The 46191-nt window shown below is 41.7% G+C and carries 36 protein-coding genes, 4 tRNA genes, 1 rRNA gene and 1 pseudogene; 14 read left to right on the forward strand and 28 right to left on the reverse strand.

Annotated features, from left to right (window positions below; translation table 11 throughout):
• From RHS_RS25240 to RHS_RS25285, 10 genes are all read right to left on the reverse strand, one after another.
• A partial coding sequence (locus RHS_RS25240; RefSeq protein ID WP_047834742.1) for a response regulator occupies window positions 1–1575 on the reverse strand: 1575 nt, incomplete at its 3' end.
• A gap of 188 nt (window positions 1576–1763) precedes the next feature.
• Complete coding sequence (locus RHS_RS31965) at window positions 1764–8210, reverse strand: beta-L-arabinofuranosidase domain-containing protein (RefSeq protein ID WP_395023534.1); 6447 nt, start codon at window positions 8208–8210, stop codon at window positions 1764–1766.
• A gap of 356 nt (window positions 8211–8566) precedes the next feature.
• Window positions 8567–9013 (reverse strand): hypothetical protein, encoded by a 447-nt coding sequence (locus RHS_RS25250; RefSeq protein WP_395023535.1) that lies wholly within the window; start codon window positions 9011–9013, stop codon window positions 8567–8569.
• On the reverse strand, window positions 9014–9856 hold the full coding sequence (locus tag RHS_RS25255) for a HipA domain-containing protein (RefSeq protein WP_047834743.1): 843 nt from the start codon (window positions 9854–9856) through the stop codon (window positions 9014–9016). It abuts the gene before it with no gap.
• A 124-nt stretch (window positions 9857–9980) separates the two neighbouring features.
• The gene (locus RHS_RS25260) at window positions 9981–10265 is read right to left on the reverse strand and encodes a helix-turn-helix domain-containing protein (RefSeq protein WP_047834744.1); all 285 of its coding nucleotides are present in this window, start codon (window positions 10263–10265) and stop codon (window positions 9981–9983) included.
• Window positions 10266–10338: 73 nt separating this feature from the next.
• Window positions 10339–11796 carry a metallophosphoesterase gene (locus RHS_RS25265; protein ID WP_047834745.1) on the reverse strand — a complete coding sequence of 486 codons (1458 nt, stop codon included), beginning with the start codon at window positions 11794–11796 and terminating at the stop codon, window positions 10339–10341.
• Window positions 11778–13094 carry a replication-associated recombination protein A gene (locus RHS_RS25270; RefSeq protein WP_047834746.1) on the reverse strand — a complete coding sequence of 439 codons (1317 nt, stop codon included), beginning with the start codon at window positions 13092–13094 and terminating at the stop codon, window positions 11778–11780. The genes RHS_RS25265 and RHS_RS25270 overlap by 19 nt, the downstream gene beginning before the upstream one ends.
• A gap of 274 nt (window positions 13095–13368) precedes the next feature.
• A complete protein-coding gene (locus RHS_RS25275) occupies window positions 13369–14007 on the reverse strand; it encodes a B12-binding domain-containing protein (RefSeq protein ID WP_044293583.1) in 639 nt (212 codons plus the stop codon).
• Window positions 14008–14124: 117 nt separating this feature from the next.
• Window positions 14125–15489: a uroporphyrinogen decarboxylase gene (locus tag RHS_RS25280; protein WP_044293582.1), complete on the reverse strand. Its 1365-nt coding sequence runs from the start codon at window positions 15487–15489 to the stop codon at window positions 14125–14127.
• A gap of 110 nt (window positions 15490–15599) precedes the next feature.
• Complete coding sequence (locus RHS_RS25285; protein ID WP_044293580.1) at window positions 15600–16982, reverse strand: MFS transporter; 1383 nt, start codon at window positions 16980–16982, stop codon at window positions 15600–15602.
• 204 nt (window positions 16983–17186) lie between these two features.
• On the opposite strand from RHS_RS25285, the gene RHS_RS25290 reads away from it, so the two are divergent.
• Entirely contained in the window at window positions 17187–17834 is a 648-nt protein-coding gene (locus RHS_RS25290; protein ID WP_044293579.1) for a TetR/AcrR family transcriptional regulator, read from the forward strand.
• A 57-nt stretch (window positions 17835–17891) separates the two neighbouring features.
• On the opposite strand, the gene RHS_RS31970 is transcribed toward RHS_RS25290, so the two are convergent.
• On the reverse strand, window positions 17892–18020 hold the full coding sequence (locus RHS_RS31970) for a hypothetical protein (protein ID WP_255348116.1): 129 nt from the start codon (window positions 18018–18020) through the stop codon (window positions 17892–17894).
• Window positions 18021–18101: 81 nt separating this feature from the next.
• Window positions 18102–18797, reverse strand: coding sequence for a Crp/Fnr family transcriptional regulator (locus RHS_RS25295; RefSeq protein ID WP_047834747.1), 696 nt, complete (start codon window positions 18795–18797; stop codon window positions 18102–18104).
• 167 nt (window positions 18798–18964) lie between these two features.
• Between RHS_RS25295 and RHS_RS25300 the strand changes: the two genes are divergently transcribed.
• From RHS_RS25300 to RHS_RS25325, 6 genes are all read left to right on the forward strand, one after another.
• On the forward strand, window positions 18965–20146 hold the full coding sequence (locus RHS_RS25300) for a sugar MFS transporter (protein WP_047834748.1): 1182 nt from the start codon (window positions 18965–18967) through the stop codon (window positions 20144–20146).
• Between the two features lie 50 nt (window positions 20147–20196).
• Window positions 20197–21144, forward strand: a complete 948-nt coding sequence (locus tag RHS_RS25305; RefSeq protein WP_047834749.1) for a nucleoside hydrolase — start codon at window positions 20197–20199, stop codon at window positions 21142–21144.
• 113 nt (window positions 21145–21257) lie between these two features.
• Window positions 21258–21860: an ECF transporter S component gene (locus RHS_RS25310; RefSeq protein WP_027295860.1), complete on the forward strand. Its 603-nt coding sequence runs from the start codon at window positions 21258–21260 to the stop codon at window positions 21858–21860.
• A 148-nt stretch (window positions 21861–22008) separates the two neighbouring features.
• The gene (locus tag RHS_RS25315) at window positions 22009–22815 is read left to right on the forward strand and encodes an energy-coupling factor transporter transmembrane component T (RefSeq protein ID WP_377138578.1); all 807 of its coding nucleotides are present in this window, start codon (window positions 22009–22011) and stop codon (window positions 22813–22815) included.
• A complete protein-coding gene (locus RHS_RS25320) occupies window positions 22803–23663 on the forward strand; it encodes an energy-coupling factor ABC transporter ATP-binding protein (RefSeq protein WP_027295859.1) in 861 nt (286 codons plus the stop codon). Before RHS_RS25315 ends, RHS_RS25320 begins: the two co-directional genes overlap by 13 nt.
• On the forward strand, window positions 23660–24502 hold the full coding sequence (locus tag RHS_RS25325) for an energy-coupling factor ABC transporter ATP-binding protein (protein WP_047834750.1): 843 nt from the start codon (window positions 23660–23662) through the stop codon (window positions 24500–24502). The genes RHS_RS25320 and RHS_RS25325 overlap by 4 nt, the downstream gene beginning before the upstream one ends.
• Window positions 24503–24591: 89 nt before the next feature.
• Here the strand turns inward: RHS_RS25325 and RHS_RS25330 are convergent, their stop codons facing one another.
• From RHS_RS25330 to RHS_RS25340, 3 genes are all read right to left on the reverse strand, one after another.
• Window positions 24592–26145: a family 78 glycoside hydrolase catalytic domain gene (locus tag RHS_RS25330; protein WP_047834751.1), complete on the reverse strand. Its 1554-nt coding sequence runs from the start codon at window positions 26143–26145 to the stop codon at window positions 24592–24594.
• A gap of 160 nt (window positions 26146–26305) precedes the next feature.
• Window positions 26306–27358, reverse strand: a complete 1053-nt coding sequence (locus RHS_RS31975) for an AraC family transcriptional regulator (RefSeq protein ID WP_395023536.1) — start codon at window positions 27356–27358, stop codon at window positions 26306–26308.
• Window positions 27359–27526: 168 nt separating this feature from the next.
• The gene (locus RHS_RS25340; RefSeq protein WP_044293572.1) at window positions 27527–28240 is read right to left on the reverse strand and encodes an IMP cyclohydrolase; all 714 of its coding nucleotides are present in this window, start codon (window positions 28238–28240) and stop codon (window positions 27527–27529) included.
• Window positions 28241–28720: 480 nt separating this feature from the next.
• Between RHS_RS25340 and RHS_RS25345 the strand changes: the two genes are divergently transcribed.
• The 3 genes from RHS_RS25345 to zwf all read left to right on the forward strand — a co-directional run bounded on the left by RHS_RS25345 (window position 28721) and on the right by zwf (window position 32766).
• Complete coding sequence (locus RHS_RS25345) at window positions 28721–29770, forward strand: beta-propeller fold lactonase family protein (RefSeq protein ID WP_047834752.1); 1050 nt, start codon at window positions 28721–28723, stop codon at window positions 29768–29770.
• Window positions 29771–29956: 186 nt separating this feature from the next.
• Window positions 29957–31372 (forward strand): NADP-dependent phosphogluconate dehydrogenase, encoded by a 1416-nt coding sequence (gene gndA, locus RHS_RS25350; RefSeq protein ID WP_047834761.1) that lies wholly within the window; start codon window positions 29957–29959, stop codon window positions 31370–31372.
• Window positions 31369–32766, forward strand: coding sequence for a glucose-6-phosphate dehydrogenase (gene zwf / locus RHS_RS25355; protein ID WP_044293570.1), 1398 nt, complete (start codon window positions 31369–31371; stop codon window positions 32764–32766). The genes gndA and zwf overlap by 4 nt, the downstream gene beginning before the upstream one ends.
• A 20-nt stretch (window positions 32767–32786) precedes the next feature.
• Here the strand turns inward: zwf and RHS_RS25360 are convergent, their stop codons facing one another.
• Window positions 32787–33659, reverse strand: a complete 873-nt coding sequence (locus tag RHS_RS25360) for a LysR family transcriptional regulator (RefSeq protein WP_044293569.1) — start codon at window positions 33657–33659, stop codon at window positions 32787–32789.
• 201 nt (window positions 33660–33860) lie between these two features.
• Here RHS_RS25360 and lysA point away from each other — a divergent pair, with 201 nt between their 5' ends.
• The gene (lysA, locus tag RHS_RS25365) at window positions 33861–35120 is read left to right on the forward strand and encodes a diaminopimelate decarboxylase (RefSeq protein ID WP_044293568.1); all 1260 of its coding nucleotides are present in this window, start codon (window positions 33861–33863) and stop codon (window positions 35118–35120) included.
• Window positions 35121–35190: 70 nt separating this feature from the next.
• On the opposite strand, the gene RHS_RS31980 is transcribed toward lysA, so the two are convergent.
• On the reverse strand, window positions 35191–35385 hold the full coding sequence (locus tag RHS_RS31980; protein ID WP_083267287.1) for a helicase associated domain-containing protein: 195 nt from the start codon (window positions 35383–35385) through the stop codon (window positions 35191–35193).
• 430 nt (window positions 35386–35815) lie between these two features.
• Window positions 35816–36652, reverse strand: coding sequence for a NisI/SpaI family lantibiotic immunity lipoprotein (locus RHS_RS25370; protein ID WP_047834753.1), 837 nt, complete (start codon window positions 36650–36652; stop codon window positions 35816–35818).
• A 365-nt stretch (window positions 36653–37017) separates the two neighbouring features.
• Between RHS_RS25370 and RHS_RS25375 the strand changes: the two genes are divergently transcribed.
• On the forward strand, window positions 37018–38256 hold the full coding sequence (locus tag RHS_RS25375) for an ammonium transporter (protein WP_047834754.1): 1239 nt from the start codon (window positions 37018–37020) through the stop codon (window positions 38254–38256).
• 19 nt (window positions 38257–38275) lie between these two features.
• Window positions 38276–38632, forward strand: a complete 357-nt coding sequence (locus RHS_RS25380; protein ID WP_395023537.1) for a P-II family nitrogen regulator — start codon at window positions 38276–38278, stop codon at window positions 38630–38632.
• Between the two features lie 54 nt (window positions 38633–38686).
• Here RHS_RS25380 and RHS_RS31985 read toward each other — a convergent pair.
• The 5 genes and pseudogenes from RHS_RS31985 to RHS_RS25400 all read right to left on the reverse strand — a co-directional run.
• Window positions 38687–38773, reverse strand: a pseudogene (locus RHS_RS31985) (hypothetical protein); the annotation flags it as partial.
• 44 nt (window positions 38774–38817) lie between these two features.
• Window positions 38818–39360, reverse strand: a complete 543-nt coding sequence (locus tag RHS_RS25385; RefSeq protein ID WP_027295844.1) for a GNAT family N-acetyltransferase — start codon at window positions 39358–39360, stop codon at window positions 38818–38820.
• Between the two features lie 265 nt (window positions 39361–39625).
• Window positions 39626–40798 carry a M24 family metallopeptidase gene (locus tag RHS_RS25390; protein WP_047834755.1) on the reverse strand — a complete coding sequence of 391 codons (1173 nt, stop codon included), beginning with the start codon at window positions 40796–40798 and terminating at the stop codon, window positions 39626–39628.
• Between the two features lie 251 nt (window positions 40799–41049).
• Window positions 41050–41715 carry a YjjG family noncanonical pyrimidine nucleotidase gene (locus tag RHS_RS25395; RefSeq protein ID WP_047834756.1) on the reverse strand — a complete coding sequence of 222 codons (666 nt, stop codon included), beginning with the start codon at window positions 41713–41715 and terminating at the stop codon, window positions 41050–41052.
• 13 nt (window positions 41716–41728) lie between these two features.
• A complete protein-coding gene (locus RHS_RS25400) occupies window positions 41729–43243 on the reverse strand; it encodes an alpha/beta fold hydrolase (protein ID WP_047834757.1) in 1515 nt (504 codons plus the stop codon).
• A gap of 331 nt (window positions 43244–43574) precedes the next feature.
• On the opposite strand from RHS_RS25400, the gene RHS_RS25405 reads away from it, so the two are divergent.
• Window positions 43575–43645 (forward strand) — tRNA-Cys (locus RHS_RS25405).
• A 158-nt stretch (window positions 43646–43803) separates the two neighbouring features.
• On the opposite strand, the gene RHS_RS25410 is transcribed toward RHS_RS25405, so the two are convergent.
• The 5 genes from RHS_RS25410 to RHS_RS25430 form a co-directional block, all read right to left on the reverse strand.
• The gene (locus RHS_RS25410; protein WP_395023538.1) at window positions 43804–45216 is read right to left on the reverse strand and encodes a GntR family transcriptional regulator; all 1413 of its coding nucleotides are present in this window, start codon (window positions 45214–45216) and stop codon (window positions 43804–43806) included.
• A 163-nt stretch (window positions 45217–45379) separates the two neighbouring features.
• Window positions 45380–45450: transfer RNA gene (locus RHS_RS25415), tRNA-Cys, on the reverse strand.
• A gap of 67 nt (window positions 45451–45517) precedes the next feature.
• A tRNA-Glu gene (locus tag RHS_RS25420) sits at window positions 45518–45589 on the reverse strand.
• A gap of 56 nt (window positions 45590–45645) precedes the next feature.
• A tRNA-Asn gene (locus RHS_RS25425) sits at window positions 45646–45717 on the reverse strand.
• A gap of 127 nt (window positions 45718–45844) precedes the next feature.
• Window positions 45845–46191 (reverse strand): 23S ribosomal RNA (locus RHS_RS25430); the annotation flags it as partial.

Genomic DNA, 46191 nt, shown 5'->3' on the forward strand with positions numbered 1-46191 from the left:
TTTTTGGGTCTTTTTAAATATGTAATTAAAGTAATGGGAATCCTTATAACCAACCTGATATCCGATTTCGGAAGTCTTCTGGTTAGAGCACATCAGCAGCTCCTTTGCCTTATCCATGCGCACTTCTGTCAGGTATTCTACAAATGTCATTCCTGACTCCTGGCTGAATACCGAGCTGAAATAGCTGGGGCTCATATTCACATGAGATGCCAGTCTGTTCAGTGACATATCCTCCTGCATGTAATTTTCTGTAATATAAGACTTTGCCTTTAACAGGATATCCGAATATTTACGCCCGGATGCGTTATCCCTCAGCAGAAGTACATTTTCCAAAAGTTCCCGTACATACTGCTTTGTAGTATCTAATCCCACTATATGTTCGCTCAATCCTTTGATCTCTCCGCAATTTTCTACCAGTTCTTCTTTGCTCAGCTGAATTTCTTCCCCAAATGCGATTGCACTGAAATAGATATCCATGCAGATATACTGACGCATCATTAAGGATTTCAGGTTGTCCTGACTGGTATTTCCAAAATATCCCTTTATAAAGCTCTGCACCTCATCCAGTGTTCCATTTCGCAAAAACTGTCGGATCATTTTTCTGGAGTCCTCCACAGAATATATATTAAACAGATCAATATCTGCAACCGCCCCGGGTATATAACTGTCCTCATATACTACCCTGTTCCAGTTTTCCACAAAGCGGCTTGAAAATATCTTGTCCGCTTCATTATAAGAAATTCTCAGTTCCCGAAGCCTTGATACCATCTTCCCCACCCCTGCATAGTATTCCAGATTTTCATATCCACTGATCAGTTCCACCAGATAATGGCAGAACTCAGAAATCTTTTCATTTAATTCCTCACTGCTGTCACCCTTTATCAGGAAGGCCAGCCCCTCCGCACCTCTCTCATATACAAATACATGGCTTTGGGTTTCTACATATCTCTGGATTTTTTCCGAAACCTCCACTACTCCCTCGGAATATTCTGCCTCATGCTCCTTTTTCCGGATTTTGAACAGAATCATATTATATTTTTCCGCACTCAGCTCCATGCCCAGCTGACGCCCCTGTTCCAGCGCTGCAGACATTGGCACCTGTTCTGTTACAAGCATGGTGAAGAAACACTGTATATTTCTTCTTACATTTTCCTCCATCTCTTTTGAATACTTTTCCAGCAGCATACGTTCCTCCCGCTCTTTTTCAATAATTTCAGCTACCTCTTTTATTGCTACAAGCAGCCGCTTTGAGGATATTGGCTTCAGCAGATATTCCTGTACCCCCATTTTAATCGCTTCCTGGGCGTAGCCAAATTCACCGTATCCGCTTAATATGATGACTTTTGTATCCGGCAGATCACGAAGAACTGCCTTACTCAATTCAAATCCGTCCATAAAGGGCATCTTAATATCTGTGATCAGAATATCCGGTTTGTTTTTTATGATCATCGGATAAGCCAATTCACCATCCGATGCTTCCCCTACAAAAGAAAGCCCTTCCTGTTCCCATTGGATACCTTTTTTGATACCGTTTCGAATTACAATTTCATCTTCTACTAAAAATACCTTGATCATATTTGCCACTCCCTATTCATACTTTTTTTAATTATTCTTCTATATAATAGTAATGCCAAAAATAAATGGAAAAAGAAACGGGATTTCTTATTAATAAGGTGGGATTTTTTATCGTTATAAAAACCGCTGTTCAGCAAAAGGATTTTAACCCCGAATCTAATACGGGATTAAAATCCTTTTTTCATTTCCTATTTAATGGTTATACTTTTGATTTTGGAATATGCTCCATAGACTTTCTTTCCATTAATGGTCCGGTAAGCCCTGATTTTTACATAGTATTTCTTACCGCTCTTTAATCCTTTTACAGAAGCAGATACCACTTTTTGTTTCTTAACTGCCGCTTTTTTCTTGAATCCTTTGGATTTATACTGAGACATATAAACCTCGTATCCGGATGCCCCGCTTATTTTCTTCCAGCTGATATTTGCTCTGCCCTTTTTTGCGGACTTCACTTTTATGGATGGTACTTTTAGAAGAGATGCTTTCACGGCTGCACTGTTAGCACTGCTGTAAGCACCCTCGGATGCCACCGCCTGTACTTTATAATAATAAGTCTTTCCGGCAGTTACTTTGCGGTCCGTATATGCGGAGGAAGTAACCGTCTTGATTTTACGGTAACCGCTTTTTGCTTTTGTGGAGCGGTATAAATTGTATTTTACTGCTTTGGACGATTTACTCCAGCTTACTTTTACTTTTTCCGCACCTGACTGAACTGCTTTTACTTTTCCCGGTGCTGCAAGCTTAACGGTAACCGTCATGGATGCTTTCACTCCTGATCCATCCTGTGCCATCACAGTGATTACAGATTTTCCGGGCTCTTTTGCCAGGATACTATTTCCATTGACTGCCACTGATTTTGTATTGGAAGAACTGTATGTTACTTTTTTATTGCTTGCATTTTCCGGTGAAATCAGTGCCTGAAGTGCAAAGATTTCTCCCACTGTTACTGTTTTCGATGTTGGATTCAACGCAATACCCTTAACCGGAACCGGCTTAGGTGCCGGAGCTTTTACGGTCACGGATAAGGATACTTTCACACCAGAACCATCTTCTGCCGAAACAGTTATGATGGCATTTCCTGGTGCAGCCGCTGTTATTTTATTTCCGCTTACTGCTGCAACTTTTTCATTATCCGACTGATACTTCAGACTCTTATTGGCTGCATTTTCCGGAAGCACTTTCACATCGATCAGGGTACTTTCACCTGTGATCATGGTTTTCTGGCTCCATCCGGGCAGAATCTGACTCACCAGCACTGCCTCTTCCACATTTTTTCTTTCAATTATAACTGTATACTCTTTTAAGGTCACATGATCCTCTGCATATACCCGCAGCGCAGCTTCTGTTTTGTCTCCCTCCAGTGTGATTTTCTGAAGTGCAGAATCATTGACAAGGATGTCATTTATATAGAGCAGTCCATAGGTATCAGCCAGTTTAGCAGTAAATCCAACCTCCTGTGTCTCTTCTGGTACAGTAATCACACAGCTGTCTTCCTTCATTTCCACAGTTCCCACATTGGGAGTCAGGGAAACCAGATATGCATTCTGGCTGTAACTGGTTGCAATATACATCTCTTCTACTAACCGGGCTGAAGCCTCATTTGCCGATCCTTCAAACTTCAGCGGCACTACATCATAAGTCTTCCGGGTGCCCGTTGCAGCATCATCTACCGTAATAGACTGTGCTTTTTTTACTGCATCTTCCGGGATTTCTATCTTCATTTCATAGACAGCATCTTTTCCGGAATAATTTAGTTTTTCATTGTAAATGACCTGATCCCCGGCTGTAATCTTTAATGTTTTTCCATTATCAATCTTTGCTAACTGGCATAAAATGTAGTTAGTCTTTTCTTTGTTGACAATCATCCGGTATGTGAAGAATCCACCCGGTACTGCATAACGTGTTGTCATACCATTTAACGCATTATCACTTCCCCCAACAGAACCTGCTCCATTGTTATCATCCAATTGGTGTATATTGTCGTTTTCGTACTGTCCGTAACCAGCCTTAATAACATCTATTTTTGCCTGGTTTGCACGGCCTTCTTCTTTTTGTTTTAATATAGCTGCCTGCTGATCCTCCGCACTGCTGTCTGCACCTGTAAAATACCAGTAGATTCCATACCGCTGTGTGTGCTGGAGATAATGGGTAGAGAAGGTCAGATCGTGATCCGTTCCTTCTAGTTTAAACGACAGCTTTCCGTCTTCTCCCACTGTCTTAACCAGATATTGATTTATATTTTCCATAAAATCATCTACCGTATATTTTTCAATATCTATGGTCTCTGTTCCCAGAACTGCTCTTTTTCCGTCTTTGGGGCTGGCTGATTCTGAACCGACTACTTTTGTCTTTGGAATAGAAACTGCTACTCCGCAGGTGGTCAGATCCATTTTATCATCTGTGCCAAGCTCTGCACTTAATACCACCGGACCATATTTAAATGCGAATGCTCTTTCATCATCCGGCAGTGTAAATGCCCTGACCTCCATTGGAAGCTGTACACTTACTGTGTCGCCGTCTTTCCATGTACGGTCAATGCAGAGATAACCTCCGGCAGTTTCTGCTTTCTGATCTACTCCATTCACTTTTACAACAGGCGTTCCCGCAACCCATGAGGGAACAGAAAGGCGTAAGTTCAAATCAGCCTTATCAGCTCCGTTTAATAAGGATATGGTAAATTCTGAGGTATCTGTCTCAGGGATAGCCGTTTTCTGAGTCAGTTTTACATTCTTCTCATCCCAGGTTAATTCAGAACTCAGATACTGATTAACAAAAAGGGTATGATCTTTATAAAAATAAATACTGTCCCCAAGCTTTGTAAAATTCTCCATTCCGCTGCCTGTACAGCACCAGAACTGGTTATTATTGATATTGGTATCTGCATATACCTTGAAATATCCGGCTGCCATTGGCTGGAAATAGGTAGTCATCCCCGTTTCCGGATTTATGGAGGACATAATGGCATTCAGGAAAGTGTTCTCGTAATAATCGGAGTATTTTTTATTTCCGGTTATCTTGAATAATTCCCTGGTCATTTTAAGCATGTTGTAAGTATTGCAGGTCTCACAGTTACACTGGGTCCGCTCCGCATCCAGGATATTGTCTGCGCCGAAGTGTTCCCACTCACTGTTGCCTCCTGTAATATAGGTATGTCGCTCAATTACCATATCCCAGAATGCTTCTGCGTATTGCAGGTAACTGGAAGCATCCTGTTTTTCTCCATTGATTGTTTTCCCATCCAGCGCGCGGTAGCGGTTTAATGCTCCCAGGAATTTGGGTATGGTGGTATTGGCATGTTTTCCATTTAATATATTTGGTGTTCCGGCAAGTACATTTTCAAATAAGGTGTCTTCATCAAACATATGAGCAGCTTTGGCATGCTCTTCCTTACCGGTACATTTGTAAAGTTCATAGAGACAGTCATTCATGCCTCCGTATTCAATGTTCAGTACCCGGCGCTGCGTGGCTGCATCCCACTTGCTGGTTCTGTTGTAAATCCAGTCTCCAAGGGATGATGCCGTCTTCAGGGCCTTTTCATCTCCGGTGAATTTATAAACGTCTACCAGTCCTGCAAGTATTTTATGCATGGTATACCATGGTACCCAGTTTGCACCGCCTGTTTTTCCTTCCATAATATCAAACTGTTTTTCAATATTGTTGCGGTCTTCAATCTGCGCACCAAATATGAAACCTGTTCCTATATCATTCTGGCATTTCTCCAGTTCCTGAATTAAGTAAGCAAGACGGTCTTTCATCCAGGTTCTGTCTTCTTCGCTGTCCGCTGTCAGATATGCCTGTGCACATGCTGTCAGGTAATGTCCCAGGGTATGCCCGCCGATATAGCTGTCTTCCCATCCGATGTAAGTCTGTTTATTCTGCGTACTTAATCCTGCCGTCTCCCGGAATCTGGACAGCAGCCTGTCCGCATCAAATTCCTTTAAAAAAGCAATATCTTTGTCGGTAACCTGGTCATAGTAATCATTTGTTACATCTACAGCTTCCAATGGAAATTCTTCAATTCCGGTGATGTCCGTTTCTGCCAGAACAAGAAAACGGAACGATTTATCTTTCGTAAGATTTCCAAGTGTCAGGGTTGCCTTTAAGATTACCTCTGCGTCCTTTTCTCCTGCCTGAGGCCTGTTCACCGTACCATCTGTGGAAATCACATTGGTATTACTGCTTTCCCACTGTATACTGCTTCCGTTCAGTCCCATCTTCGGCAATTCCAGGTATTCTTTTGTAAGTTCTCCTTCTTTTAACTTTAATGCCTTCTGGTCTTCGGCAATCCGGTCCTCATCTGTCATATCCAGATTTTTATCCGCATAATTCTGCCAAACCTCCTGATCGCTCATGGCATAATTATAGACATCAAAATAAGAAATTGTTCCGATGTATCCCGGATCGTTTCCATAGAGTGACAATCCCATATATCCAATAGCATCCTCAGGATTTTTTACACCATTTTTTAAAATATCTGTCAGGTTATATCCGTGTTTTGTAGTTCCCGCAAGCTTACCGTTGAGATAAAGTTTCGCAGTCTGGTCTTCACTGAATACCATGGCAGCCGTTGTATCTTCGCCTGGTTTTATTGCACCGCCGATATTCACGGACTGCTCACTTTTGCCATTTGCTTTTAAGGTAAAAGCAACCTCTCCGCCGGCTCTGATCGGATTCAAAAAGACGTAATTATTTACATCTTTTGTTCCCAGATTAAAAACCCAGGCAAAGTCCATCTGTGACGTATTGAATTTCATTTCGATGGTAATACTTTCATCTCCATCTTCGATAATGCCGGAAGGAATCTTAACATACTGGTTTTTATTTCCCGTAAACTTAAGCTTCTTTTCCCCATCTTCATCTGTTGTTACATTGCTTTCATTCATTCCGGCCAGGGGTGCATTGCATCTGCCCTGTTTGTCTACCAGCATACCGTCCTGTACCGTCATATCATAGCTTACATACAACTGGTTTTCTGTCAGTGCCGGAACATTCAGCGTAAATTCCTTTGTTTTCGTCACATCCCCATATGTGACAGAAGCTGTCAGGATTACCTGGGCATCTTCTTCTCCGGGATTTGGGCGAACCACCTGTCCCTGGTTGGAAATGACTTCTTCCCTGCTGCTGTTCCAGGTTATGGCACTTCCATTTCTTCCGGCATCCGGAAGCGTTACATCATGAACCAGCGTATCCGTATTTACAAACGGATTTAACAATGCCAGATCTTTATCCACGATTTCTTCATCGGTATAAATCCCCCCGTAGCGGTGGTACAATGCAGAAACTTCTTCTGAATCGGCACAGTGGCTGTAGATTTCAAAATCATCAAATGCCAGTTTTGCAAATCCACCGTTGTATTTTGGAGAATTAAATCCCAGATATTTATAATCTGAATCATTTCCGTTAATTTTATTTCCTTTGTTATTATATGTCAGTTCCTGTGGAATCCCATTGCGGTAAATACAGGCTGCTCCTGTCTCACTGTCATAAGTCACTGTGACATATACCCACTCATCCACCGGGAAAAATTGATCCCTGTCATCCTCTACCGATATCTCCATAGGCTGTCCACCACCTACCGAAGTTCCAACAGACAACTTCAGCGGTACTGTATCGCTCAGGCTGGACAGATACCATCCTTCTCCTGCGTAATTACCGTTGGGCTTTGCCCACATAATAATATGCTCGCCCTTGCCCAGTGCTTCAGGAGCTTTTACCCAGAATGCCGCAGTCAGCATAGACGGCTGCAGGGACGCGCTGTTCCCCAGATTCAGATAAGTTTTCCCATCTAACTGCAGTGCATTTCCATTCATTCCTTCTATGTAATTTTCAGATCCGGTCAATGCTATCGGAAGATCTTTTCCGGAAGTATCCGAAACGTTCCCGTCAAACTTTAACTGAAGTTCCAGATCCGCATCCTGAATTGGCTCACTGGTGTAGATCCGAATCCAGTTAACATTAATTGTCTTCCCTTTTACTTCATCTGATTTACGCACATCCACACTCAGATAGCCATTTTCATCTGCCGTTGCTTCACCTTTCACTACGGCATTGCCACTCTTGGGAATGTTACCGCTGCTTCCGATATGCTGCTCTGATTCTTCCCCTCTGTTTGCGTAGACTTCTACCGGGCTGGAATTCCCCCAGTTATTGCCTACTCCAACTTCCACATCATAGGTCTTGCCTGCCTGAAGTTCAAATTTATAATCTACGTAAAGCTCTTTGATTCCATTTTCATTTTGGTTTCTTCCGTAACGGAAACTGAGTTCCTTAGAAACACCATCTTGTGCCAGCTGCTCATTTGCCCATGTAAGTTTCGTATAGACACCCGTGACCGGATATGTCTCTTCTGAAACTTCTCCTGCGGGATCATCTATCCCCCACATTCTGCCTGTGCCGGGATCTTCTCCAAAGACATGGTCCGTAACTGTATTCCATGCTCCGAACTCATCCCCCTCTGATACCGTAGTCACATCATGATCACCTGCATCAACAAAATAAAGTAATGTCTTCTTCGCCTCTTCCTGTGTTCCAGACTCTTCTGCATTTGCCTGCATTGGCGCCACGCTGCCGAGAACCATCGTAACAGCCAAAAAACCGCTTAGTAACTTTTTCCATAAAACCTGCTTTTTCCTCATTGTAATCTCCTCTCCAGTTTTGTTAATGGCTGATTCCGCTGAATCAGTTTGCCATTTCTTTGCCCGGGTATGTTTGAAACTGCTCTCTGTCCGCAAACTGGTACATGCAGATCACGGAAATGAATTTTACACACGCTCCGGATTCCCTCGCTTTCTTAGTAATGGTTTAAGTATATTTTATGGATGGAAATATTCAATGTTCATTTTTATCAAATGGGTTGGATTATTTATCTTATTTTGTTATGGCGGCATTTTATAAATGCGCACAAAAAAAGCCGGAACGCAATTTTTTCGATTATTAATTGCTTTCCGGCTCCTATGAATCAAATTGTTACTATGCTATTTCATCTGCGTTATTACTCTTCCACCACCAGATTATCCTGTGATGCCTTATATGGTGTCCGAATCAGCCACTCAAATGGATCATAATAATTTAATCCAACTGCTTCCATCATCTCCATTACATCCTGCCTGTTCTTCGGTGGCGTCCTCTGTAATATAAATGCCGGGACATGGTTTACCCTGTAATATTTACGATATCTGCAATCCATATCAATCCCCGGAATTCCCAGAAATGCTCCCGGTTCCTCATCTGCCAGTTTATCAATTGTTTCCCAGTATGGCTCTATAATATACTGAAACTCCTCATTCCAGAAATGCTCATAAGTTATTCTGGCAACAGGTATTTTATTTTCTTTCCATACCGCCTTTATATCTGCGATTCTGCTATAATCCGGCTCTTCCAAAATGGGTGTAGTTACTTCGTTTAATGGAACTGCATCAATAACATCCTTCTGCAACATCTATTCTACCTCTTTATGAAATATATGTTTATAACGATATCTTAAAATTAATTTGTAAAAATCTTTTCTATTCTCACTGATAAATGCAGTTTCATCAATACATTTATCTATTTTCTTAAAATCGATTTTATCTGTAATTTTCTTTTCTGCTTTCTTACAGCCTACAAAATCTCCATTATTTATTACGTCATAATAAGATGACTTTTTCCCATCCAGAAGAATCTGTGATGTAGGAAAATGGTAAGTTCTTTTATCCATTTCCTCCTGACTATTCAAAATCCTGTCAAGCTCTTCATCCTGAAGCCGTGGAAAAAGAGAGGACCCGTTGTCATAAATTGGTGCCAGTCTGTAACTTGTAACTCCTTTTAAGAACCCCCAATTATAGCCATGTCTGTCAAGATTTGCAATCAATGCATCTACGATAAACATCTCCCAGAATCTTCGTATTAACTCTTGTCTCGCAATAACTTTTGTACGCTGTTCCAAAAGATATTCAATTTCTCTATAACTATATACCGTATGTTTTTCTCTCTCCGTATCAAAAGAAGAATCTCCTGTAGATGAAAATTCCACTAATGTTTCCCCTGTTCCAGCAGTAAAGTCCTTTACAGCCACAACCTCCTGTCCTTTATAGATACCTAATAGTGTATCATGCACATCCAAGCCTGTTGTTTTAATAATATGGCTGGCGAGATACTCAGAAATATGGCTATAAGAAGGTTGACCGTTTACTACTTTCCTAAACTTCAACATATACGCCTCATCATGATACAGAATTCCGGTCTTTTTTTCACTCCCGGAATATAATATCCCGCTTAAAGTGCAATCACTAAAATCAATCATTTATTCGTTCCCCATATCTCTTCTTTTCATTTATGACAAACAGGAAACATGTAAACACGCTCCCCTCCGGACGATCCCCGCCATAGTTCCAACTTTTCTACAGTGATAAAAAACTTTCAGCTTTTTAATTTCCTTCATTTATAATCTCCACAATGGATAAAAACGGAACTTCTTCAAATAAATTTTCAAGTTCTCCGTGAATTTCAAGTGCGATCGCTATCTTCGTTAAAGAAATCAATGATATTTCCCCTTCTTGCTCAAACCGCTTCACAGAACCTAAGCTTACTCCTGATTTTTCACTCAATTTTTTCTGTGATATTTTTCTCCGCTTTCGGATTCTGCGTATTCTTTCCGCAATAAGTTTATTAATTTCTCCGGGTGATTTTTGATTGAAATGATATATATTCATAGCTAATATTTTATCCCATTTCTGATATTTTATCAAGTATTAGATAATATATTAGCCATCTATTGCTTTCTCTCTATTTCGGTTCCACAAATACATGAAATCCATCCGTCCCCAGATAATTTTTCTGCATAAGCTGCAGTACTTCCTCTGCCGGCATAACCATATTATTAACCGCTGGCAAATAAATATCAACATTCTGAAACGCGATATAATTGCTCCTGTCTTTTCTTACCGAATGAATATCTGTCATGCCAATATTATATTTTTTAATGGTTAGAAACATCAGCCAGAATCGAATTACATCATAGTCATCAAGCGGACGCATGTCTTCTATCATATGTGGCACATTATTATAGACGTAACCGGTTATAACAGCCGCGGTAACGAACGCCCTGATATCGCTAAAATCATTTTCCTCCAAAACCGCAATGGACGCAAATACAGATTCAACAATGTACTTAGATAACCGTTCCGTCACAACATAGTCACAAAAATTTCCCTCCAGGCAGCCATTCAGAATTTCCATGACTTGTTTCAGATAACTGCTTCGGTCATTCGCTAATGCTGCAAAATTCTTTTTATTTGCCGCACATCTTTTAAAACCCCGGGTCTTTATCTGGGTAACCATCTCAATATCCCTTATGGTATCCGTAACGGTAATCGGCGAAAAGAAAGCGGATATCATACTCTCTTTCGCTAATGCAATACCGCTGCTGCCGGAGATTCTCTCCAACCTGCCAAACAGTTCGGATGAATAACGGCTTTCACCCGCTACTTGTTCTGCTGATTTATTTTCATAGCCAATCTGATAGGACACGTTATTATAACAATGTATCTGTTTATGATGGGTATGTCCGAAAATATTCCAGCTGTTTTCTGCCTTAAGACCGGTCAAAGAACTCCACCAGCAGTCTGTATCTTCCCTTGTGAAATCAAACATTGGAAAATGTGTAAGAATCAAAACCTTTTCTTCCGCAGATACGACCTCATTTGCAAACGCAACCCAGTTACCATGAAATTCCTTTATCTGTTCCGGGTGAAAACCTTTTACCATACACGCATCCGGCAATTCCGTAAATTGCTCCAGTGGGATGTCACCTCCCACCCTTCGTCTGAAACTTGTCCATCCGGTATCGCCAATAACACAGAGATCATCATAATAATATTTTCTGCCCGTTATCAGCAGCCTGAAATACTGATTTTCCTTTGTTGCAGTATCAAATAAAGCAATCAGCTCCTGATAGCTTTTTGGGGACTGACTCCAGTAGTCATGATTTCCCAGGACGCAAAATCCCCTGATTTTATTCTTCTCCAGCTCCTTTATAAATCCCAGAGTCTTTCTATAGTCGTTAAAGTAATCCCCTGCCAGACATAACAGACAATTTCCGTAGTTTTCTTTTATAAATGATAGAAACTCTTCCTTTAATCTATCTGCTGCTTCCGGATTAAATTCCTGATTGGTAAAATCAAAGTGCAGATCAGATATAAATACTATGGGACGATACGACAACCCTATTTTTTCATTTTCCACTCCTTAATCTCCTCCAGCCGTGCTTTGATCTCTTTTTCCGTTCCCTGCCCGGTGGGCTCATAATAAGTACGATCCTTCAGGCTGTCCGGCAGGCACTGCATCCTTGTCAGTTTCTCCTCTGTATCATGAGCATACTCATAATCTTTCCCATAATTCAGATCTTTCATCAGTTCTGTAACGCCATTTCTGATCTGAAGCGGTACCGGTTCGGCAGGAAGCTCACGGATATCTCTTTTGACAGCATTGCACGCAGCATATATTTTGTTCGATTTCGGAGCCATTGCAAGGTAAACGACAGCATGGGACAGGTTGACATCGCACTCCGGCATTCCGTTAAAATGGCAGGCCTGATATGCCGCCACTGCCACCTGCAGGGCATTACTGTCAGCCATGCCGATATCCTCACTGGCAAAACGGACCAGACGTCTCGCCACATACAGAGGGCTCTCGCCCCCTTCCAGCATTCTCATAAGCCAATAAACAGCTGCATCCGGATCACTGTTGCGCATGGATTTATGGAGCGCCGAAATAATATTATAGTGTTCCTCCCCCGTCTTATCATACAGGAGTGATTTCTTCGTGATACACTGCTCCATAACCTGATCGGTCACAGTGACCTGCTCCGCACTCATCTCACCGTTTAAAATCGCCATCTCCAAAGTATTGAGGGCAGTTCTGGCATCTCCGTCGGCAAATCCTGCGATTGCCCGCAAATGATGTTCTTCAATAGCGACCTTCTGATTCCCAAACCCCATGGGATTGCTCAGCGCATTATGCAGCAGCTGCACCAGATCTGATTCTACCAGCCCCTTTAAGACAAATACCTTGCATCGGGACAGAAGCGCCGCGTTAACTTCAAAGGACGGATTTTCCGTCGTTGCACCGATCAGCGTGATACTGCCCTGTTCAACGTATGGAAGAAAAGCATCCTGCTGAGCCTTGTTAAAGCGGTGTATCTCATCCACGAACAAAACCGTACGAATTCCCATCTTCCGGCTGGCCTCAGCCTTAATCATTACCTCTTTAATTTCCTTGATACCACTGGTCACAGCACTGAAATTAATAAAATCTGCTTTTGTCCGTCCTGCAATAATACGTGCCAATGTGGTTTTCCCAACCCCCGGAGGCCCCCAGAATATCATCGAAGATACCTGGTCCTGTTCGATCAGCCTCCGCAGGACTTTTCCTTCCCCCAGCAGATGCCGCTGGCCCTGGAACTCTTCTAGTTTTTCCGGCCGCAGACGGCTTGCCAGAGGATTATATTTTTCTCTGTCATCAAAAAGTGTCATTTGCTCCATGATCTTTTACTCCTTTGGATGAATTTTACGTTCCTGCCTGTGATGTCTGTTATCATTCATTATAATTCACCGAACATACATTCGTCAATCTTAACTTCAGCAGAATTCCAGTTTACCCACAGAATTTATGACAATAAGAACCTCGACTTGGGGGGAGCAAAATTTGGAGGGTGCAAAATTAATCTCCCCGGTAATATTTCATACCAGGGAGATGCTTATCTGATGCTTATCTGATTTTTATTTGATCTTATCTGATTCTTATTAAACTTTAAAATTATGCACTCTTAGCCCACTCCGTACATGTCTTCACTGTATCTGCCGGATTTATCGCCCAGGCATCCGCCCCTACAATGTCACATACTTTTCCTGTTACCGGAGCCCCGCCGATAATTACTTTTGCCTGATCCCTCAGACCTTCTTTTTCCAATGCATCAACAACTGCTTTCATAGAATCAATTGCCAGTGTCAGTACTCCGCTCAATCCAATAATCTGGATATTATCCTCTTTCATTCTGCGGATAATTTCATCTGCCCCTACATCAATTCCCAGATCCACTACCTCAAAACCGCCGGCTTCCAGCATGGCCTTAACAATATTTTTCCCAATATCATGCAGGTCCCCTTCCACAGTACATAAAATCATTTTGCCGGCTTTTTCAGTAGAAGCTGCTGCTAATGCTGGTTTGATAATATCCATTGCTTCTGTCATCAGTTCACCGGAAAAGATAAGGTCGGATACAAAATACTCATTGGATTCGAACCGCTCTCCAACCACATTCATTCCTTCCTGGCAAGCCTTCATTGCTTCCGGGGCTTCTTCACCGCCATCTGCCATGACCTGTTCTAATATTTCCAGTACAAGATCCTCCTCTAAATCAGCCATTGCATTTTTTAAACTATCATAATCAAACATAACATACCTCCTGTTCCCGCTTTGTTTTTCCGCAGTTTTACTATATCTTCTCAATACGATTCATTTTGTTATATGGTATATTCTACTTTCTCAATCCATTTACTGTTGTCTTCTGATTTACTCGCATAACAGATAGACATAACGCAGTATCTCATCCTCCAGATCCATCACAATATCCTTAGCACTCTCTGGCGTATATGGATTCATCTCCAGATACTTCTCCCAGCTGCGGTAATATTTACTCTCAAACGGAGCAAGCTCAGAATGTACATAGTCTTCCTTATTAAACTGGAGACCAGCCTGACCGCCTGGATTCTGATATACTCCGTATTCCCTTACCGTTTCACAAACTGCAATCAGATTTTCCAGATTGATATCATTAAAGGTAAGTGCTCCCTTATCAAATCCAAAAATGAATTTGCCGCCCGGCATCATGATATCCAGGAATTCTTTTACATAGTCAATACATTCCTGTTTGGTACCCGTCCGAAGCAGCGATAACGGGAACAGACCGGAAATGATATGTTTATTGCCAATCTTTTCTTTCACAAGCTTTGCATCTCCCATTTCAAAGGAAAGATAAGTATCCGTAGGCAGTTCATACAGATAATCCAGATAACGCATCCAGTCATGCTCACAAAATGCATTGATATGGAGTCCCAGAGATGCATAATCATTTGCCTGGCGTAAGAATGGCTCCCACCATAATTTCACAAAATCTTTTTCCTTCATATAAGTAGCCAGATGAAGCGGGAAGAATACATGCCCGTAATTGGAAATCTGTTTCGGAAGACCTGCCTTGTAGTTCAGCGTATATACTGCATTCACTGCATCCAGAACTTTATCCGGCCTTCTTCGGATATCCATACACATCGCACTCAAGCTTCTCATATTGTCAGTCAATATATCCAGAGGCGCATAACACATGGAAGTAAATACCGGACTCATACCATATAATCCGTATTTTTGAATCAGTTTCCCCATCATAGCACCATTCTGCATCATAAACCGGTCCTTTGATGCCAGACCCTGATAGAGCGCCATCATTGACCGCCCCGGGTCCTTTATGAAATCAAGCCCGTTGTAATTTCTGGGCAATACCTTTTCAATGATACAGTCATATGGGTTTTTGATAAATTCATCATACTCTTCCGGCAAAAGCCCAACCGTATTGGGGTGCTGCATAAGACCAGCCTTATTCATCTTAAAATTATTGGAATCCAATGCCTGATAAGCGATCGGCATACGGATTGTTCCGCCATACATGCAGACATCCGATGGAACCAGACGGCATAATTCGTCTGCTGCCTTCTCTAATAATTCCGGATGCCAGATTGCCTCTTTTCCGTCTATGCCTGCGTAACCCGCTATTACTTCCAGGCCCAGATTTACTTTAATTGGTACTCTTTTTGGAATTTTATTATCAAATACATCATGAAATATCTGATTCCGTTCCGCTCTTAATTCCTCCGTATTATTCATATAGAACCTCCTGTCATTACCTGTTAATAGTTTATTTTAAAAACGGCTGTTCAAACTGCCTCCTTTCCTCCGCTATTTACAAATGATCTCCCAGCCATCCATCTCTACCTCTATTTTGCAGCTTTTGCTCTTTTTGCATTTAACTCTTCCCTTACCTTATCCATCTTCGCCGGGGTAAGTCCATAGAAGAACATCAGCACCGTACTGATAATCAAAAATGCTGCCGGCATTCCCATTGCCATAAACCGAATACCCGTTACTACCTGAGTGCTTGGTTCTGTTCCGCCTACATACCCAACGATGGACAGACCGAAGCCTGCGATTGCCGTACTGAAAACTGCTGCAATCTTAATAGACAGCTGGAACAGGGAAAAATATACACCACGGGCATTTCTCCCGGTTTTCCACTCACAATAATCAACGGTATCCGCATACATATTGATATTTACAACATTCGGCCAGGAATATCCCAGATAACCGACTGAAATCATAATAATAATGAATGTAATATTGCTGCTAAAAACGATTGAAATCAGCATACAGACGGATAAAATCATATTGCCCACCATATAAGCCTTTTTCTTGGATAAAAACTTGGTTATAAGCGGAACGCTGGTAGCCCCTACTAATGCCAATATGTTTACAATACCAAAAAATGTAGAAGTTGCATCCTTATTTTTTGCTACGTATTGGAAGAAATAAGGGAACATCGCGTAGGTCATCAGCAGACTTAGAATTCTCGTAATATCTGCAAAGAACAACAACAGCAGATTCCGGTCATGGAATACAAGGCTTACCATCTGCCCTACTTTCAGTTTCTCCTGGGCTCCCGCATTCACTTTTACCGGCTCATTCTGAATATCTTTTCCCTTTGAGGCATAGATCAGATTCATATAACATAAGAAGCAGATCAGTCCAACCAGAAATGCTGTCCAGGTGAATCCAGCTACATTTTCTTCTCCATGACCGAAAAATACAATAAGTGGCAGAATGAAAAATCCCGCAAAGATTTTACCAATGGCACCACCCTGTCCACGGAAAGTGGACAAATGTACACGTTCCTTCGGGTCATCCGTAAGAGAAGAGCTTAATGAGGTATAGCCTGTATAAGCAATATTCGTAGCGATACAAAATGCCGCATATATAATGCACGCTGTAATTGCTTTAGGAATCATATCCATAGAATTGTTTGTGAACATAATCCCATTGAGCAGCAAAATCAATGGAGCGCCTATCAGAACCCATGATCTGTACTTGCCCCAGCGCAGATTACTCTTTTCGATTGCCGCACCGATAATCGGCGGACTGATACTGTCTATAATCCTGCCAACCATCATCAGGGTACCTGCTGCTGCCGCAGTGATACCTGCATAATCCGTATAGAACATTAGTAAAAAAGTATTTGACATTGTAACCATAAACATAAAACCATAATCAGCCAGACCATAGGAGACTTTTAAATACGTTCCAAGCTTTTTTCCCTGCTCATTCATTGCAATACCTCCATCCCTTTTTTTGTTTCCGCTAAACACCCGCATTTAATTTTTGTATTTTTCCGCTTCTATACAATTTTTATTATAACATCTATTCCATTTTTTGTCTATATCTTACAATGTATTTAAAAATTTTTGTAAATTTTTATCTATTCTTACAAGTGTTTTTTATGATAAACTGATAAAAAAGCGGCAGGTGATTCTATGCAATATACAAAAGGAATACAAACACAGGAGCATATTTTCCAGATTGGAAAGGAACTGATGTATAAAAACGGATATAAAAATACCACCATCAGTATGATCGTGGATGCAGCAGATGTTCCTCATGGACTTGTAAATTACTATTATAAAAAACCGGACTTTGCAGCCAGGCTGTATCTGGAATATTTTTCATCCATTGACCGGTTACTAAACGCTCTGATACCGACCCACATTGAAAATGAGCTGCAATTTCATATTCTCCAAATGAAGATTGCACTCACTCAGATTTTTAAAGATGCAAAAGCAAAAGCTTTCTACTATGAAGTCAGCAGGCTGAATCTGGCTCCCAAAGAATTGCATGACAGTATACGAAGCCTGCAGGTTTCTGCCTTACATCATTTAAATACCGTCATGAATCCGGAAGATTATTATCTCTGTGCTATTGCAGAATACGGCGCGCACAAAGTACTGCTGGACCAACTGGCAGAATTTAAGGAAACCGATGACCGGTTTGAGCGCATTGTTGAGCTGATCTCTACCATATCCGTACGGATAGCCGGGCTGGATCCGCTGATTATAGAAAAGAATATTTTGACCACCAGAACTTTGTTTGATCAACTGGATTATTCGAATATACATATGTTCTGAGCGTATCTTAAAACTGGCTCCCATATCGGAGACTCCCATCATGCTGGAAAACCAGCTTTATATCACAGCATTGCATCCTAAAAAGAGCAGCGGGCAATCTTCTGTTATTGCCGCCTCCTGCTCTTTCCAAATATGCTCCTGACCTTCAAAGCTTCTGGTAACAGCCAGACCCAGCTTATTTTCCAACCCCCTCCCCCAATTTTATATGATAGTATCTCCATACCCTCACTGGCTGTGCCGGCAGTAGATGGAATACAACCCCCAATTTTATATAATAATATCCCCATACCGCTCCGACAGCAGCTGAAAATGTTCTTTTTCAATCCTGATTTTACCTTTTCTAATACATAGATAGTTATTTTCCTCTAAGGAAGCCACCATCCGATACAACGTTCTCAGGTTCATATGAAGCCTTTCAGCCAGCACCGCTCTTGTAAGGGTACATGTATATGGAATCTGGTGGCACGCCTGTAAATAGAGGTAATGTCCCAGAATATCCTTTGAGTTAAATAAATTTCCTTTTTCAGCACATGCCATATTGGCAGCCGTAATATTTCCCATCACAGTCAGTGTCTGAAAGCACAGCCTGCTGTTATTCTGGATAATACGGATAAACCGCTCCACCGGAATACGGTAAACAATACATTTGCACTCAGCCAGCACATAAGCAGTATAATAGTTGATATTATTCAGATACTCTACAAGTCCCAGAATATCAAGGGGCCTCAGATATTCTATGACATTATTTTCATTCCATGAGATCTGATTCCAGACAGACGCCCTGCCGCTGATCAGGAAATAAAAGTAATCCAGGGGATCTTTCTGGCTCAGTATAGCTTCGTTTTTTTCAAAAATCAGGAGATCTTCTTTGGATGCCATTCCAGACAGCGAGATAAGCGGGTTCTGTTGGTTATATTTTTGTTCCAGAATAATTTCCAGTATCCGTTCTGAATTATAAATCATGTTTTTATTACTCCTTTCGTCAAAATCTCAAAAAAACTGACACTTGTCATTTTTATTATTGTAAAGCTGTGGTAAATTAATGTCAAGTTAGAAAAAGTTTTGTGGTAATTCCACAAAATATATCCGGATATCTTTAACTAAAATAAAAAAAGAATAGGAGCAGCGAGATGAAAACGAGATATAAGGTGATTGGTTTTTTGGCATTTGCCATGTATTTTCTCACAGGCGCAACTTGTGTACTGGTGGGCAGCAGTCTTCCCCAGCTGGTTGAAATGTATGGGATGACATTAGAAAAGGTCGTTTTGCTGGGGTCGGCTTATGCACTGGGAAGAGTTTTAACTGTATATATTACAGGTAGAATGACAGAGAAGCTGGGACCGGTAAAGGTACTGGCCGCAGGCATTATCCTGACAGCGAGCTTCCTGCTGGGAATCCCGTTAATCGTTAATTTTTATGCAGGTATGGTATTTGCATTCCTGGGGGGAGTCGGCATGGGAACCCAGGACGCAGTATGCCCCGTATTATTAAGTGTTGTATTTAAGAAAAATTATGCAAGCTCCCTGAGCGGAGGACAAGGGCTGTTTGGCCTTGGAACCTTTGTGACACCATTTTTAATCGGAGTACTTTTGACAGGGAAACTGCCCTTCTACTGGTGCTATTTTGTACTGACAGGAGTTGCTGTCATTATGCTGGCATGCATTCCCTTTGCCAAAATTGAAGAAACTGTGCAGGGGGAAGGTGCAGAAGAACACATCGAACCTCTCTATGTAAAAAAGACCTGGACTGCATATGCCGGTATCTTTACCGTAGTTGCTGCATTTAGTGCAGTTTCCAGTACTCTGGGGCTGTATATATCCAGCTTTGCACAGAGTATGGGAAGCTCAGAGGCTTCCGGGGCATTTATGCTCACTGTGTATAATGTGGGATGTGTCATCGGAGGGTTTGTATTTATATGGGTACTAAAATACATCAAAAGCCAGACCGTCCTGTTAATAAACTGTATCGGAGCATTTGCCGCAATTGCAGTCTCCATGATCGTAAATACTACACAGTTTTATTTTATCGGATTATTTATAACAGGCTTGTTCCTGGGCGTCCTTTTCAGTGTCATCGTAGCCATCGCAACGCGCATTAATTCCAAACGTGTAAGCGTGGCAAGCTCTTTAGTAGCAACTGCAAGCGGCATCGCTGATTTCCTGACACCGGTGATTACAGGAATGGTTATATCCAGGCTGGGTATCGGGTTCTCATTTAAATTTACGTTAATTATGCTGGCAGTGTGCATCGCATCTGCAGCAGTCTTAAAGCTGATTACATCAGAGGATAAAGAAAAAGTAACCGTTCTGTAGATTTATGTAGCACTATTTAAAATATCAGAAAATATAAGGAGATTATAATTATGAACCAGAAGAAAAAAATAATCATTGACACAGATTGCGGATCAGACGATGCAATGGCGATTGCCATGGCACTCAACGATCCTGCATACGAAATTGTAATGATTTCAACCGTTTCCGGAAATGTAAATGCTGTTCAGGCTACGATAAATACACTGACTACTATTGAATATGCAGAAACCTATGAGCCGCCGGTATATCAGGGTGCAGATAAAATGCTCCTAAAAGAGCTGGTATACGCACACGAAACACATGGAAACGACGGTATGGGGGACATTGGACTTGTACCCGAGAGATTAAAAGTTCAGGATGGAAACGGAATATTAGAGATGCTTGCGTGTTTAAGAGACAGCGAACCTGGGGAAATTGATATTATAGCACTTGGACCACTGACCAATCTTGCAATTGCGATCCGTCTGGATTATGAGGCAATGCAGAAGGCAGGACGCATCGTCATTATGGGAACGGCAGGACTCGGCGCAGGTAATGTTACGCCAACAGCAGAATTTAATATCTGGCAGGATGCAGAAGCCGCAAAAATTGTTACGGAATCCGGGCTTAAAGAAATCATATATGTTGGCTGGGATGCATGCCTTGGTGATTGTATGCTGAACCCCCGGGAGATCGAAAAAATCAGAAATGGAAGCAAACTGGGTAAATTTGCAATTGACTGCAACAAAAATCTGATGGAGATGAATATTGAACGATTTGGAGATGCCTATCTGGATATGGCTGATCCTTCCGCAATGGCAGCTGCGCTCTACCCGGAGTGTATTGAGAAATGCAATAAATACTTCTGTGAGGTAGATACATCCAACGGACCAAGCTACGGTACTGTTCTGGTTGATGTAAATTATTTCTCAGGAAAAGAACCAAATGTATACATCTGCAGCAAGCTGTATGCGGATAAGTATAAAAACTACATTTACAAGACATTAAAAGTAGAATAAGCATCCCCTCAAAGAGAATCACAAAATACACATCTTACGGGGCCAGGGAAAAGCTGTAAAACAATGTAAACACAAGGGGAAACCCCAATAAACCCATAAGGAGGAGGATAAGGATGAGCAGGAAAACCAGTTCTATCAAAGATGATTTTACCATACTGGCGCAGTTAATGATACCGGTATGTGTCGCAGTAAACTTTGTGGGTGGACAGCTTGCAGCGATCTTAAAGCTCCCTGTATATCTGGATGCAATCGGAACCTTTTTCATCGCTATGCTCTGCGGCCCCTGGGTATCGGCTGTCACCGGAATGCTGTCCAACATTGTTGCCGGGATTGCCAATCCTTCTAATTTTCCCTTTCTCCCTGTGGGTGTCATAATTGGTATCACGGCTGGCTTTTTAGCTAAAAAAAGAATGTTCACCGTGTGGTGGAAATGGATTATTTCCATTCTTATTTTGTCAGCCGTGTCCATTCTGGCAGCCGCTCCGGTGGTAGTTCTTCTATACGGAGGAATTACAGGGGGCGGTACATCCATTATCACGGCTGTAGCAATGGCAGCCGGGGCGAATATCTGGACTGCATTTTTCGGAACGGAAGGCATTTTTACCGTGTTGGACCGGATCATCTCCTTTATCATCTGCTGGCTTGTCTTAAGAGTGATACCAAAAAGGACTCTCATCAAGTTCCTCTGCGGACAATACTACATCAAAGAAACGTAACAGAATCCATATAGTACTGTACCCTGACCGGATTATGGGTCAGTATCTGCTAAAATATTCCTCTGTATCAACAGCGTATTAAATTATATAATACAAGCGCATGATCATTGAAAGGATCATATGCCTGCAAAGAGAAGGATGGTCTATTATGGAAAAAACATACACAGAAAGAATACAGATTTACAAATCTAATAAGCTTGCAGCATTATATCCGGCTTCCAAGCTGCGAATTGCCGTACTGTATATCGTCTGCACATATATCATCAGTACTTTAAAATTCACAGACGTCCTGCTGCCTCTTTTGCTGCTGCCGGAATTTCTGACTGTATTAATCTTATGTAAGTTAAGCGGGGTAATGAAAGAAAGCTGGAAGGCATTGAAAACAATTACATTTATTGCATTATTTATCTTATTAGTACAAACCTTCTTTGTCCCCGGGGGCGAACTGGTCTGCCGGCTGGGCTTGCTTACAATATATGAAACGGGACTTCAGACAGGCATATCCTTATCTTTTATGATACTTAATATTGCCGGTATTTTTGTATGGATCTTTCAGACCACAGAGAACAGAGAGATCGCAAGCGTGCTTGAGGATTCTGGCATGAACTATAAAGCAGTCTTTGTATTTACCTCCACACTGCAGATGATAGAAGTATTGGAAAAAAACAGTAAAATAATTATGAATGCGCAGAAAGCAAGAGGTGTGGAGACGGAAGGGAATATCTTAATCCGTGCAAAAGCATTTGTTCCGGTGCTGATCCCTTTAATCCTGAACTCGGTAATTGGAACCGAAGAACGGGTGCTGACACTGGAAGCCAGGGGATTTTCCATGCCTGGCAAGAGAACCCATTTGTTTCAGGTACAAAGAAGCGGATATGAGAAGATTGCTGAGGTTATAGCCGCCGTTATAACATGCAGCATACTGGCGGGGAGGATTTGTTTATGGATACTATAATCGAAATGAGGGGTGTAACTTATTATTACCCCCTGACCAAGACACCCGCTGTCAGCGGACTTAATCTCAGGATTGAGCGGGGAAAAGTATATGGTGTGATTGGGGAAAATGGTTCCGGCAAAACGACGTTCTGTGCTCTGGTTCGTGGTTTTGCTCCCGGTTTTTATCAGGGGGAGCTTGCCGGAAAAGTACTGGTTGAAGGAAAAGACATCGCAGAATATGGCGGTGATCTTGCGTCTAAGATCGGCTATGTATTCCAGAATCCGTTTAATCAGTTAAGCGGAGTGAAAAGCACGGTATTCGAAGAAGTTGGATATGGACTTGAAAATTTCGGCATTAGGCCTGATGAAATGGAACAGAGAATAGTGGATGCAATGAAGCTGACAGAAATTGAAGAACTGGCAGAAAAAAATCCGCTTGAACTTTCCGGAGGACAAATCCAGCGAGTGGCACTTGCCTCCGTACTCGTACTGGACCCTGATATTCTGATAGCAGACGAACCCACAAGCCAGCTTGATCCGGAAGCAACAGAAAGCGTATTTGCAATTATTCATGCCTTAAAGCAAAAAAAGAAAACGGTCATACTAGTTGAACATAAGATGGATCTCGTCGCAGAATATGCAGACGAGGTACTTGTATTTCATAAGGGGCGCCTGGCTGCATCCGGAGAGACAGCAAAGCTTCTGTCTGACATGTCACTTCTTAAGTCGGGTGTTTTGCTGCCTCAGGCTGCGAGACTTGGAAACCTTTTAAAAGAGATGGGTTTTCCACTTGACCGGATTCCGGTAACAGAGGAACAGGCAGTAAATCTGATACAGAGGACATTTCGGGAGAGGGGCGGCATATGAGCGAAATTATTCTAAATAAAGTGAACTATACTTATCCCAATGGCAGTCTGGCAGCAGATGATATCAGTCTCCACATAAAAAGCGGGGAAAACGCAGCCGTCATTGGTAAGAATGGTGCCGGTAAAACTACACTTGCAAAAATGCTGAACGGGCTGCTCAAACCGCAGCAGGGCGATGTATTTATAGGCAATCGGAATACCAAAGACTACACTACGGCTCAAATTTCCAAATTAGCTGGCTATGTATTTCAAAATCCTGACGAACAGATTTTTCATGCAACCGTGGAAAAAGAAGTAGCTTTTGCTCCCAAAAGAATGAAATTAACAAAGGAAGATATCATAAGACGCACACAAGAGGCATTGAAACGCACCAAACTGGAAGAATACAGAGAAGAAAACCCTTATAATCTCCCGCTGTCTCTGAGAAAATTTGTGACGATAGCGGCAGTCTTAGCAATGGAGCCTGACATATATATCTTCGACGAGCCGACAGCCGGGCAGGACATGGAAGGAAACCGTAAGCTTATAGAAATTCTGCGGTATCTGCACAGTAAAGGAAAGACAGTGATTACAATCACCCACGACATGGAATTTGTGGCAGAAAACTGTAAAAAAATAATTGTCATGGCTAACAACAAAATTATCCGTACCGGTTCTCCTGAAGAAATATTCCGGGATATGGAAGTAATGAAAGCAGCAAACCTAAAGCCGCCGTCTGTCAGCAGAATTTGCACACAACTGGGTTTCCCAGGCCCTATACACACCAGAGATGCCGCAGAGCTGATTCTAAAGCACTGGCAGAATTTGCAGCAAGACCCGAATTTTACAATATCCACATAACTATTTAAAACGCAGCGCTAAAAAGTCGCAGGCTATACAAAAACCCCGTAAGATACAAATTCCTACGGGGTTTTGTAATGCTGCTTTTTCTAAAGAAGCTCTCTTAGAATGTAAGCCGGCGTACAACTCCATGCATGGCAGTAACTGTTCACCATGGAAGATCCATATGGTGATTCCTCCGGATTTTCCGGATTATACATTTCCCAGAAAGTATCTGCTCCCTGGTTCACCATTCCGCCCCAATAGTAAGTCATGTAATCCATTGCCTTATCTTTTTCACCGCAGAGCAGAAGTGCTTCTACGAAATGATGGTTCATATATGGTGTTACCATTCCTTTTTCGGGATGCATTCTGATAATCCGATTGATCAGTGCACGGCTTTCATCCATAGGAAGAACCCCTGCCAGAATCATCCACACCTGGCTGGCAAATGAAATCTGTCTGTCTTTTCCGCTTATAAACACCTGGGACTCTTCATCCCAAAGACATTTTTTCGCGCCTTCGATACAGCGGTTTCTTTCCTGTTCCAGTTCCATTTTCATTTGGTCTTTTCCCAGAATTTCAGTTAGTTCAATTGCCGCATTTAACGTATAGATGTAAATTGCCTGTGCACTTGCCTGTTTATTCAGTCCATCTGTCCAGTCTACAAAACACCAGAATCCTTCATCGTCCTGTATCACATAATTTTCATCCAGGCGTTTTCTGGATAGCTCAATCTGGCGGTATGCACTATCCCAAAGTTCCTCCACAACCGCAAGCTCACCAGAAGCATGATAATAGTCCTTTAAGATAGAAACAAAGAACAGCGAATAATCAAATAAAAATGTATCATCAACAAGATATTCCGGTTCTGTAAACAGGCAGGCCCCGATCGCCCCATCTTCTCTGGTAAGCCCGGCGAACAAATACATACAGCGCTTTACAAGACCTAAGTTTTTGAAAGTTGCATAATTAGCCAATGCCTGAAGCCTTAAATCTCCAATCCACAGTCTTCTATCCCTCTTGGGACCGTCTTCAAATACATCCTGCATACAGTTTTGCAGGGTACGCAGGCTCACCTGATCCATCCGGCTGATCTGGTCACTGACACCTGGCAGTTTCGGCAAGTCATCCATATCTACAGAAGCAACGGCTCTGCAGGATGCTTCCTCAATTACCACCTGGAACTTCATAGAAGTATCTATAGCATAGATTTCTAAGTAGCGAAAAGCATAACGACGAGGCAGGGTAATTTCCTGGGGCAGTACATCTAAATGCAGAAATTCTTCCTGTATCCAGCTTCTGCTGATCCATCCGTCATATTCTGAGGAATCTTCTGTCAGTTCCTTTGCTATTTCTCCGAATTTCAGCCTGAGATAAGCCGGCGCATCCTGCGGGCTGCCTACACTTTTTAACCTCATGGTAAAGTAGCCTACCTGATGATCCCCGAAATCAAGTACAATAGAGTCTCCTTTTTTAAGAGCAATGTTTCCCATTTCACTCACATCTGCCCGGTGTTCTGTCTGTCCATTTTCTTTAACCGTTACAATATCTACTGGTTTTATGATTTTTTCAATTAATTCAGGACTGTATTTCATCGCCTTGTCCACAAATTTCTGATTTACTTTACGCTTCATTTCTAAGTCTATGCTTACTGCCGCCATCTTTATGACCTCCTGTAATCTGCGGTGCTTCCCGATTCATTCCGGAGCACCCATAATCTGAAACTTTCGTCTGCTGTGGGTTTCTTTATATTATATCTGATTTTAACACCACAGCCTCAAACTTCCAATGGTCTAATTTATGGTCTTGACTTGATATTTTTTAAGATATGATTTTTCTTCTTCTAAATTCTCCCGGAGTCATTCCAAATTCCTTCTTAAACAGCCTGGAAAAGTGCTCCGGATTTGGATAACCGATCATTTCACAAATAGTCATAATACTCAGGTCTGTATGTTCCAGAGCATAGCATGCCTTCTCCAGTCGGATATTTTTTAAGATCTCTACAAAGTTCTGCCCCGTATTCTCCTTAATCAATTTACTGAAATGGGGGACACTGAAATTAAAATGTTCCGCCGCTGATTTCAGCGTTATCCCGGCATAATGATTCTGGAAATAATTCAGTACCTCCAGCATATCCAGATTCTTATGATTCGTATTCAGAAAACTTTCCATATGATTTTCATGGTTCCGGAGCAAAAGGCAAAAAAACGTCATGACTTGATTTTTCATAATTGTTTCAAAATACTTTACCCGCTCTTCATATTCCATATATAAATCTTCCACCAGAGAACGTATTCCCTCATCTTTACCGGTATGGAACAACAGATAATTATTCTCCGTCTTATCATAAAGAATATGGGCAAAGAATTGAGACAACACATTCTTTCCGGTGAAAATATCAAAAAATACTTCGTGGAAAGTACTTGCCTTAAGCATAATATTAATAACAATACTGTCATCGAATACTGCGATGCTGTGTTTTGTTTTGGGGGGCAGGATGCAGACATCCCCCTCACTGCATGCATATTTCACATTTTGTATCGTATTTTCACAGGTTCCCTCGTATACATAGAATATCTCATAAAATTCATGCTCATGAATGTACTCCGGGGAATACCGGTAGTGTTTCTGGATTACAATATGGTCCGATGAAGTTCCAAAAAGTTCATTTTCATTTAAATAGTTCAGCCATTTTCCATGTATAGCCGGAACATACAGTTCATGTTCCCTGATATACTCCCGGTTTATCCTGGCTACAAAATCTTCAAATCCATCCGGCCGCAAATGTTCTTCTTCGTACAGATTTTTATAGAATACCTCATCCTCATGATATGCTTTTATAAATTCCTTGAAATGTTCCTTACAGATCTTCATATATCTTATAGATCCTCTCTGTTTACAAATGTCTAGGGGCTAACCCGATTATATGATAAACCTGTGGTATTTGCAAATCAAACCGGCTTATGGAAATTTACTGTCAATTAAAAAAAGCGGTTCCCGATATTTTCGGGAATCCGCTCCTTTTCCACTGCTCTGAAATTCTTATTTATTCTTATTTACAATCCTTGTCTCATAAGTACCGTCTGCTATATCTATAAAACGTACAAACAGAGAAACCTTATTATCCTCATTCAGGCTTGTCCATAATGTATTGGTAAATGCATCAATCTCATCCGGGATTGCCACTAATTTGGGCTCTCCTTCGAAGCTTGGAAGTGGATCGCCATCACACTGGTAGGTGTGGATAAAATGTCCTTCTCCTGCTACACAGTTTTCATATGCAAAGGTATAACGGTTACAGGATTCCGGATTTCCATTGTCACTTTTCAAAATTGACATTGCATAGTTATATTTTCCGTTCTCTAAATGCATGATTCCGGAAATACGAGGTGTGTAATTAGGCGCATCCGGCTCAAACTCTCTGCTGCGAAGAGACTGCTCAAAAGTCATCTGTCTGTCCATTCCCTCATAGATGGTATCCGTCTGATCCCCATTGGTCACGATGGTTTTATTGCCCAGTACACGAACCGGTGCATAGATAATCAGGCTTGGATCGGTGAGCTTGGATGGGTCAAATGCCTGTGTACGGATTCCTTCACCATCTTCTACAAATATACGGTTTCTGCTGTTTTCGCTTCTGCCCATGATAAAGTAAGCTGTCACTGCTTTGGTTCCATCTGCTGATCTGCCGATTACAATTCCTCTTCCCGGATATGTGTTCTGCTGCAAATCCTGTTCAATTGAAATCATCTTCATTATCTTTTCTCCTTTGCTCTGCATGTTTTGTTTTATATGTTATTTTTACCACTGTTTTCATTATATACTATTTTGCCGTTCTGTCGATACATATTTTTAAAATTTCATGTGATTCCAGGGGTGTTTTATTTTTACATTACTGCCGCAAAGAGGATGTACCAATTGATGAATGGATTTTTGAATCAGGCTTAGATCGTTTATATTATATTTTATTATCTTGACACTTTCTTCCTGAAAGCATATAATAAAACAATAATAATTACTATTACTAGTATTTTACTAGTTATTACAAATCGAAAAATCTGCCTGTTTTTATTTCATATTTTGATCTGTCATTATCAAATTCCGCATATTTATATACAAAATGTGCCGGATATCATGAAGTCTGGGAATATTTGAAATGTCAGAGGTTACACTAATATTTCAGATATGACTCATAAAACAGGAGTCTTCGAGCATCTATCATCAGGGAGGATTGTCATGAACATATTAAATGGGTATATCGGAACATATTATTCAGAAAAAAGTCCGGGAATTTTTCATTTTCAATTTAATACAATTACAGGAGCGCTAACGGATCCATCCTTATTTTATCCGGCAAGAAACGCAAAATGTGCCGCTCTTTGGGAAAACTCTCTGGCTGTGCCATTGGAAAAAGACGGCAAGGCAGGGGTCTGTCTTTTGGATACCGCTTCAGAATCCTCCTTTATGCAGGGAAAAACAGAGTTATCTGCGGAACACAAAAAGGTATGCATGGAGTTATTGGCAGAGCATAAAACGGCATGCTTTCTATATCAGGACAGCTCATGTATTTACACAGCCAATTATCATGAAGGCACTGTCTGCATTTACCAAAAAGAGACGGAAGGCCTTATCCTTTATAAAAAAATTGAAATTGCACCTCTGGCGGGCTGCCATCAAATACTTTTCCATAGCCATTATATGCTGGTTCCCTGTCTGGAAATGGATGAAATACGTATCTTTGATGCATCCGCTGACTATCAGACTGCCGGTACCATAAGTTTTCCGAAAGGCAGCGGACCCAGACACGGCATATTCAATATGAGCCATAACCGGTTGTATGTAGTCAGTGAACGCAGTAATGAATTGTTTACCTTTGCTTTGAGCGATGATTTGGATTTCCGGCGTTTGTCACAGATTTCAGTTCTGAACCCGGAAAGCCACAGCGGCAGTGAGAACGCATCTGCAGCAATCCGCCTCTCACCGGATGAGCATTTTCTATATGTTTCCGTCCGGGGGGCTGACATGATTACGGTAATATCCCTTACCAGTGAGTTTCCTAAGGCAATTCAATATGCTTCCTGTCAGGGCAGCCATCCCAGGGATTTTATTCTTTCACCTAATGGTCGCTACCTTATAACGGTTAACCGTACTTCAAATGAAATGGTATGTCTGTGCAGAAACAGCATTACCGGATTTCTGGAGGATGTCTGTTCCAGAGTTCCCATAGCCGAAGGAGTTGGCATTATTTTAGAAGCAGAAACACTATCAAAAACAAAAAGCAGATGATCCGGTTAAATATCAGATTTACGCTAAATGATGCGGGTATTTTGGGATATATCCTAAATCCGCTGAACATGAATTTCATATAGCTGAAGGAAAATGTAAAATAGAAAGGATGCCACAGGGTTTATCCTTCAGTATAACTAAATGTGGCAGTATTGCAAGGAACATGCAATGCTTAAGGTATACAGAATGAAAAAATTAGATATAGGAATTATAGGATTAGCAGTTATGGGCAGAAGCCTGGCACTTAACATGGCGGACCATGGTTTTATGGTTGGCGGGTATAACAGAAGCAGGGAGGTAACAGATACACTTATACAAGACCACCCACATGAAAATTTTACACCTTATTATGATTTGAAAGAGATGGTCGAGGCATTGGCAGCTCCCAGAAAAATTATGCTGATGATACAGGCGGGAAAACCAGTAGATCTTGTAATTGAACAATTAATCCCTTTACTTCAGCCGGGTGACATTATAATGGATGGTGGAAATTCATTTTTTGAAGATACCAGGAGACGGTACACTTTATTAGAAGAAAAAGGAATTCATTACTACGGTGTAGGCATTTCCGGCGGTGAAAAAGGAGCGCGTTTCGGTCCGTCCATTATGCCGGGTGGAAACAGGGATACTTACGATGAAATCAAGCCTGTCCTGGAAGCAATTGCCGCCCGTGCAAAAGGAGAACCCTGCTGCAGTTACATGGGACCTGATGGTGCGGGACACTATGTAAAAATGGTTCATAACGGTATTGAATATGCGGATATGCAGCTGATTGCAGAATCATATCTTCTGCTGAAACATGCGGGCGGATACGATAATCAGGCAATTGGGGACATATTCGCACAGTGGAATCAGGGCGAGCTGCAAAGCTATCTGATCGGTATCACAGCAGACATCTTCCATGAAAAAGATGATTTCCAGGAAGGCGAACTTCTGGATTATATCCTGGACAGTGCCCAGCAGAAAGGCACAGGAAGATGGGCAAGTATTGAAGCTTTAAAACAGGGCGTTGATATTTCCATGATTACAGCCGCATGCAACGCAAGAATTATGTCGAATCGTATAGAGGAACGGAAAGAAGCCGGCGAACGCCTCCATGGACCGTCTGTATCTGCTTCGAAACAACATGATGAATACTTCGGGGAAATTGTCCGGGAAGGACTCTACGCTGCCAAGATAGCAGCTTACGCCCAGGGTTTTTCCATGCTAAAAGATGCTTCTTCCCTATATGACTGGAATCTGGATTTCGGTAATATTGCAGCAATTTTCCGGGCAGGCTGCATTATTCAGGCGGAATTCCTAAACGATATTACTCTTGCTTTTCGTAAAAACCCGCAATTAGATAATCTGATCCTGGATGACTTTTTCTTATCCAGAATTGATCATAACTTAAAAAGCCTCAGAACTGCGGTAATTACCGGAATCAACAATGGCATTCCCATGCCTGCAATGGCCAATGCACTCTCCTATATCGACGCTTTTCGTGGCGATGCAGTAGGGGCAAACCTGATTCAGGCACAACGGGACTGCTTTGGTGCCCACACTTACAAGCGGATCGACAGAGATGGCAGCTTCCATCACGATTGGGGGAAATTATCATGAATCAAAATCTGACATTTACAATATTCGGCGGAACAGGTGATCTGACATTTCGTAAGCTTTTACCGGCTCTTTATAATATGTGTGTTTCCGGGCGCCTTGGTGCAGACGACCGGATTGTAATTATCGGAAGACGCAGTTACAGCGATGATGATTACAGGGCAATTGCCCGGGACTGGGTATCTAAATTCTCCAGACTTCCTTATACAGAAGAGGATTTTGCCGGATTTGCATCCAGAATCCATTATTACCAGATGGATTTTTCGGATAAGGAAGCATATGAAGGACTAAACCGTTATTATCAGGAACATCAGCTTTATTCCCATATCTTCTATTTTGCCGTAGCCCCCCGCTTCTTTGGTATTATTGTAGAAGGGCTGACCGGCGTAGACGGTGCGGAAAACGGCAAGGTGATCATTGAAAAACCTTTCGGTGAAAATCTGGCTGCTGCTGATGCACTGAATCAAAAAATGGAGGCATTTTTTTCTCCTGATCATATTTACCGCATTGATCATTATCTGGGTAAAGAAATGGTACGTAATATCCAGACAATACGCTTTACCAACCCTATCTTCAGCAATCTCTGGAGTGCAGAGCATATTGAATGCATCCAGATATCTGCACTGGAAGATGTAGGCGTTGAGACAAGAGGCGGCTATTATGATTCCAGCGGAGCACTAAAAGATATGGTCCAGAACCATCTATTTCAGATATTATCCATCGTAGCCATGGAGCAGCCGGAACAATTTTCCGGTTCGGAAATGCACGCGGAACAGATTAAAGTTCTACGGTCTCTGCGGCCTGTTAAAGCAAAAAATATTAAAGATTCCCTGCTCCTGGGGCAATACGAAGGATATCTGGAAGAAAAAAATGTTGATCCCAACTCCACTACAGAGACTTATGCGGCTCTGCGCCTTTTTGTAGAGAATAAACGCTGGAAAAACATGCCTTTTTATATACGTACCGGAAAAAAACTGGGACACAGGGAAATGGATGTGGCAATTGTTTTTCGCCGCTCTTCACCTGAGATAGCGCCAAATATTTTAAATATAAAAATCCAGCCGACAGAAGGCGTATATCTCCAGTTTAATATCAAAAACCCAGGTGATACGGATGAGATCGTTCAGACCAAAATGGATTTCTGCCAGAGCTGTCTGGATATTTTCCGGATCAATACACCGGAAGCTTATGAACGTATGCTGGACGCGTGCATGCAGGGTGAACGCTCCTGGTTCTCACAGTGGGATCAGATCGAAACAAGCTGGAAATTTATTGAGAATATACGTAAAGTTTACTATAAGCAAAACCTTCCCGTATATCCTTATACACCAGAAACCAACGGTCCCACAGAGGCTGACGAATTCCTGAATCACTATAACCATGAATGGTTTGAATAGGAGGGCTGACACCTCCATTATTACCCCGTTGTATAAATCATATTTTTAAAATCCGCCACTGCTTTTTTCTGCGTCTTTAAATCTTTCGTAATGAAATAACTTTGGATTACAGGCGCAGCAAAATCCAGCAGCGGAATTTCTCTTAACCTTTGATCCTCAAGATACTTCCCCACAAAACTGCGGGGCAGAAAACTGTATCCGATACCATCCAGCAGATATGGGAGCAATTTTGTACTTTTATCAATTTCAAATGGAAACGGGTTCTTTTTCGGGAATATATCCCGCATAAAATTGCCCCCCTCACCTAATACAAAATCACAGTAGAGATAATACAGATTCTGCAGTATGTCCCTGGTAATGCCTTTCTCATATTCTGTATTATTCCACGAAGTTACCAGTACCAGTTCATCAGTCTGAAATGGAATGCAGGTAAATCCGGTTCTCTCTGTGGGTACAAAGGTAAAAATCACATCCAAAGTCCCATCCTGCAGCATCCTGATCAGCTTATTGGAGTGGTCAATAATTACTTTTACCGAAATGTCAGGACATTCCCTTAATATCCTCGACATGCATTTTGTTAAATGGCAGTCGTACACTGTATTAACCGTCCCTATGCGCAGGTGTTCCGCAAAGCTGTGCAGCATCCCCAGTTCCATAACTGCCGTATGTTCCAGCTCCACAATACGTTTGGCATATGGAAGAAACCGCCTCCCCTCTTCTGTCAGTTCCACAGACTTCTTCTGCCTGATAAACAGCTTTTTCCCCAGTTCCTTTTCCAATTCCATAATGCGGTTAGTTACAGTGGACTGAACAATATAATACTGGTCTGCCGTCTGGGTAAAATTTTTAAGTTCCGACAGAGTGAGAAATGTTTTTAAATTTTCAATATTCAACGGTTTTCTGTTCTCCTTTACTATCGATATTATCGATTATTTTCTCCATAAAGATTCATTATACAAATCATAAAGAAAACGTTATAATAAGTCAAGATAAAGTTCTTTTATCGTTAACATACATTAACCTGAACACAATTTCAAACAACAAACACGCTCTAATCAAAACAATAAATACAAAAAATACATGGGGGTAACAGCATGCAAAAGATTTACACAAAAGTAACTGATCAGACACATTTTTTTGAAAATCAGAATCCGGTAGAATTAGCAGCCGCTTACGGCACACCGGTTTACGTATATAATGAAAGAATTTTAAGAGAGCGCTGCCGTGATCTTAAAAACATGGTCACCTATCCAAAATTCGTAGTGGATTTTTCTGCAAAGGCAAACAGCAATCCTGCTCTTCTCCAGATTGTAAGGTCGGAAGGCCTGGAAGTAGATGCCATGTCACCGGGAGAGATTTATATTGAAAAACTGGCCGGTTTTACTTCAGACGAAATATTCTATATCGGCAATAATGTATCCGATGAGGAAATGCAGTATGCCATCTCAGAAGGTGTTCTGGTAAGCGTGGATTCCATCAGCCAGTTAGAACGCTATGGACGCCTGGCACCAGGAAGCCGTGTGGCAATCCGTTTTAACCCCGGGGTCGGTGCAGGACACCATGAAAAAGTAGTAACCGCAGGAAAGAAAACAAAATTCGGTGTGGACCCGGTATTTATACCTCAGGTAAAAGAAATATTGGAGAGATTTCAGCTTACTCTTGCAGGTATCAACCAGCATATCGGCTCACTTTTTATGACCGGAGACGCTTTCGTCAAAAGTCTGGGTTCTTTATTTGCAATAGCAAAACAATTCCCGGAGCTGGAATTTATAGATATGGGCGGCGGCTTTGGCATCCCATATAAGAAAGAAGATGGAGAAGCACCTCTGGATCTGAAAGAGCTGGGCATGAAAATTGATGAAGCATTATTTAAATTCAGCGAACAATATGGAAGACAGCTTACTTTCCGCATCGAACCAGGCCGTTATATCAGTGCCGAATGCGGTGTGCTCTTGAGTGAGGTTCATTCCATAAAATATAATTATAATAATAAATATATTGGCTGTGATACAGGATTTAATGTACTGTCACGACCTATTTTATACGATTCATATCATGGTGTGGAGATTTATCGTGGAAGCGATACACCTTCTGAACGGGAAGAAGCCGTAACCATTGTGGGCAATATCTGCGAAAGCGGTGATATACTGGCAAAAGACAGGCACCTGCCGGAAATCCAGGAAGGTGACATTCTTGGCATTCTGGATGCAGGCGCTTATGGGTATGTTATGAGTTCTAACTATAACAACCGCCTCCGTCCAGCTGAAATCTTAATACGGGAAAGCGGAGAAGTGGTAGTAATCAGGGAACGGGAGACTTTGGATGACTTGAAGAATCATCTGGTATTACTATAAGCTTACTCATAAACTGTATATAAAAATGAAAATGACTGCATCAGCTTCTTTAGCTGGTGCAGTCAGACTTTTATTTAGCCGGTATATTATCCTGTTCCCGGAGGCACATGCTGCGAAGTCCCCACAGCATACCTATTTGATTAAGTTTCTCTACTTTTTCATCATCCAGACTGTAGGATCGTATACCGCGCTTCCGTTCCCGCTGTGCATTGATCCAGTACCCCAATCGGTAACCTCCATTACTTGAAGCATAATCCTGAGCAATTCCAAAATCCCCCGAAACAGTACTGCCTTTTTACATCCGGAGAATCTCATGCTTCCCTGCCAGTCTCCGTATTCCATGTAATAGATGTGAATAAAGAAAAAATACCGGGAACGTTTTGAGAAGAAGGGGTGGTTCAGGTATGGTTCCACTTCTTCTGCACATCCATTGCCGCCATCTGACGATCTGTGTGCTGCTCTTTCGTTGATACACGAACGTATCCATATTGTCGAATTTTCAATTTATTCCCTCCATCTACATCTATTTTCATAATTATTATGCCACGAAACAGTAATTTCCCTTACTGGTATTTTCTATCAATTGATTCCACCAATTAAAAAAGCGAAAAATCTGTCATTTTTGACAAGATTTTTCGCATCTTTATGTTGGTTATAACCGAAATCATAAAATACCCCATTTATAAAATTACAATTTACTGCTCCTTTTTTATTACTGCTTTTAAAAACTGATCATTAATTTTTACTGCAACTGCTTCCTCTTCTTCCACACCCGGTAAGCTATATATTCCTCCATAATACCAATCCATTCTCTGCTGCCTGGAAAGCCGCCCCGGTACCGTTTCAATTTCCATAAGATCTGCCCTGGGAATTGCCCGCCCGGTGTTGTTATCAAATATATAATGCTCCCCTGAATTCCCCAGGTATTTTCCATCTGATGCTTCTGGCACCTGGATATCTGTGATCTCATAGATCTGGTTCCCCCTTAACAACTCCCTGCAGTTCCGGGAATTCACTTTCCAGGCATCCGCACCTTCTGCCTCGATCCTTTCAAAAGAAATAATCCTGGATTTCTGCTCATCATCCGGATGAGTGACAGCCTTATGAAATCCATTTCCCACATCAATCACTACATCATCTTCCGTCTGGCTATCCTTCAACTGAAATACATTCAAAAATGTGACCATACAATCCGAATTTTCAGGCAGTTCCTTTCCCAGATCTGCCATATCCGTCAAATTTTCTTCTATCTCTTTTTCCAGAACAACCTGGTTCTGATCATTTAGATATACATATTTCTGTATATAGCCAATCCAGTCCCCCAGCTGATCCCGCCCTAACGTATCCTCCAGAATGGTATATTCTTTATTACCCATATAAAACCTGGACGCATCCTCCTCATTAACTGTACACTGCTCTTTTCCTTCCCGGTTTCTTTTAACTGCTTCTTTAAGCAAACCGCATCCTGCCGCAGATATACATAATACCGCTGCAACTGCTGCAGCCATCCATATTTTTATTCCTTTTTTCATGTTTTCCTTCCTCTCTGTATTTCATGATACACGTTCCTGCAATATCCAGTAGTTCATCACACTGCTGATTTATGGACTACTGGAACCTTGGTGAAAATTCAGACTCTATAAACTAAATTCTTTATCTGTTTCACTTTTATATCATGATCATAACAATAAAATATAAGGAATCTATAAATTTATTTCTGCAAATCTAATTTCCTACGGATTTCCAATGAATTACAAATATTTCTTGCATCTTAAAATGAACTGTGCTATGATACATCCGAACGAAGGTGTTCAGATAATACATACGTGTTATCTGAACACCTTTTTTATTTATAAATGCGACATTACACTAAATCTATCTGTTAGGAGGTCTTTCTATGAATACTGGTGATACTGCTTTTCTTTTAATTTCAGCCGCTTTGGTCTTCCTTATGACACCGGGGCTGGCATTTTTCTACGGCGGGCTGGTGCGGCGCAAAAATGTATGCAATACTATGATGGCATGCGTTTCTATAATGGGGCTGTCCATTGTCATGTGGATTTTATTTGGCTACTCCCTCTCCTTTGGCGGAAATCATCTTGGCATTATCGGTGATTTCAGATGGTTTTCCTTTCAAGGGGTGGGAATGGATGCCGGCCCATATTCCGATACTCTGCCCCATCTGGTATTTGCTGCATTTCAGATGATGTTTGCCATGATCACTCCTGCTCTGATTACAGGTGCCCTGGTTGGGCGTATGCGGTTTAAAGCTCTCTTCCTGTTTATATGCCTATGGTCTGTCATCGTCTATTATCCGTTAGCCCATATGGTCTGGGGCGAAGGCGGTTTCCTTTCAGCTATTGGCTCCATTGATTTTGCCGGCGGTAACGTAGTTCACATCAGTTCCGGAGTCAGCGCACTTCTTCTTGCACTCTTCCTTGGAAGAAGGCGTGGATACGAGACCACTTCATACCGGATACACAATATTCCATTTGTGGTTCTTGGTGCATCACTGCTCTGGTTTGGATGGTTTGGATTCAATGCTGGAAGCGCTCTTGGTGCAAATGGATTGGCTGCTCATGCATTTATAACCTCTGCACTGTCTGCAGCAACTGCTCTATTATCCTGGATGTTGATCGATGTGATAAAAGAAGGTAAGCCAACCATCGTAGGTGCATCCACCGGCCTTGTGGTAGGTTTGGTAGCAATCACACCGGGTGCCGGGTTCGTCCCCGTCTGGTCTGCATTTATAATTGGCGGACTGGTCAGCCCAATCTGCTATGTTACCGTAACTTTTATTAAAAAGCACCTGAAAGCAGATGATGCCCTGGATGCTTTTGGATGCCATGGAATAGGCGGAATATGGGGCGGTATTGCAACCGGCCTGTTTGCCAGAAGCTCCATTAACAGTACGGCAAAATGGGATGGTCTGGTATTTGGGGATACCCGCCTGTTCATGGCACAGATCACTGGCATTCTGATATCCATTGCCGTTGCGGCAGCAGGAACCTTAATCTGTGTGGGAATTGTAAAACTGTTCACACCACTTCGGGTAACTCCCAAGGTGGAACAGCTTGGTCTTGATATTTCAGAACACGGCGAAAGCGCTTATCCATCTTTCAATGGATTTGATTAAGAAACAGGAGGATTCATTCATGATTATTAAAATAGAAGCAATCGTACGGGAAGAAAAATTTGAAGATGTAAAGGAAGCTCTGGATGCAATTCAGGTAAATGGGATCACCATTTCCCAGGTCATGGGCTGCGGTGTACAGCGCGGATACAAAGAAATCGTACGTGGAACCCAGGTAGATCTGATGATGCAGCCTAAAATTAAATTCGAAATTGTAGTATCCTCAGAAGAATGGGAGGAAAAGGTAATAAATGCCATTCAAAAAGCCGCCTTTACAGGAGAAGTGGGCGATGGAAAGATATTCTGTTATGAAATCCGAAGTGCAATGAAAATCCGTACCTGTGAAACAGGCTATGAGGCGCTGCAGTCAGATAATTAATATAAAAAGCGTGTATGAAAAGTAAGACCAAACTTCTTTTCAAACACGCTTATATTAAAATTTCAAGAACTGTTTTACCGGTACTCCGTATACCGGACATTTTGCTATTTCATCTGTTTCTTCCATTATAAATCCGCAAACCGGGCATACATAAAAGTTTTAATTCTATCTCTGCAGCTTCTGTACTACATGTCTCTATCAAATTCCCACTCTTCTTTTAAAATTCCATATTCATACGTATCCTGCCATATTGGTTTCCCATTTACATCAGACTTAAAGAAAATATTCTTAACCAAAAATCCTTCCCTTCGCATTCCAAGACGTTCCATCAGTTTCCAGGACTGCTGATTCCCCGGATTACACTTAGCCACCACGCGGCGGACTCCCCAATTCTGAAACCCTTCTTCCAGCAGTGCCTTTGCCGCCTCTGCCGCATATCCCCGCCCCTGGTACTTATTATTGAATACATACCCAATCTCCCAGGTATCAAACTTTCCTCTTTCAAAATAAAGGTTCCCGATCATTTTCCCGTTTTCCTGGAGACACACTGCCCAAAATGCCTTGCTGACCGAACGGATTCTGGCCTCCTCCTGGCACTTCTCCCTGGAAAAAACCTCATATGGTTCATAATACACAACTTCTTCATCCGCCAGATATTCATACAGGTCCTCCCAGTCACTTTCCAGAAATCTACGGATGATCAGACGTTTCGTTTTCAATTCCTTCATAAATTCCTCCCTGCTGCCATTGAATCTGTCAGTTCAAGTCTGATTGCTTTTCTTATACTCCTATATTATGAAAATCCGGAATAAAACTCTTCAATATAAATTCTATGGGGACATTATAGCCTATCATTCAAAAAATAACAAGTAAAAGCAGGTGTAGTTTACCTGTCGTATTATACCTGTGCCTATGCTTTCCCATCGTTTTTCCAAATAGTCAAAAAAGGCAGCGCCCAGATGGGTGCCGCCATTATATAGCTATATAATCTTATTATTTCTGAATAAGCAATGGAATATCGGTCAATTTTTCCATACCATGTTCCAGGATCAGGTATCCGTCCTCGAAACGCATCCCCGGAATATCAGCCTCAAATAATGGAATATCAACGGAAATAACCATGTCTTTCTCTATCATTACACTGCTGGACGGTCCCAGTATAGGCGGTTCAAACTCTATAACCCCAATACTATGAAGCCCGGAATACATAAAGTTTTTCTCATACCCCGCCTCCTTCATGACCTGTCTTCCCATTGCTTCCACCATACTTCCTATTTTTCCCGGAAGCAGGTTTTCGGCACATACCTCCTGCGCCCGAATCGCTGCATCAACAGCCGCTTTTACCTTTTCTCCTGGATTTCCAACGAGTATTGTTCTTCCACAGGCCCCATGATAGCCTTCATACCGGGGTGCCAGTGTGATAACAACCACATCATTTTCTTCAATCTTGCGATTCGTCGTGCGTGCTAAAATATGCCTGGTATTTTGTCCGGAAGCAACAATCGGATCAATCCCATATCCTTCACATCCCATTCTACGCATTACGTATTCAGCCTCCGCAGCAACTTCACGCTCTGTAATACCCGGCCGCACTGCCGCAACCGCCGCCTGCATACCTGCTGTTGCAATTTCATAAGCTTTTCGTATCACTGCGATCTCTGCCCGGGACTTCACACCTCTCATCGGCTCCAGAAGTTTATCTGCATCCACCAGTTTTGCTGACTGGAAAGCACTTTCAACCGCCTCATAGAGTTCCGCCCCCATATAAAGCTTTCCGGCAATCCCAACTCTTTCGGGACTTTTCAGCACACACTGCTTCACAATCTGCTCCAGGGGCTCGACCACAGAAAATGGATAGTCTTCATCCTCAGCAGAAAATTCAGATAAAACTTTGATATTCTGAATTGCAGAAATCTCTTTTGCATACCCTTCCGTTTCCGGTCCGGTTAAAATGACCGGGTCACTGTCTGCCAAAAACATCAACAGCACATTTTCAAAATGGGTTGGTAAATCCGCATAATATCTGGCATATGCATTGCCATGTGTGGCTCTGTCATCACTATAAGTCAGGATTACATCCAATTGATGATCTTTCATTATCTTCTGAACCTTCTCCCAACGTTTGTGATATTCTTCCCTTGGTATTCTGACTGCTTCCTGCTGCATACTGATTTTCTCCTTTTCACCTTCGATACCTGGCATTGTATATTTAACCGCATACTTGATTGTGTACACCTGATTATTTGCAGTTTTACTCTAACCATAAAATATTATTTAATATTATTATACCTGTATTATTTCAGATGTCATCCTGTTATCTTGTGTAAAAGTATCACTTTCTTGGGCTGCTATCTAATTCAGTTCCGTCTGTTTTAATCCCAGAGCCATGACCCTTCCGAGTATAAGAAATCTTTCTTTTAATCCACAATGTCAAATAGTTCATCCAGCCGGCTAATCTCATATGTTGCCAGGGCACTTTTACCTCCGATGATACAGGAATGTATCCCCAGATTCACAGCCCCCTGAATATCACTTGCTTCACTGTCACCGATTAACAGGGCAGCTGACTGATCAAAACCGGGAATATGAGCATTTACATATTCCATGAACTCAATCTGCGGTTTCTGGTATCCCACTTCTTCACTGATAAAATATGCCTCAAAGAAAGGATACAGTCCGCTTGCATGAAGTCTGGCATACTGGGTAGTAGCCACCCCATTTGATACTACATACAAACGGTGGTTCTCACTCAAATGTTTCACGACTTCTAAAGCACCCTCTTTCATCATTGCCCCATTTGCCAGCTCATCTTGATATTCCTCTTCAAAGCTATCCGCAATCCCCTTGATTCCAAGTTCCTGAAAAGTTAGCCGGAAGCGCTTATCCAGTACTTCCTCCCTTGTAACATTTCCAAACTCATACTCATGCCACATATGATGGTTAATCCTGGAATAACACTCCATCAATTCCTTAGTGAATTCAATATTGTACCGCTCAAATATTACATGGAGTGCTCTTTGCTCACATGCTTTAAAATCAAATAAAGTTTCATCCAGGTCGAACAGTAAATCTTGGTAATGCATTGGATACCTCCTTCTATTTTTCCACAAACGTGGCTATACTTGCCATGACTTCTTCCGGTATATGCTTCTCTCCCTGATAATTAGCTGCTCCGTCCTCATATTTACCGGGCATAAATACATGGGTTAAGCCAGGGAAGGATTGAAATTCCCAGTTAGCTTTTTCCTTAAAATGTTCCTCCCATATTTTAAAGTCATCCATTGTAACCTGATAATCTTCTGCCCCCTGCAAAACGAGAACAGGCATGGTCATCTTCTCTGCCTCCTTGATACTGTCGAAATCAAAAATACTTTTCATGTATTTAACCGATTGTCCCATTATCTTTTCATCAGCTCCCAGAGAGTCAATATTTTTCATCTTGTCAATTTCTTTAAACATATTCTCATAAGATTTAGTTACCTCTTCTGTAGGATTCTTCTCCAGACTTTGAAGATATTTACACTGTCTCTCTATCGTCTCTGCAAATCCTCTTGCCGGAGCTGCCATCATAATACATCCATCCGGCGACGCTGCTTCTGCAATTGCCGGCATCATCTGTCCGCCCTGGCTATGTCCTACCACATACACTTTTGTGATCCCCTTTTGTTCTCTTAGCATTTTAACGGCAGCCACCGCATCATTAACCGTTTCGTCATATACCGTAAAATCCGGATCGGCTGCAAGCTCTTTTCCGTATACATAACTGATCTTATCATAGCGGTAAGATGCCACACCCTTCTGGGCAAGCCCCCATGCCAGATCACGGAACGGCTTGAGCTGTCCCAGTGACTCATCCTTATCAGACGAACCAGAGCCGTGGACAAATACCACGGCTGCATATTCGGTCTTATTTTCCGGCTGGGTAAAGATTCCAGGCAATTCCCATCCATCTTTTACTTTTAAATTCATCGCAGTCTCTTTTACGCCTTCCGGCATGGATGTTTCTTCCGAAGCTTCCTTATACTCTCCTGTATGGATTCCGCCGATTTTACCTTCTTTATTGAAACTGATCACCATATTCCAGGGTTGAGTTTCAAAATCACATGGAACCTCTACATTCGTATACTGTGACCGGCTGCTGACCCATGCCTCTTTCATTACATTTAACTTCCCGGATGCGGCAATTGCCGGTGCTAAAGACTGTTCCAGCTGTCCATTATCCAAAACTTCTTTTAACTGGTCTTCAAACTGATAATCCGATTTTATCTTCTCATAATCTCCGGCTACAATATCATTTGCAAATGCCTTTGCCTGTTCCAGCAGTTTTCCTTCATCCTCACTTGCTCCGGCAGAATCGCTCTGTTCCCCATTCCCGGTTTCCTTTGCAGCCTCACTCGATGCCTCTGATCCGGTATTTACTGCTGTTTCTTTTACGGATTCTGTTTCAGCTTTGCTCTCTTTTGTTTCCTGCGTTGTTTCCCCGGTACTTCCCTGAGTACTAACCTGGGTCACCGTTTCACTTTGTGCCGTACTGCTTTTGTCCTGTCCGCAGCCAGCTATTGCCAGCGCTATTCCTAATACCATGACTACTAATTTAGCTCTCTTCTTCATAATATCCTCCTATCTGTACGCGTTTATATACCAACATGATCTATCCCCCGGTAGAATCAGCTTATGCCCTTACTACTGACCTTCATACTGATCTCCCTCCTGAGTTGGCTTCATTATAGCACAGCCCCCATAAAGCTCAATAGCAGGTGCATAATATACCGTTTTTGGTGATTGAAATACAGATAGTAAATTTAGCTATATGACTGTATAATTATTATATTGGGAAGTAAAAAGAAAATCAATCATTTAATACAGAAGATATAGAAGTTTTATAAAATTTGTAGTTGACGTATAAATTGGGATTTGGTAGAATATAATAGTTAAGAGATGCGGCGACATAGCCAAGTGGTAAGGCATGGGTCTGCAACACCCTGATCACCAGTTCAAATCTGGTTGTCGCCTCTTAATTTTCCCGGAAATTATGAATTTCCGGGCTTTTTTTATCTCTGAATGATAAACAAACCATCTGCCGGGTGCAGCATCATAAACTTAAATTTTCATTGATACTGCCCCCAGATACTCATGGCTTTTTATGGAATAAAAAAAAATCCTTTCCCAATCTACGTAATCGTCATATTGATGACATCATAATTATTCTCCGTTAATTCCCGGAATGCATGTCCGAACTGTTTACTATTCCTGGCATGCATGCTTTCCCTTATGTCATGTGATATACTTGACCAATGGAGGACTGGTTCTTCACCGCTTTCCTCTATACGCAGAATACTTCCATTTAATAAAAGCAACGTGATTTTACTGTAAATTTCGCGTATCGCAGCAAGTGGACAATGATGAACTACCGCCTGCAATCCCGCACTAAGCGTTGCAACCAGAGATCTTTTTTCATCTGATATGGATATTGCTTCCCCAATGGAATCCAATAATCTCTCCGGGATATAAGGAAATACACACTGAAAAACGGGTTCGCTTGTTATAATCAGCAGTTGCATGGCTTCCAGAAAAGTTTTCAATTTATATTCCAGCATTAACCCCTTCACATTATACAGCGTTTCGGGTTCTCCATGAGCAATTGCCCTGGTTCCTACGCCATTCATTGTTTTTGCTACGCCCAGTTTATTCAGTAAGCCGATGGTACGGCGCATCGTGATTTCTGATACATGATAAACATCTGCTAATGCTGAAGTGCCAGGCAGCAGTTCCCCAATCGGATAGTCCCCCTGATTAATTTTACATATCATGTCAATTGCAATGATATCGCAGTATCTGGTTCGTCCTTTACGAGGCTCCCAACAAAAGGATTCCTGACCCGCACTTTCCAGGTTCGCTGCGAATACTTCTAAGCAGTTCTCTATTTTATTAAATAATTTTTCAATTAATTGTTCTACCTTTTGTTTTACCAGACTCCTGTTTCCCTTTTGAAACTCAAATATGCACTGAACATATTTCTCATTTATATCCTGCAAAAACAAAACCGTTTCACTTTTTCCGCAATGGGTATAAAGTACGTCCGTAAAGGAACTTTCGGCAAAAATAAGGACATCATAGTAAAGGCTGAATGCTGTTTGATTTATGAGTGCATGCAAACATTTTTCAAATTGCTGATACAAATGCCTGTCAACAAAAACACCTCCATAAATAAATGTCTCTGAAATGTCTGGGTATAACTTTTCAATATGATACAAACTCTGATAACAGATAACCGGTAAAATTAACTTGAGACTTCTACTTAAGTCAAGTAATGCAGCAGTACGTTTTTTAAAAGTATCACTTTCAAGATAATTTTCATATGGTTTCGATAATATAGAGGTGGCTTTGCCTCTGTTAAGTTTTATAAACCCATCATTTTCAAGCATTTTGAGAGCCCGCTGTGCAGGGCAATACGAAACCTGATAGCGTTTTGCAATATCCCGGGCTGATGGAAAATGCTCTCCGTCATCAAAAAAACCCAGTTGTATCTGCCCCGCAAGTATGCGATAAATAGTTTGTTCCTGACTGTTAGGGTTATGCATCATGTACTTCCTTTCCACAATTTTTCCAGTGTATAAAATAACATAACATGTATATATAATAACACATATAACTGAATTTCGGATTTGTTTTTATTATTATATCTATACTCTCAAATATAATGAATGCAAAAAGCTCTAGAAAGTATTCTTTCTAGAGCTTCTAAAGAGGCGACAACCAGATTTGAACTGGTGATCAGGGTGTTGCAGACCCATGCCTTACCACTTGGCTATGTCGCCGTATCTATTATCTATTATATTCATCCCGATGATCAAATATTCCTAAAAATAATTTAATCAAATCAAATGACTCCAAGGGGATTTGAACCCCTGTTACCGCCGTGAAAGGGCGGTGTCTTAACCGCTTGACCATGGAGCCTTGCTTTACTTGCCTTTTATCCTTTTAAATACTTAGCCATTTTGTTAAGTACTTAGCTCCCCGAGTTGGGCTCGAACCAACAACCCTTCGGTTAACAGCCGAATGCTCTACCATTGAGCTATCGAGGATTATACTGCTTTTTTGAAAAGCCATATACCTTCAAAACCACATACAGAAATTCATCAAATTATCATCCGTTCTTGCATTACCAACTTCGTTGATCATATCAACTTTATTGACATTATCCTAAACCTTATGGATAAGCCTTCGACCTATTAGTATTAGTCAGCTCCATACATTACTGCACTTCCACCTCTAACCTATCTACCTCGTCGTCTTCAAGGGGTCTTACCGCTTATGCGGGGGATATCTCATCTTGAGGGGGGCTTCACGCTTAGATGCCTTCAGCGTTTATCCCTTCCCGACTTGGCTACCCGGCCATGCTCTTGGTAGAACAACCGGTACACCAGAGGTCAGTCCAACCCGGTCCTCTCGTACTAAGGTCAGCTCCTCTCAAATATCCTGCGCCCACGCCCGGATAGGGACCGAACTGTCTCACGACGTTCTGAACCCAGCTCGCGTACCGCTTTAATGGGCGAACA

Source organism: Robinsoniella sp. RHS (assembly GCF_001029355.1).
Lineage (GTDB): Bacteria > Bacillota > Clostridia > Lachnospirales > Lachnospiraceae > Robinsoniella > Robinsoniella peoriensis.

What these genes read in the sequence shown, in the direction of transcription:
- gndA (WP_047834761.1), top strand. Translation starts at nt 29,957, where the DNA reads ATGAAAAAATTAGATATAGGAATTATAGGATTAGCAGTTATGGGCAGA.
- RHS_RS25330 (WP_047834751.1), bottom strand. Translation starts at nt 26,145, where the DNA reads ATGGCGGCAGTAAGCATAGACTTAGAAATGAAGCGTAAAGTAAATCAG.
- RHS_RS25395 (WP_047834756.1), bottom strand. Translation starts at nt 41,715, where the DNA reads ATGCATTACCAAGATTTACTGTTCGACCTGGATGAAACTTTATTTGAT.
- RHS_RS25375 (WP_047834754.1), top strand. Translation starts at nt 37,018, where the DNA reads ATGAATACTGGTGATACTGCTTTTCTTTTAATTTCAGCCGCTTTGGTC.
- RHS_RS25260 (WP_047834744.1), bottom strand. Translation starts at nt 10,265, where the DNA reads ATGAATATATATCATTTCAATCAAAAATCACCCGGAGAAATTAATAAA.
- RHS_RS25370 (WP_047834753.1), bottom strand. Translation starts at nt 36,652, where the DNA reads ATGAAAAAAGGAATAAAAATATGGATGGCTGCAGCAGTTGCAGCGGTA.
- RHS_RS25300 (WP_047834748.1), top strand. Translation starts at nt 18,965, where the DNA reads ATGAAAACGAGATATAAGGTGATTGGTTTTTTGGCATTTGCCATGTAT.
- RHS_RS25320 (WP_027295859.1), top strand. Translation starts at nt 22,803, where the DNA reads ATGGATACTATAATCGAAATGAGGGGTGTAACTTATTATTACCCCCTG.
- RHS_RS25380 (WP_395023537.1), top strand. Translation starts at nt 38,276, where the DNA reads ATGATTATTAAAATAGAAGCAATCGTACGGGAAGAAAAATTTGAAGAT.
- RHS_RS25315 (WP_377138578.1), top strand. Translation starts at nt 22,009, where the DNA reads ATGGAAAAAACATACACAGAAAGAATACAGATTTACAAATCTAATAAG.
- RHS_RS25325 (WP_047834750.1), top strand. Translation starts at nt 23,660, where the DNA reads ATGAGCGAAATTATTCTAAATAAAGTGAACTATACTTATCCCAATGGC.
- RHS_RS25305 (WP_047834749.1), top strand. Translation starts at nt 20,197, where the DNA reads ATGAACCAGAAGAAAAAAATAATCATTGACACAGATTGCGGATCAGAC.
- RHS_RS25385 (WP_027295844.1), bottom strand. Translation starts at nt 39,360, where the DNA reads ATGAAGGAATTGAAAACGAAACGTCTGATCATCCGTAGATTTCTGGAA.
- RHS_RS25275 (WP_044293583.1), bottom strand. Translation starts at nt 14,007, where the DNA reads ATGTTTGATTATGATAGTTTAAAAAATGCAATGGCTGATTTAGAGGAG.
- RHS_RS25255 (WP_047834743.1), bottom strand. Translation starts at nt 9,856, where the DNA reads ATGATTGATTTTAGTGATTGCACTTTAAGCGGGATATTATATTCCGGG.
- lysA (WP_044293568.1), top strand. Translation starts at nt 33,861, where the DNA reads ATGCAAAAGATTTACACAAAAGTAACTGATCAGACACATTTTTTTGAA.
- RHS_RS25410 (WP_395023538.1), bottom strand. Translation starts at nt 45,216, where the DNA reads ATGATGCATAACCCTAACAGTCAGGAACAAACTATTTATCGCATACTT.
- RHS_RS25285 (WP_044293580.1), bottom strand. Translation starts at nt 16,982, where the DNA reads ATGAATGAGCAGGGAAAAAAGCTTGGAACGTATTTAAAAGTCTCCTAT.
- RHS_RS25340 (WP_044293572.1), bottom strand. Translation starts at nt 28,240, where the DNA reads ATGAAGATGATTTCAATTGAACAGGATTTGCAGCAGAACACATATCCG.
- RHS_RS25400 (WP_047834757.1), bottom strand. Translation starts at nt 43,243, where the DNA reads ATGAAGAAGAGAGCTAAATTAGTAGTCATGGTATTAGGAATAGCGCTG.
- RHS_RS25280 (WP_044293582.1), bottom strand. Translation starts at nt 15,489, where the DNA reads ATGAATAATACGGAGGAATTAAGAGCGGAACGGAATCAGATATTTCAT.
- RHS_RS31965 (WP_395023534.1), bottom strand. Translation starts at nt 8,210, where the DNA reads ATGAGGAAAAAGCAGGTTTTATGGAAAAAGTTACTAAGCGGTTTTTTG.
- RHS_RS25390 (WP_047834755.1), bottom strand. Translation starts at nt 40,798, where the DNA reads ATGCAGCAGGAAGCAGTCAGAATACCAAGGGAAGAATATCACAAACGT.
- RHS_RS31975 (WP_395023536.1), bottom strand. Translation starts at nt 27,358, where the DNA reads ATGAAGATCTGTAAGGAACATTTCAAGGAATTTATAAAAGCATATCAT.
- RHS_RS25270 (WP_047834746.1), bottom strand. Translation starts at nt 13,094, where the DNA reads ATGGAGCAAATGACACTTTTTGATGACAGAGAAAAATATAATCCTCTG.
- RHS_RS25290 (WP_044293579.1), top strand. Translation starts at nt 17,187, where the DNA reads ATGCAATATACAAAAGGAATACAAACACAGGAGCATATTTTCCAGATT.
- RHS_RS25310 (WP_027295860.1), top strand. Translation starts at nt 21,258, where the DNA reads ATGAGCAGGAAAACCAGTTCTATCAAAGATGATTTTACCATACTGGCG.
- RHS_RS25250 (WP_395023535.1), bottom strand. Translation starts at nt 9,013, where the DNA reads ATGTTGCAGAAGGATGTTATTGATGCAGTTCCATTAAACGAAGTAACT.
- RHS_RS25295 (WP_047834747.1), bottom strand. Translation starts at nt 18,797, where the DNA reads ATGATTTATAATTCAGAACGGATACTGGAAATTATTCTGGAACAAAAA.
- RHS_RS25345 (WP_047834752.1), top strand. Translation starts at nt 28,721, where the DNA reads ATGAACATATTAAATGGGTATATCGGAACATATTATTCAGAAAAAAGT.
- zwf (WP_044293570.1), top strand. Translation starts at nt 31,369, where the DNA reads ATGAATCAAAATCTGACATTTACAATATTCGGCGGAACAGGTGATCTG.